The organism is Chitinophagales bacterium (assembly GCA_016787225.1).
In the GTDB taxonomy this organism is placed as follows: Bacteria; Bacteroidota; Bacteroidia; order Chitinophagales; family JADJOU01; genus CHPMRC01.
The window spans coordinates 1-57,671 of record JAEUUY010000026.1; the positions used below are offsets into that span (position 1 = coordinate 1).

Sequence of the window (57,671 nt, forward strand, 5' to 3'; positions counted from 1 at the left end):
TCAGGAAAAGTAATAATCAGAAGTATTGAATTATTAGGAATGAAAAATATTACTGTACATTTGTTTAGGATTTAGAGAAAAAAATGTAATCCAAATCAGTTTTTTAACCAAAAACTGTCAAGTAATTTTAGGACGAGACAACCTATATTGTTTTGGGCTATGGTTCTCTTCGGATGGGCTATAGGCTCAATGATTTGCGGTTTCTTGATAAGACTTATCAGCAAATCAGAATCTACAAAATTACCTTTAATTGCTGGCACTATACTCACACTCACAGCAGTCATCAATTTTCTTTCATTTCCTCACCCGACTTGGTTTATCATCGTTGGATTAGTCATATTTATTCCTATGACTCTCTTAGGATTTAAGATAAGAGGGAAGCAAGTATAGGACTACTTCCTTTCCCACTTCATTACAAAATCGTTCATAAAATAGCCCTGTCCAATGTCAAAATCAGCGACATGATCTATTTTGAAACCGAGCTTGAAATAAAAGTTGATGGACTTGTAGTTACTTCGATTGACAGTAAGAGAAAAAGTTTTTACAGCAGGATAAATAGCAAGAAGTTCGCTAAAGGTTGTAGCTCCATGACCCTGACCCTGTATATCCTGATCGATATAAAATTTATGTATAAACATATCCTCTTGTCCACTCACAGATATGAATCCTCGGATTAGTCCATTGATTTCTATAAGATAAAATTGATGTTTGCTCTCCGTCATTTGCCTTGTCAAATCCTCCGTTGAATATATCTTAGCCAACATATAATCTACCTGTTCTTGACCAACAATAGGCACATAATGGTGATTCCAAATTTTTACTGCCAGTTGGTAAATAGTAGGTATTTCGGCAGAAGTAGCGGGGAGTAGTTTTATCATAGGGTGAGTATTCTAAATTATTCGAAAATTTCCAGTTATAATTAAGACTTAAACTTCAAATGCCGTTGCCAAAGTATAGATACTGAGACTAGCGCAGCCAGCCTCCAGGAGAGATTGCCCAGCAGAAATAAGTGTAGCTCCAGTGGTCACGACATCATCGAGCAAGACGAGATGCTTGCCTTTAATTTTTTCAACATTAACAACATTAAAAGCTGCATCTAGATTTTGAAAACGTTCATTTCTATCGAGCTTGGTTTGTGAGATTGTTTTCTTATTTCTAGTTAATACATCTTTGTACATAGGTAGATTAGAAACCTCAGATAATCCCTCTGCAAAGCGTTCTGTCTGGTTATATCCTCTCAGTTGTAATTTAGAGGCATGCAGAGGAATAGGGATAAAACAATCTATCGAATTTGAAAACATATTTTCATGGTTACTATAGGCTAGCCTTCCCATTTCGCGCGCTAATTCCTGATTGTTATTATATTTCATTTCCCATAAAATCTGCTGCACCATTTCATTTTTATTGTAGTACAAGAACGAACCAGCTGCTTTGAGGTTTATAAATGGCTTCAGCTTGTCTAATACGATGTTATCTTCTGATAAATTGAAGTAGGTTCTTGGGAGCAGACCATTGCACTCGATGCAAAATAAATTGTTGGAAGCTAAAATTCGTTTATTGCAAAAAGCACAGGTATTGAGGAATATTTCCATACTCAACCTCTTATTTTATGCACCCATAGATAAAAACTACAAGCACCTACAAAATTGCAAATGGTATCTTCCCAAGTAAAAAAACGATTGAAAGGAAGAATTTTCTGCAAAACTTCTATAACAAATCCAAATATACCTAGTAATACTGGATATTTCCATAATGTAATGGTAGGCCCTGAGATATGGCTATATAATGCCAAACTAAGTGCGTAGGCAAGGCTAGCATACATGGCTAAATGAACCACTAAATCCACTCTGGTAAATCCTACTTTTGGCAAAGATTTCTGTGGTATGAGAGATAGCACCAAAACCAATAACGCGAGACCTATGAATAAGCCCCACTTATTACGAAAAAAAGTTGGGAAAAAGTAGGTATTATCCCACAATGGCTGAGTAGTCATCTGCACTGAGCAAACCAGCTAATTCACTTTCGTTGGCTAGCTCTATTTCTACCATCCAACCTGCACCATAGGGATCAGAATTAACTAATTGTGGATCTGCCTCTAGTGCACTATTGATGCCCAAAATAGTACCTGTTACGGGCATATACAAGTCAGAAACTGTTTTTACAGCTTCTATAGTACCGAAAATCTCATTTTGAGCTACTTTTTTTCCTTGAGTATTGATATCTAGGTAGACGATATCACCCAATTCTTTTTGAGCAAAATCTGTGATTCCGATTTTCGCTTTATTTCCTTCTACAAGTATCCACTCGTGTTCTTTGGTATATTTTAGATTAGCTGGAAAATTCATTATTTACTTTTAATTTTAGAGGACAAATTTAACTAGGAAGATAAAACTGATTAGAAAAATTATTTACTTCCTGTTTTATAGAGGCTAAAACAGCCTCGTTTTCATGATTCATTATAGCGCTATCGATCCATTCTACAATCTTGACCATATCTGACTCATTCATTTTTCTGGTAGTTATCGCTGGTGTACCAATGCGAATACCAGAGGTTATAAATGGAGATTTATCATCAAATGGAACCATATTTTTATTGACGGTGATATCTACCTTGCCTAAAGTAATCTCAGCCTTTTTCCCTGAAATATTTTTATTTCTTAAATCTATAAGCAATAGGTGATTATCAGTACCGCCCGAAACCAAATGATATCCTTTATCAATAAAAGCCTTGGTCATAGCTTGTGCGTTCGATAAGACTTGTTTTTGATAAGTAATAAAATCATCTGCCAAAGCTTCTCCAAAAGCTACTGCCTTTCCAGCAATCACATGCTCTAAAGGTCCTCCTTGAGTGCCTGGGAAAACAGCTAAATCTATTAATTCACCCATAGATCTGACCTCTCCTTTCGGATTCGTGTGACCCCATGGATTGGGGAAGTCCTTGCCTATCATAATGACACCTCCACGTGGACCTCTAAGTGTCTTGTGTGTCGTAGAAGTCACAATATGACAATATGGTATGGGATCACTCAATTGTTTTGCAGCTATTAAACCTGCGGTATGCGAAATATCAGCTAGCAAAATAGCCCCCACCTCGTCTGCTATAGCTCTGAATCTAGGGAAATCATAATCTCTCGTATAGGCTGATGCTCCACAAATTATCATTTTGGGTTTGCATTCCTTTGCCTTTGCATGCACTTTATCCATGTCGATTCTACCTGTCTCCTGCTCTACCCCATAAAACTCAGCCTTATAAAGTTTTCCAGAAAAATTGACAGGCGAACCGTGCGTCAGGTGACCTCCATGAGATAAGTCTAATCCTAAGATAACATCGCCTGGCTTGAGACATGCTAGCATCACTGCTGCATTAGCCTGAGCTCCAGAATGTGGTTGTACATTAGCATATTCAGCACCAAACAATTTTTTCAATCTATCAATGGCTTCTTGCTCCACCTTATCTACGACTGCACATCCTCCATAATATCTACGTCCTGGGTATCCCTCTGCATATTTATTGGTCAAGCAAGAACCTATAGCACGCATCACAGCCTCCGATGTATAGTTCTCACTGGCTATCAGTTCTATACCTTCACGCTGTCGAGTATATTCTTCTTTTATTAAGTTTTCGATGATGTTATCGTTCATTTATTATATTTTATTTTATTTGAAGCAAATGTAATCAAACAGCTAATAGTTAATAGCTAAAAATATTACTATAAGTTTTACAACAAGTATAGGATTAAAAACATGACATAATACTTATAAAAAAGATAAATAATTCTGAAATTAAGCAAATTATCCCAAATTCTGCATTAGAAAATGCAGAATCGATTAAGAATTTGTATTTCAATATTTTGTATATCTTAAAACAAATTCTAAATCGGGATAACCCCAACTAAATCATATAGTTCGCCACGTAGTGGCTTCTAATGATTAATTTGGGATTATAAGTTATTTCCAAAGCGCCCTCATTATTAAATGATAGTTTTGAGCTAAAATATGGATATTTGGAGTTTTATTCAAAAATGAACAAGTTGATTCAATATAGCAAGTTTAACCTTTTTCTAACTTTACTACTTTTCATCTGCATAGGTGAGGTAAAATCACAGGAAAATGAGTACAACATAGCTGCTATACGAGTTGAAGGACCCGTTACTACGGATAAAGCAATGATCGTAGCCTTATCTGGATTGAGTGTAGGTCAAACCATTCACATACCGGGACAAGAAGCAACTCAAGCAATCAAACAACTTTGGAAACAAGGCTTATTCTCCAATATTGATATTCAAGCAGAACGCTACCAAGGAAAAAGTGTATTTCTACTAATTAAATTAGAGGAGAAACCAAGGATAACCAAATATAAAATCACAGGAGTCAAGAAAGGCGACATAGAAGAATTGAGACCAAAACTGGAGTTACGAGCTGGCTCTATACTCAACGACCAATTAGAAACAAACATCCAAAACATTATCAAGAATTATTACAAAGAAAAATCTTTTATTTATCCTAAAATAACGATTGATAAAGTAGCAGACTCTTCTATAGCCAATGGTGTAGCTATAAAAATCAATATAGATAGAGGTTATAAATATGTTGTAAAAGATATCATTTTTATCGATAACCAAAAAGCCTCTAGTGCTGGCCTTAAAAAAGCCATGAAAGAAAACAAAGAACAGGCTAAGATTCAGTTATTGGAAATGTTTAGATTCAAAAAACACCTTGCCAATCCTGGTTGGAGCTGGTACGATTATCTGGGAGTTATCACACCTAAGAACATAAAAAATTATGCTTCGGAATTTATACAGCCAAACATTTTTGCAGGAGCTAAATACAAACCAGAGGAGCTAAAACAGGCAGACTTCGCTTCTATAAAGGATCATTATGCTAGTCTCGGTCATAGGGATGCTAAAATTACTTGGGATACCGTCGTAGAACATTCGAATCAGCGAGTTAAAATATTTATCAAAGTAGACGAAGGCAAAAAATATTATTTCAGAAATATAAACTGGGTAGGAAATACCAAGTATCCAGACTCTATACTTTCTCAGATATTGGATATTCGAAAGGGTGACCCTTTTGATCAGGAAAAACTAGATAAGAGACTTCAACAAAATCCTGAAGGTGGAGACGTATCTGGACTTTACATGGATGACGGATATTTATTTTTCCGAATAGATCCACAAGAAGTGGCTGTGGTAGGTGATAGTGTAGATTATCTTATGCGAGTCTATGAAGGCAATCAATCGACAATAAACAATATTACCATTTCAGGAAACGTCAAAACGAATGAGCATGTCATACGTCGTGAATTAAAATTAAGACCTGGAGATAAATTTGACCGATCAAAGCTAATAAGAACCCAGCGTGAATTAGCAGCTATGGGATACTTTAATCCTGAGGCCACTCAGATACTGCCTAAGCCAAATGAAGATGGGACCGTAGACATTGACCTCATTGTGGAAGAAAAACCGAACGATCAATTATCACTTTCATTGGGATATGCGAATTTCTTTTATGGACAAGTAGGAATGAATTTCACCAATTTCTCATTGAGAAATATGTTCAATCTCAAAACGTGGAAACCTCTCCCCTCTGGTGATGGGCAGACGCTGGCGATCAATGTGCAGTCTTCTGGTGTATTGAGCCAAATATTTAACGTCTCATTTACAGAACCGTGGCTAGGTGGTAAGAGTCCTACCTCATTAACGGTGTCGGGAACACACAGTAGATTTTCCAATCCATTAGCTGACGGATCTAGAAGTTTATTTATACGTAATAATTTCTCTGTAGAAGTAGGGAAGCGTCTTCGTTGGCCAGATGATTATTTTGTAGCCTTCTTTGGCGTGACCATGGAGAATAACATATTGGAAAACAACAATCAATTCGGAGCAAACTTTTCGACGGGTGTAGTCAATAACTTGTATGGAAGATTTACCCTCACTCGAAATTCATTGAATGGACCTATAGGGCCTCAAATCTATCCTACTACAGGATCAAATATATCATTCTCCGTTCAGGCGACACTTCCTTATTCGAAAATATTTAGTTCTAGAAATCTAAACTACGAAGATCCTAACTTAAGCAAGTCTCAACATTGGAACTGGATAGAATATCATAAATGGAAATTCTCTACGGATGTTTATATGCCTTTAGCTGGAAATTTGGTGGCTCGATTTGCTTCGCGATTTGGGACCATAGGTTCTTTTAATAGTCGCTATGGCATATCTCCATTTGAGCGATTCCGAATAGGGGGAGATGGTCTCGTGATGTGGAATCAGTTCGGACAGGAAACCTATGCCCTCAGAGGCTACGATGAACGTGAGGTGACTATCAATAAAGAGGGGGAGTTTTTCCAAGGAGCAACAGTATTTAATAAATATATCTTCGAACTGAGATATCCTATCATGCTCAATCCAGGCTCTTCTATCTATACCATGTTATTTGCAGAAGCGGGAAATGGCTGGGAACGATTTAAAGACTTTGATCCATTCAATGTGAAAAAATCCTATGGTCTGGGTGTTCGATTCTTCCTTCCAATGTTCGGCTTACTAGGATTTGACTATGGTCTAGGAGTAGATAAATATGTACCTCCAGGACTTCAAAATGCCAGTATTTTCGACAAATATGGCAAGTTTAGATTTATCCTAAGCTTCGAGCCGCAGTAGGGCTTAGTTATTAGCTTTTGGCTAATATTGAATAGTTGATGGGGTAGTCAAGGGTAAATCCCCATATCTTTAATTCTATTATTTATGATTTAATGGTCATCATGGCGTTATTGTCAACCATCATGCTCTAATGAATACTCATCATGCCAATATTGTCAATCATCATGCTCTAACGAATACTCATCACGTCATTATTGTCAATCATCATGCTCTAATGAATACTCATCATGCCATTATTGTCAATCATCATGCTCTAATGAAGTCTCAACATGCCATTATTGTCAATCATCATGCTCTAATGAATACTCATCATGTCATTATTGTCAATCATCATGCTCTAATGAATACTCATCATGCCATTATTGTCAATCATCATGCTCTAATGAAGTCTCAACATGGCATTATTGTCAACCATCATGCTCTAACGAACACTCATCATGCCATTATTATCAAATCTTTTGTCTAACTTAAATGACATTTCTAAACTTCGCGGTGACAACAGCGCGAAGAGCGGTTGGTTAAGGTACGAGTTTGCAAACTCGCACCAGCGAGGGGTTTATTCTAATATTTTTCCACTTGTATCTTTTATTACAAGATATCGAACATCAATATCAACTCTATTAAACTTTTTCAACGGAATTTTATGGTCAGAATTAAGGTGTATAATTCTCCATCTTTTGGATTTATTTACAATAAATAATTCATCGTTATAGGTAGCAAATGGGATATAGATTAAACTATCTTTCCAGTAAAAGTCCATACTTCCTACATTGCTATATTTTATAAAATTATCCTTAGGAGATAAAATTCCGTAATATGAATATGGCATGATATAACAACTTCCTCCCAAGCGTTTCCAAACTGTAAGTTGAGTCTTATTGTCAATATTTACAACCTTTCTACGCATATCTAAATAAATCAATATGAATAAAAGGCAAATAGCTAAATACAATATCTTTTTCATCTTACAGGCAATAATCTTTCCTTAAAATAATCATTTCCTATTCTATAACCAACTCTTTGCGCTGATTGTGTAAGCATAGCTTCTGAAAATAGTCCTCCTTGTTGCCAAGTGCTCCCACCTGTCATTTTTAAAGTCATAGACGCTGCCCGTAGTGTCAGCACTCAATATACTAGACCAGAATATACTAAACCATAAAATCAGCATTCGAGGCAAGGTCTAAAGATAGTCTATTTAAGAAAAAGGCAAAGATACCACTTCCGCTTATATTTGCGCTATGTAGATTAAATCACAGATTTATTATCACTCGAACGAAGTCAATAGACTTCGCTCAGTGGAGGGAATCATATACTGAAATCTTTTTTAAATTTAATTCTACATAATTTTTCGTGTAATAGAATATTTGGTCATTATCATTCAATTCTACAATTTTAATTTTATCTGAAAAATTTCTTGTAACGTTACTTATCGAACAGGATTCAGCGTAGATTATCAAAGAATCTTGATTTAATGAAATCCTATAAAAAATCATATCCGTATAAAACACAATGTCTTGTTCGTTATTAAAATCGTTATCCGGCTTTTTCGATAATAAGATTCGAGTATGGTTACCAGATACTCCCCATATCTTTGCTTTTAAATAAAAAACAGGTTCATTTCTTAGTTTTATCTCCTTTATATTAAAATTAGAACTAAAAGATTGGGCTGTAATCTTATTTTTATCCTTATAGTAAACCAAATAAACTATAAGAAATAGAATAACGAGAAATGTTGTAATCACTTTATTTTGATATCTCATAAAACTATTTTATTTTCCAGAATTCCATCCTTTTAGACTCATTCTATATTGATAGAAATTTTCTCTAAGAGTTGGGGCTACAAATTTAGTAGGATTAGAAGTGATTTTTAATTCGCTGTCCAGAGACCACACCGCAAAGGGCACAGATATTACTGTCGCTAATATCTCCGCTATGTAGGTGTTGCAAACTCGCACTAGTGGGAGAACCTTCATTTAACTTTTAATTTTATTCATAGTCTTTAACTGCTTGTAAAAACCAATATCATTAAATTTTAAGGAATCATCATACTTAGCAAAACTTGTAATTATAAAGTCAAAATTATTTAGCATATACACTTTGGTTTTTTCTGTCCTTACAAAATTGCCACAATTGCACTGTAAATAAAAATCTAAATATCTTTTCCCGTTTAAATAGATGACTAAATCTTTGTTTTTATGTCAAACCATTGAATGTCTCTTTCAGACATTATTTTCGAAACTTTTCCACTATTAATTTCCCTTATCTCAAAGGTCAATTTACTATTATATTTCAAGGTAGTACAAGAAATTTCACTTAGAAATAGAAATAATAAGACCTTACTATGCCACATTTTACTTATCTATTTAATTGATACCAACCACTATGAGAGGTAAAGCAGCGGTGATTGGTAACATGACTTATAATGTCATGACCCCAAAGGTTAAACCAAGCTAGGCTAAATAAGAATAGAGACAACCTTAGCATGATGTAAAGATAATCATTTTAATTTATAGCACAGATATCGCTGTCGCTAATATCTGCGCTATGAGGAAGGCGGACTTAATACAAATCTAATATTGAGTCTATATAATACTTATCTTTTTCTTTAATCAAGAATAATGTTATGGTATATTCGTTATAATTAGCAAAGGAAACCATATAAGATAAATCAGACTTTTTAGTAATGGTTGGTTGATTAGCTGTATTTGAATCAAAATCTTGCGAATTTGTGAATGGGTCATAATCCAATTCCAATGTGTCTAATATCTGCAATAACCTATCTGAACAATAGCTTGATTTTATACCTTTTAATTTTTTCTCGTCAACAGGGAATTTAGCTATTTGAGATAAATACTCTGTATAAAAATTATATAGTGTTGAACGAGCTTGTTCATCTTCATTATTTGATTGTGATAAAAGCACTTCTTCTGTTTCATTTGTTGCCATTGATTCTACAGTTTCGCTTTCGCTGTTATTGCAACTAAATAAAATACTTATTACAATTGCTAAACTTTTTAAATTAATTATTCGATTTCCCATCTCAATATTGCTGTTTGTGGGCGAATATACCTATTCTGTCAATCTAGTTATCCATAAATCTGAAAACAGAAATATAAATTTTTTATTTATCTCTATTTTCTGATTGAGTACAGTAACATCTTCTCTATTTAAGTAAGTGACATTTAATATTAGCTCATAACAGAAGTCTCTTATTTCACTAACATGACCGCGTATGATTAATTTTTTATAATTGATTAAATGCCTTCTTGATGTATCACAACCGAATCCTAAGGTATTGTAAATATAAACACCATCATTTCCTAACACAGAGTCTATAGGCATTATAATTTGAATAGAATCTCCTACTTTAATTCGAGCACAATTCACACTATCTACTCTTTTTGACAGCTCCTTACAAGGGTCAAGTCCACTATACAGTGATGATATCCTTTGTATTTCTTTGTCTATATTTAGTTTCCTTTTATTTAATTTTCTATGTAGAGCAAGTAGAATTATATAGGAATAATCATCTGGATGTGCTAGGCCTCTTTCTAGAAAATACCTAGAAATTCTATTTGGATTATTAAGCATATTATTTCGAATCCAAATTCCCATGACGAAATGCTGATTGTTTACAGCTTTTTTTTCCTCCTGCTTTTTAAATTTCAATTTTTCTTTAGGGGGCATAGTTTTTTCTAAGAAAATAAGTGCTTCATTCAAGGACATGCGGTCATAATCAATCTGTGAATATATAGAAATACTAATTATTAAACTTAAAGTTAGAATTTTCATTAATCGCATAAAATCATTTATTGGTTATTTTCAAGAAGTCTATTGGAATGTATATGTCTTTATGGTTACAAGGAAGTTGATGCAGAATTAGTTAAGGGTAAATCCTGACTCGACTTTAAAGTTGATTTTTTTATTTGAAGATGGGTGAATAAATAACAACTCTTCTGCATGTAGAAATAATCTTTGATCTCGTTTGCCATATAAATCGTCTCCAAGTATAGGAGTATTCAATCCTAATAGATGAGCTGCATGTACTCGCAACTGATGAGTACGACCACTAACTGGAAAAAAATGGACCAACGTTTTATTGTTTCGGGTTTCTATGACCTCATAGCGTGTTAGAGCTGACTTCCCATACTCAAAACTCACTTTTTGCCTAGGTCTGTTTTCATAATCTACAGCTATGGGTAAATCTATCTCACCTGTTTTAGATTCTATAATTCCATCTAAAACTGCTACATAGCGTTTATGAATCGTTTTCTGTAAAAACTGAATCTGTAAATGTTTATGAGCATGTTTCTTTTTAGCAAAGAGTATCAAACCTGAAGTAGACATATCCAATCTATGCACAACCATGAGATCCTTGATCTCTGGATATAGCAACTGAATTCTTGTAAAAATAGAATCCACAATATTTTTACCTGGTACGGAGAGAAAATCATGGGGTTTATTTATGACTATTATATCATCATCTTCATAAACGATATCCAAGTCTACGAATTTCGCGGGATTATCTTCCAAAGGATTGGGGTCCACCTCTAGCCCTTGAAGCATATGCGATAAAATAGGCAAGCACTTCGATTTACAAGAAGGGTAGAAATATCCATGTTTGCGAATTTCTGAGCTAGGTGATTTTCCATACCAGAACTCAGCCATGCAAATAGGTTCTAGGTCATGACTATAGGCATAATGTAATAATTTGGGAGCTGCACATTCTCCTGCACCAGAGGGTGGCAGCTCTCCATTATCTATAGGGAAAATAGAATGTAGAGATTTTGATTCTTCCTTCGCATTGAGAAAAGTATAATTTTCAAATAATCGGTGCTGCAGAGCTATAGACATAGCTTTACGCTTCTGCTTTTCATTACTAATGACAGCTTCGTGCTGAAAAATTTTCTCTTTCAGGTCACCTATTCGGTTTTTCCATTCACTCGACAAATGTTTCAAGTCGTAATGCCACTTTGCACTCTCCCTATCTAGCTCTTGCAATTCTGGCAAAGCATCTTCACTACTTCGCAATGCCAAAATTTCATTTCGAACTTGCACTCGCATTGCTTTAGCTTGCTTCTTTTTTTCTTTAAATTGTTCGATTTCTACTACACTTTGCGCTTCCATTTTAGCCAACTCCTCCTGCCATTGCGCATAGTTTTCATCTTCTATTAGTTGGTTTATTCTAGCACTTTGAATATTGATTTTCTCTTCTTCACTTTTATAAAATTGACCTGCTGCTAGCATATCATAGACTGGAGGCACGAAGCGGTCATAGTCATTTTTCATTCCTAACTTGCCGGAGAAAGCACTGATGTAACCGAGCTCTCCTTTGGTATTTCGCACTACCATCACTCCAAACATTTTACCTATTCCAGACGCCCCACTTTCCAAACCAAAATTATGAATAGGCTCAATCTCTTTTTGGATATACGATTTCAACTCCTCTGCAGCCTGAATTGCAATAGGAGCAGGCTTATAGTTAAAAGGAAAGGTGAATTTATCTGGAAGTTTGAATAAGGAAACGTCAGATAAAAAAGGTATGAAAAATGACATCGATTCTGCTTAACATTTTATTGGCCTTGGTATTTTCTTTAAGTATTTACTCCAATCTTTTTCTGCTAAAATAGTGTATATTTGTCTATCAATTTTTAAAATATGCCACACTATCAGAGATTAGGCACTGTGCCACCCAAGCGCCATACCCAGTTTAGAAAACCAGATGGCGGTTTGTATCAAGAAGAATTAGTGAGTACAGAGGGCTTTTCCAATAATTATTCTTTGGTCTATCATAGCAATCCTCCCACAACGGCTACTAAATACCTTGAGGCATTTTCAGTAGCTCCACCTATAGTGGAAGTGGAGCATTGCCGACCACGCGCATTTATGGGTTACAAGCATGCCCCTACCGATGATTATCTCAAAGGTCGCAAGCCACTTATGGTCAATAATGATTGTGAAATCACTGTTTGTGCGCCTACCAAATCCATGACAGATTATTTCTATAAAAATAGCTCTGCCGATGAGTGTATTTTCATTCATGAAGGCGAAGGAACTTTCAAATCTGTTTATGGTGAATTAGAATTTAAATATGGCGATTATATTATCATACCTCGAGGAACTATATACCAGTTTGAGTTTAAAAATGAAAATAATAGACTATTAATTATTGAGTCGTTTGGCCCTTATGATTTTCCAAAACGCTATTTATCGAAGTATGGTCAGTTAATGGAGCACTCGCCCTATTGTGAGCGAGACATTATACCGCCTTCCAATCTTAAAACACACGATGAAAAGGGTGAATTTCTCGTATATATCAAGAAAAATCAAATGATGTATCCTACGACTTATATGTATCACCCTTTCGGGGCTATAGGTTGGGACGGGTGTCATTATCCCTACATATTTTCCATCCATAATTTCGAACCTATTACAGGAAGGCTGCATATGCCACCGCCGATTCACCAAACATGGGATGGTAAAGATTTTGTTATTTGTAGTTTTGTGCCGAGAAAATATGACTATCATCCACTATCTGTGCCTGCCCCATACCACCATGCCAATGTAGATAGTGATGAAGTTTTGTACTATGTCGATGGTGATTTTATGAGTCGCAACCACGTAGAAAAGGGAATGTTTTCGCTCCATCCTATAGGCATACCACATGGTCCGCACCCAGGTGCTATTGAGCGAAGTTTGGGCAAGGAAAAAACAGATGAGTTAGCTGTGATGATTGACACTTTTCGACCCCTTAAGCTCACACAATATGCCCTCGACATAGAATGGACGGAATACGCTTATAGTTGGGTGCATTAGTATTTAATTTTAAATTTTAAATTCTTAATATTAAAAAGGCTAGGGAGAGTGAATGCGGTTGTATATATTATAGTTACGTGACTCGATTGTGAATACATACTTCTCTTCATTTTTAGGAACGATTTCTCCTTAACCTCAAATTAGTCATTAGAAGCCACAGCTAAGCGAAGTATATGATTTAGTTGTCCCGAAGGTTCTTCAGGACGATTTAGAAATTGTTTCGAGATTTTCAAAATATTGAAATACAAATTCTTAATCGATTCTATATTTTTTAATGCGGAATTTGGGTTCAAAAAATGCCATTCTTTTGTAAATTATAAATTTACAAATAACTCTATGTAGTCAAAGAAAAAGGCATTGCAGCACTATACCTAGCAAAGCACTAAATGAGCGCCTTTCAGGAGACATAATGTGAAAGTGAGTCAAGAGCGGTTCTGTATGATTATTACTTCATTTTATCTCTTGTAAATCATTTATATTTGCTAATAATGAAAAAGGAAATTTATTATGGTACCAAAGAAGAGCACAATGCTCGAAGAGAAGCGAAATTTCTCAGTCTGACGCCCTATGAAAGACTGCAAAGATATTTCAATATGGTAGCACAAAATATCACACCAAGCGACAATGAGAAAAAAGGAAATTTCATCCTTGCAAAAACAAAAAAATGAATACAGCTTTATTCAATAAAGAGGTCAATGACTTTATTCTTTTTGCCAATAAGAATAAAGTTCAAATGCTTCTAGTCGGAGGTGGAGCAGTCAATTTCTATGGATATCAGAGGCATTCATCCGATGTCGATTTTTGGATAAGTATATCAGAAGACAATTTCATGAGATTGAAAAATACACTAATAGATATAGGTTTTGAAATAGATAGTTTTCCTCAAGATGTCTTAAATGGAGCGCAAAACATTTCTATAAAAATAAGCCCTATATCTGAAATTGAGTTAATAACCAATTTTAACCCTGGTTGCAGTTTTGATGAAGCATATCTTAGGAGAAAAGAAATCATCAATGAAAACTTAGTTTACCCGATTATTTCACTGAAAGACCTTATTGATAGTAAAATTAAATCACAAAGACCAAAAGATTTATTAGATGTTTATGAGTTAAAAAGAATACATAGGATAGATTAAAATCTATGTTGAATTTCCTCAAGCAGACATAAACGAAGTGTTGTCTGTGCTTTTCTATCATCATTCGCTTTAAATGAAGGTACAGAAACCGTTGCTCTTATTTCTGCGTTAGACTTTCGAACGACAGCTCCATGCTAGTGGTATCAGCTTTATTCATAGAGCTTTTAACTTTAAAGGCATTCATATTTGCATCGCAGGAGTGGCAACCACTGAACTTTTATCTCATTTCCATTAAATAATACGGTAACATAATTTTCAAATTTTGAAATGATTTTTCATTATCATGAAATACGAAAATGGAACCATTTTTTGCCTGTTTGATTTTTGACTTGATTTTTTCCATAGGGTCTATATTCATTTTCCAATCTTCGGTCAAGATATCCCACAGCATTATTTTTATACCTTTTTTCTTTAGATATTGAAATATGTACCAGGTCATTTTCCCATAAGGAGGGCGATAAATTTTGGACTTAAAAATTGCTTCACATTTTTCAAAATCCTGCACAAATTCATGATTATTCTGACGCCACACATTTGTATGTGAATAGGAATGATAGCCCACTTGATGTCCTCTTTTTAATATTTCATTAAAAAAGTCAGGATAGGCTTCGATATTTTTTCCTATACAGAAAAATATAGCTTTTGTGTTATAGGTATCCAGCAAATCTAATATCCATAAGGTATTCGGACTAGGTCCGTCATCTATCGTGAGGTGCCAAGTTTCAGACCCAGTGTAGAAAAATTGAAGCTGGCTAAACCATTTTTGAATCCAAGAATAAACAATTCTCACACCAAGGTCTTTTTCATTTTCAAGTGAGGAATACCCACCTCATCAAATTCATCAGAATAAATCTCGAAGTTTAGTTTTTCATAAAAAGGAATCGCATTTTTCCTAGCATGACAGTATATTTCTTTTATTCCATGTTTCCTCAGCTCTTCTTCGCAATGCATAAATAAATCTTTTCCTATTCCTCTGCCTTGATAGGTTTTGACTGTAGCCACTTGGCGCATTTTTGCTTTATCTCCTTCTATGATAAACTGACAAGAAGCCACAATTCGGTCTTGTAAAAAATAAGCATAAATCCACTCTTCCGCTTCATTTTTTATATCCAATTTCTGATATCGCATGCCGAGAGGCAATCGCAACTCGATTTCTCGCATACGAAGCAAAGCCCAATATTGAGGACTAGCATAAATTATTTTCGAGATACTCAAAGATTTCGTAAATTTGTAATAGACAAATGTACATATATTTTTTCTTGCCCTGATTAAACTCATTAGATGAAAAACTAAAAAGGATGCCTTCACTATAGCCAAATTTGCTAGTATAATTGAATATAATGTATAATTTTCTACATGTAATAAAACTGAAACGCATACTATCCGTGAGGTTCTGCGCAATTATTTTATTTATAATCTCTAATTATATTCTGCAAGCTCAATCACTATCGATGAGACTAAAGTTTGAGCAACATGTAGGAGAATATCCATTGATCATAGAGGCAGAGCCTGGTCATTTGAATCAATATTTAGAACGAAATAAACAAATTAAAATCGGCACATCTATAGGCAACTATTTTACCATATACGTACCGAAAGAAAATATCCATGACTTATACAAACAAACCTGGATAAGACGAATAGAAGACGGATTGATTGAAATGAGACCCTTGTTGGATTCTGCCAGAATTCTCAATAACATAGATTCCGTGCACTCTGGAATAGCGCCACTGACTGCAAATTACAAAGGTAGAAATGTTTTGGTAGGGATTATAGATTTCGGATTGGAGTGGAGGCATTTAGATTTTAAAAACGCCCCCAATGATAGCAGAATATTGGCTCTCTGGGATCAGAATAAAGATAGCATACCTCCTGTAGGATACAGCTATGGTCATCTGTGGACTAAAAATGCTATAGACTCAGGCTATTGCAGACATGTAGCTAATATCTCTACGAGTCATGGAACGAATGTAACTGGTATAGCTGTAGGCAATGGAAATTCTTACTCTCCCAATAGAGGAACTGCTCCTGAAGCAAAAATAGCCTTTGTATCCTTAAAAAATAATTCTGCGTGGTTAAGCAACATGATAGATGGTGTACATTATATCCTTAAACTTGCAGATAGCCTCAATTTACCTGCTGTAATTAATCTCAGTGTAGGAACATACGATGGTTCTCACGATGGTAGAGATGCCAGCACGCGAATGCTAGAAGCTACGCTCAATAAAAAAGGAAGAGCCATTATAGCTGCCTCTGGCAATGCAGGTCACATGAATCAGCATATACGTTTCACACCTAACAATGATACCAGCTTTTCTGATTTCACTTATTCTTCGGGCTTTCTAGGAACTTATTTTAATTTCTGGGCGGATACGTCAGATGTTCGAAATTTAATCATTGGAATTCAAGCAGACTCTAATCCTACTTTACTACCTTTATCTCAATCTTATTTTTTCCCATTTAAATCGAGATTCCTTGATTCATTAATCAAGTATGGCTATTACGAAGACTCCATGGTAGTTAAAAATATTATTGATAGCCCAATGGGTACAGCAATATTTTATGTCTTAAAACAAGAAAATACTGTCAATTTTCAATGCTATATCAAACCTAAAAAAACTACCTATCTATGGAGATTCTCCGCTGCTGGTCAGGGAAAATTAGATATGTGGGTACACCCATCCTTACAAACAACATCAGCCTTGTATACCAGTCCGTTGCCAACTCCTGCAGTTAATCCTGCTATTGTGCGATACAAACTATCAGATCAGGCATGTTCTATTGTATCTGGATTTCAATGTTCGGATAAGATTATAACCGTAGGAAATTATGTCAATAAACATGGAATTATCGATATCGATACCATATATAGAGCATATGGTGGCAAGCAAAATGAAATAGCCAGTAACTCGAGTAAAGGACCTACACGCGATGATCGCATCAAGCCAGATATCGTAGCCACAGGAGCTGGAACTCTCACTACTATAGACTCTATCACGGGTGCATCTTATGCAGGGAATGTTTCACTTCGAAGACGATTAGGGATTACAGGAAAATATGTCATAGCCGGAGGAACATCAATGTCTTCTCCCGTTGTAACAGGAACTCTAGCCTTACTTTTAGAAAAAAAATCAGATTATTGGTCCAGTCAGTTACTCTATCTGCTGAAAAAGACAGCTAAAAAAGACAGTTTTACAACACCAATAGCGAATAGCACCTATGGCTATGGCAAAGTCGACGCCTTTCGACTATTGAGCTATCAACCAACCTATGGCTGCAAAGATACTGGAAGCATTAACTATAGTGTATCTAGTGATTTTGAGGATAGCAGTTTTTGTGTTAAAAAAGTCTATGGATGCACGGACACGGGAAGCATCAACTATAACCCTTTGGCGAATGTTGATAATGGTTCTTGTATCAAAAAAGTTTATGGATGTACCGACACGGGAAGCATCAACTATAACCCTTTGGCGAATGTCGATAATGGTTCTTGTATCAAAAAAGTTTATGGATGCACGGACACGGGAAGCATCAACTATAACCCTTTGGCGAATGTTGATAATGGTTCTTGTATCAAAAAAGTTTATGGATGTACCGACACGGGAAGTATCAACTATAACCCTTTGGCTAATGTCGATAATGATTCTTGTATCAAAAAAGTTTATGGATGCACAAATCCTAAGGCTATAAATTATAATCCCAAAGCAAATGTAAATGATGGCTCATGCGCATTTCCGCCATCATCTATAGTCAACTATGAATCAAATAAACTTGTCATTTATCCTAATCCAACAGATGATAAGATATATTTCCATATTCCATCAAACATCAAAAGCCTAGATGTTTCCTTATTTAATGTATATGGAATCAAAATTAGAGATATCAATGTGGTTCACCAGAAGGTTGTTTCCTTAGAAAATTTAGCCAAAGGGGTGTATTATTTAGTGGTCTATACAGATGGAACTATGGAGAAATATAGAATTCTATTGAAATAATATCTTAAATTTGCTAAAAATTTAAAACATGATATTAAAAAGTATTCACGGATTGGTGGCTTATTTTTTTCTAATAACAACTATTGCTTTTGTTATAGTATCACTAATCGGGTTTTTTCAAAAATCAGAATTTAAGAAACTTAATATGACCTTAGGGCGTCTTTCTTTCATAACTAGTCACTTTCAGTTGCTATTAGGCTTTGGTGTATGGTTTCAAATGGGTTATCTCACAATGATGAGTGAAAATATGAAGGGCGTTATGAGCGAGAAAGCTCTGCGAATGCTTGCGGTGGAGCATCCAGCTACTAATATATTAGCCATAGCTTTGCTTACTATTGGCTTTATTTCCATCAAAAAATCAACTTTAGACCAAACCAAACATATCAAAGGAATATTGTATTTCGGCATTGCCTTGATACTTATCCTATCCAGAATACCATATAAAACATGGTTAAATCTATAAACGAAGTCAATAAAATCATTTTAGACGCGCAGCAGCTTGACTTTATACTGCATCGTCTAACTCATCAATTGATAGAGGTTCATGGAGATTTTAATGATTCTATGCTACTAGGTGTGCAACCTAGAGGTATAATTTTGTGCGACCTTATTCACCAATTGATAGAGCAAAAATTAAAAAAGAAAGTACACAAGGGATACATCGATATTTCTATGCACAGAGATGATATTCATATTCAAGGTACGAGTTTGACCATGGCAAAAACCGAAATTCCCTGTTCATTAGATAAAAAAAATATAATACTCATAGATGATGTGCTTTATACTGGTCGAACAATACGTGCTGCGCTAGATACGCTGATGGATTATGGAAGACCGAGGGATATAGAATTGCTCGTACTAATAGATCGCAGACTGCATAGGCATGTACCTATTCAGGCTAAATACATAGGGCGAACTATAGACTCTATAGAAGAGGAAAAAGTCAGAGTTTTATTAGAAAAAGATTCAAAAAAAAATAGAGTGGAAATACTCACTCAGAAATAGATATGTTTAAACACAAGCATTTACTAGGAATAGAACCACTTCATAAAGATGAAATCGTTCAAATTTTGGATCAAGCACAGCAATTCAAAGACATCATCAATCGACCTGTGAAAAAAGTGCCGACATTGCGCGATTTCACTATAGCTAATTTATTCTTTGAAAATTCAACGCGCACAAAGCTCTCATTTGAACTAGCGCAGAAGCGACTTTCCGCAGACGTTCTTAATTTTTCGTCTTCTAATTCTTCGGTGAAAAAAGGGGAAACACTGCTCGATACGGTCAATAATATATTGGCTATGAAGGTAGATATGGTCGTCATTAGACACAGTAGCCCAGGTGTTCCTATTTTCCTCTCCAAACATATCGATGCCCATATCGTCAATGCAGGGGATGGAACGCATGAGCACCCAACGCAGGCATTGCTTGATGCCTTTTCTATTCGCGAAAAACATAGTGGATTCAAAGGACTCAATGTGGCTATTATCGGTGATATCATGCACTCTAGAGTCGCTCTATCCAATATATTCTGTCTCAAAAAACTAGGAGCGAATGTGAAGCTCTGCGGTCCACCTACCTTGATACCAAAATATGTCGAAGAGCTGGGGGTCACCGTGAGTCACAATATAGAAGAAACGCTTGCTTGGTGCGATGTAGCCAATGTACTTCGCATACAAATGGAGCGTGCAGACGATGCTTATTTCCCATCGACCAGTGAATATGCACAATTCTATGGAGTCAATATGGAGCGCCTTGATAAACTATCAAAAAACATAACGATACTGCATCCAGGTCCTATTAATCGAGGCGTCGAAATTACAACGGATGTAGCTGATTCTGCTCATTCCGTCATTCTCGATCAGGTAGAAAATGGCGTCGCCGTGCGAATGGCAGTAACCTATTTGCTTTTTTCGCAGAGAATGCAGAGAAGTTAAGTTAGAGAATTAATCCTTCTTAGATTTTAAAATACGATCCAAAGTAGTCAAAGAAGGTAGGTATTGTCTAAATAAATTCATATTGTAAGAATCGCCCTCATCATAAAGGTTCTGTGCATTCATTTCAAAACAAAACGCAGGCTCCAATGTAAAATTTTGATCCAATTTTATCTCATAATAGAGGTGTCGTTTAGAACTACTAATGCTTTCTTCATGTTTCATTAACTTAATAGATTGAATCTTACCATTGAGACCTGTCAACCTATAGGGCTTGCTCCTACCACCAGAATATAGAACAACGAGAGAACCATCTTCGATACCAATAGGAAAATCTTTGATAGCTAATTTATTATCAATAGCATCAAATCTAAATGTATCTTGTTCTAATTTAGACTTTAGACTAGATGATTTGCAAAATCCGAGAACAACTTTAATCTTTTTATCATCCACTTCACCTTCTATATGTTTTGCAAAATCTAAACTCGAATTTAATTTTGAAATTTTCTTAATGTAATTTAATCTAGTAGCTTCAACTTCGATTTCACTTTTTCTATTTTTACTTATTTCAAGAAAATCGATTTCTTTATCTATTCCTAAGAATCTTCTATTGCAAAGATTAGCAGAAATGCCGGTAGTACTGCTGCCTGTAAAAGGGTCTAGTATCCATGCTCGCGGTTTGGTCGATGCTAAAATCAATCTAGTCAATACCGACAATGGCTTCTGTGTCGGATGCTTACCGCAGGATTTTTCCCACGGAGATATGGCTGGAAGAGTCCAAACATCTTTCATCTGTTTGTCTCCATTGAGCTTTTTCATCAACTCATAGTTATAATAATGCGGGATTTTTTCAGATTTTCTAGCCCAGATTATTTGCTCAGTAGAATAAGTAAAATAACGACAAGAAAAATTAGGCGGAGGATTGGTTTTTTCCCAAGTGATGACATTTAGTATTTTAAAACCTAGCTCTGTCAATATCTGCCCGACTGAAAAAATATTATGCATCGTGCCACTTATCCATATCGTAGCATCTTCTTTCATTTTGTCACGCACCAAAGAAAGCTACTTTCCATAGAACTGATTAATGTATTCAAAACCGTGATATTTGTCCCAATTACCCTTGTTTACGCCAACAATTTGTCCGTTATAATTGATAGTCCGTTGTTTGATAAAAAATAGGGTGGGTCAGCAAAAACCATATCAATCAATTAATGATTTCAATCGTTCTAGATTTTCGAAAATATGGTTTTGGGGTTGATTTGACTCTTCAAAATGCTTTTGCTCATCTGAATACAGATAATTAATAACTTCTTTCGTTAGTGAGTTTATCTCATCTGACTTACTTTGGCTGTTTATATCGGTAAAATTTACTTCAGCAAAGTCATTGTAGTCTAATACTATTTCTGCTTTTTCATATTGCTCATTTACCTTTGATAAAGCTTCTTGAATGTTCTCAGCCTGAATTTCTACCACACGAGCAAGTAACTCTTGAATTTCAATTTTAAATGTTTCCATATTTAATTTTTTTGTATTTACCTCGACCAACAAATTCAATAATCCCTTTATCACGGAGTATTTGAAGTTGTTGTCTGATTTTGTCTTTAATGAAATTGTTATTAGGATATTTCAATTTGAGTTTATTCTCACAATTATAGACTTCTTCAAGATTGAAAACATCAGTTTTTATTTCATCAACACACTTCATAATATCTAAAATCCAACCCTTTGCATCACTTGATTTCTGCCTAAGAAACAAAGTTTTATTAAAAAATTTATTTACCACTTCACGGTCAATAATCTCTGAGTTTTTTACCAAATAAATTTTGCCTGACTCAGCCACTTTGGATATGTCAATATTGCACCCTATCCATCCTGCTCTCCTTGCCGTTAGAGCTAATGGTGATCTTTTAATGATAATTTCTTCTGTAAAGAATTGTTTAGGAATAATCAAAAAGTCGTTAACACTCCAATTCTTTGAATATGTTAGAAAGAAAAAATTTGGATTGTTTTCAGAGTTTATTCTTTCAATCATTGTTGAATAAGCTCCGTCCGTAATTGTATTCGTGAGTTCCCCACCCTTACTTTTTAATTCAAATTCTTCTAAACATTTTTTGCAATAAAAGTCAGCAACAGGTCTATTGTTTTCAAATTCATTTAATGGTAAATCTCCGCAACTAGGACAATATGAATTGTTTAGAACCCAATTTTCTGTGAGAATTCTCGCTATTTGAGAATTACTTTGATAACCTTCTGCAAGTTTTAAGTTAAACAATAGATTCATTCTTAGCAGAAAGTTGCGTTAGGGATAGAAGTGGAAAGTCCGCAGCGAAGCGAGGACTTGCAACGGATAGCCCGACCCGATAGGGGAACGCCCAAATAATTTTTTTCAGGATTTGCATTTATACTTCGTTTAGCTTCAACCCTTTCAATTTTAAAATCTGCATTTAATTCGTTAAAAAAATTGTCATTCTCATCTTTGCCCATAAAGTATAAATTACTCAATATCCAATGATGGCCCAATATATCCAGATTATTACAAAAATTTCTCAATCGCTCCTGTTCCGCATCGTCAAATACTTCCTGTGCATAGGTATTAAAACTAGAAGTCTGGCTGAGTGGCTTGTAAGGTGGGTCTAGGTAAAAAAGACTTGGCTTGTCTATTCCCGAGAGTGTATCCTCAAAATCACCACAGCGCATTACTACCTTTTTCAGTGCTTCGTGTACAGCTAATATATTTTCTTTTTGGCATATAGTAGGCAAGGTATATCTACCTATAGGTACATTATATTTGTTTTTCCTATTGACACGATAGAGTCCATTGAAGCAGGTTTTATTTAGAAAAATAAATAAGGCTGCCTGATGTATATTATCTGATTTTCTGCTATTAAAAATAGTTCTTTTCTCAGCATAATATTCACGGCGTCTCTCTTCAAGCTTATCAACTGCATGAAATTCTTCTTGCCATTCATTGAGAAGCGAAATAAGTTGTATTGGTTGGCTAGCAATAATCTGATAACAATTTACGAGGTCAGCATTGATATCATTGATGATGGCATGTTCTATTTTTGGAAATTCATTCAATACCCAAAACAACACAGCACCACTGCCTACGAAGGGTTCTACATAAGTGGATTTTTCCGAATAGAATCTTTTGGGTATTCTTTTAGAAATCTCTGCGAGAAGTTGTGTTTTACCCCCTGCCCATTTTAGAAAGGGTTTGGCTACAATATTTGACATATAACTATTATAGAGACAAATATAACCAAAGTTTCATTGGAATTTAGCTTGATTATCCACAAAATTCATATAAAGTTTTGGTTAAACTCCCTTCTTCCTCAACACAAAATTCTGACCGAGATATACTTTTCGAACCGTTTCATCTTGGCTGAGTTCTTCGGCGGTACCTGATTTCAGAACACTTCCTTCGAAAAGCAGATAAGCTCTTTCGATAATGGAAAGAGTTTCTTGCACATTATGGTCTGTAATCAAGACTCCTATATTTTTATCTTTGAGTTGAACCACTATTTTCTGAATATCCTCTACAGCAATTGGGTCTATCCCTGCAAAGGGTTCGTCTAGTAAAATGAAAGCAGGACTCGTAGCCAGACAGCGCGCTATTTCGGTTCTTCTTCTCTCACCTCCCGAAAGCACATCGCCATTGCTCTTGCGAACGTGTCCCAGTCTAAATTCTGCTATTAAATTTTCCAATCTATCTTTTTGTTCCTGCTTAGAAAGATTTGTCATCTCCAATACAGCGAGAATATTATCCTCCACGGTCATTTTTCTAAAAACAGAAGGTTCTTGCGGTAAATAACCTATTCCCATTTGAGCTCGCTTATACATTGGTATCTTGGTGATCTCTTCCTCATTGAGAAATACCTTACCTCCATCGGGTTTGATTAAACCCACCGTGATATAAAATGATGTCGTCTTCCCTGCACCGTTGGGTCCTAGCAAGCCAACAATTTCACCTTGCTTGACTTCGATCGATACATCATTGACGACCTTTCTGCCTTTATATGCCTTGACTATATGTTCTGTGCGTAATACTTTCAATATTTATATTTTATAGTTTTACTACTTTGTATTCTTATATCCCAGTTGAATTAATAAATCTTTCAACTTAGCTACGTAATCGCCTTGAATAATTATTTCTCCATCTTTGACCGTACCTCCTACACCTAGTTTAGTTTTCAACTGCTTAGCTAAAGCTTCTAATTCGCTATCTGAGCCTTGAAATCCATGGACTATAGAAGCCTTTTTTCCTGCGCGATGCTTAGTTTCCAAACGTATTCGTAATTTCTGACTATTGGAATCTAAGTTTAAATCTTCTTCCAATTCTTCATCCTCCAACTGCTGATTGGGATTTGTAGAATAGACTAGCTTATTTTTACTCATAATTCGTATTGACGATTCAAAAATAGAGTTTTTGCACTATACCTTCGCTAAAATCCTATAAGCGATATCAAAGGTTTCTTGGCTATAAGCAGCAAACAAATCTTGTTTTCTCAATTCTTCTATCCTAACTTTTTTCATCCATTTTATTTCAGAGACCTCTTCATTAAACACTATTTTTCCCATCATAAATGACGGTAAAAATCCACTAAATAAAGTCACTAGAGATGTTCCTATGGTAAAATGAGATTGCAATTCTAAATCTAATTGTGTAGAATTCAAACCCAACTCTTCTTCTACTTCCCGATAAGCCGCTTGCATGATATCATACTCTCCACTGACCAGGCTTCCTGTAGTTGTAGCCCACCGATTGGGAAACCAAGTAAGATGAGCTGCACGCTTTTGAATTAAAAATTCCTGATGCTCATTATAAATCCATATATGAACAATACGATGAAAAAAACCATCTGGTATAGTCTCACCACGCTTTACAGAAATCCCTTGATACTCTCCTGTAGCATTATACAAGTCCCAGAATTCCATCTATCTGATAAGGGTAACACTACCAGACTGAACTATGCGTTCATTATCATAAGTAAAAGCTTCGACATACCACACATAAACTCCTGCAGGACTCTTATCGCCATCTATGGTTCCATTCCAGCCAGAATTAATATCTGTCGTCGAAAATACTTTTTCACCCCAGCGATTAAAAACTTTAAAATAAGTAATGGAACGAATATTGAGATGTTTGACAATCTTAAACTCATCGTTGATGCCGTCTCCATTTGGAGTAAATCCTGTGGGAATTAAAAGAACATTTTTTCCATAGACAAAAACATAGACACTATCGCGCCCTATACAACCTCGTCCATCTGTAGCTTCCACAAAATAAAGCGTCGTATCTTTTGGACTTACACTTATTTCTTTTAAATATGGATTAGTTGATAATTCACTTTTAGGAAACCATTCAACTTGATCCACCTCAGTTTTCGCATTTAAGATTATTTCTTGTCCTCGATAAATATTGGTGTCCTTACCTAGGTCTACTTTTGGTATACTATCGACGTAGACATCTACTTTGATAGAATCTGTAAAACAGTCGTTCGATATCACAGCGGTATAGGTGAAAAATGAATCTGGGAAAACCTGTGGTGTCCTGGATAAAGTATCGTTAATATTATATGGTGGCTTCCAGAGATAATACAACCCCCCCTCAGCATATAAATCTATAAATTTACCCTTACATATTCTTACAGGCCCTTTAGCATAAGGCTTGATAGGCTTTTGAACTGGGATAATAAAACTATCTAGCCATGTACATTGATGAATATTTGTAGCTTTTACATAATATTTCGTAGTCTCTTCTGGAAATGCTAATACTGTTTTAGCTGTATCCGAACTTAAAGAATTAGAAGGTCGCCAAAGATACTCACATTTTTCTTTGGTTAAAATTGTCAAAGCGACTGTATCTCCCATACAGAGATATCTGGGGAGATTTACAACACTTAAATATGGCAATTCATGCACCAGAAGTCGAATGGAATCTATATTGCTACAAGTATTGGTATCTATTACCTTTAAAGTATAAGTTTGAGAAGTCTTAGGCTTGGCTGTAGGGTTTGAGATTTTTTTATTACTAAAACTAGGTTCGTTTGTAGTCCATGTATAGTCGACATGAGCTGGGTTCGAGATAAACTGGTAGGTCTCACCGAAACATATAGAATCTAGAGATATCAGCCCTACATCTGGTAGCGGAAAAACATTAACCCTTACAGTATCGAATCTTGTATAACAATAATTTGAAATTCGAAGAGTATATTCTGTGGTGGTAAGTGGTTTTAAAATTGGTGTTCGAATATTCGAGTTAGAAATATTGAAAGGTGCGAATGGATTCGATGTCCATTGATATGCTGAAAACTCACCCTGATCATGCGGGAAGATTTGAAATGTATCTCGCGGACATATCGAGGTATCGTTCATCAATATAAAATTGAAATTAGGGTCTAAAACAATAACCCTGACAGTATCACGTATTAGACATCGATTTGTATCTATACCATGAAAAATATAATCTGTATTTTGAATAGGTCTTGCGATAGGCGTATATGTATTCGCATTTGTCAAGGTAGCATTAGGTAGCCAATAGACAGAATTAAAGACCCCTGTTCCGTTTAGTTGCACAAAGTCTCTAGCATTGACACTAGGTGGCAAGCAAATACTAGTATCGGTTCCTGCATTAATTGAAGTTTTGGTGAAAAATTTAATTTTGACTGTATCAAAATTGAAGCAACTGTTAGCATCTGTTCCTTTTACGATATAGCTTATAGAATCAGGATACGGTGGGCTAGCTATGGTCGAAGCGGCATTTGCATTAGACAAATAGACAGGTGGAGACCACTGATAATTCAATGCTCCTGTGGCAAAAAGTGGTGTCACCTGATCATAACAAAGAGTAGTATCTCTAAATGCTCTCACGACAGGGAGTGGATTTACGGTAAAAGGGAAACTCATAGAATCCTTACAACCAAAATTAGAAATAGCCCACAGGTTGATAGTACCTGCAGCCATGGTCGTAGGTGTATAAAAAGCATTACATGTTGTAAATTGAAGACTATTGGGTAGAGTCCAACGATAAGCAGTTATAACCGATGGTGATGAAATAGAAACTTTGCATTCAAGGTTCATAGGTTGACCAATACAGCCATTAGGAACTATCGCTGCAATATTTGGCTTAGCTAAAATAGTCACTTTTTTTACTATCTCAGAAGTGCAACCAGCATGGGTAGTTACTTTTAGTTTCACATTAAAATCACCAGCATTCGTATAGGTATATACTGGATTTTTCAAACTAGATTTTTGACCATTGCCAAATTCCCAATCCCATTTGACTATTGGTCCACCCGTCAAGGGAGTTAAATCATTAAATTGAATGGGCGAACCTTGACATACCTGATCCTGAAAATTAAAGTTGGCCACTAACTTTGGATACACTTTGCAAATTCTACGAGTAGTATCAAAACATAGCTGACCGTCTATCCTTTTCTTAAATGCTCTCAATACTACAGTATAAATACCCGAATCAGAAAAAGTATGTGTAGGATTGGCCTGAGTAGATGTATTATTGGCACCGCTAGCCGGATCCCCGAAATTCCATTCATATCTATCTGCATTCGTACTAGTATTGGTAAAACTTACTCTTAAATCACCGCATAGAATAAATGTACCAATATTTAGCTTAGGATCAAAGGTGCCAGGAACAAAGGGTGCATCCGCTTTGGGCAAATCACAATCGACTACGTTGTACTGAAAATCGCGAGCAAATGAATTTATAACTTCTCCATTCCGTATCTCCTTGACCATAACCGAAGCTACAAAGCGACCAACCCTATCTGGTTTACAAACCAATAATCCAGATACAGGATCTATACTCATTGGGGGATTTCCTCCTAAAATATTATTGACACTATAGCCATTAGACCAAGAAACAGGATTGACATTTAAGGTCTGAATCCTATTAATGGGATTATCTGAATCTAAGCCTGCGAGAGGAGTTGAGAGTGAATACTCAAGCGCATCACCGTCAGTATCTGTAGCTGAATGGTCAAAATAAAAGGACTGATTGACACATATAAATATAGGTGGAAATTCTTTAAATCTAGCAGAATTATTAGGCTTGGTGCCATATGGTGGGATAAAAGTACGCAAGGTAAAACCGGGTTTATCTTGCTTCCCTGGCTGATTTTGTATATTTAAGATGCCATCATTTCTGCAGCATCGCATGTGCTGAATGGTATATCCTACATTATTTTTAGGCAAGGTAATAATGGTCTCATACAGTCCTCGCTCTACACAGGTAGATTTATCTACTTTCAAGCATGGATTGACAATTACAGGTTTAATTTCCACCCTACTTAATAACGATAATGCATTATTATTAGCATAAATATTGAAATCTATATTCCCTTCAAATACGCTAAAATAGAATGGTGGCATTTGCTGACCATTTTTAGGAGGGGTGCCATCATAATCTACTACAACTTGCGAATTACAATCCCTATATACCTCAAAGATAAGCTTGTATCGATCGCCACCAAGATATTCATAGTAGATAACTCCGCCCACAATGTGAGTCGCAAACACAGTCTGATAGCTCAATACAACCATCAATAAACTGATAAAAATATAAGTGGCTCGTTTCAAGTATAAAATATTGGTTACTACAAAGTTAATATAAATAAATCAAATAGAATATTAATAATTGGGCAAGAACTATTGGATTAACAATATTTTGCATGGGTTAATCTTTTTTATATAACGTAAAATCAGACTAGAAATTTATATTTGCATAAAACAAAAATCAAGATGGCAAATAACGCTACAGATATCAGAGAACTAAATGAAATAGTAAACAGAGAAAGTTTATTTATTGAAGTTATAGAGCGAGAACTTTCTAAAAAAATTGTAGGGCAAAAAGATATGATAGACAAAATTCTACTCGCCCTTCTTGCTCATGGACATATCCTCTTAGAAGGTATGCCTGGTCTAGCTAAGACGCTCACAATTAAATCCTTAGCAGACTCTCTAAAATGTACATTTAATAGAATTCAATTTACCCCTGACCTCTTGCCTGCGGATATTGTAGGTACTATGATATATAATCAAAAGGTCGGTGAATTTCAAGTTAAAAAAGGACCTGTATTTGCCAATTTTCTTTTGGCAGATGAGATCAACAGGGCTCCTTCTAAAGTACAGTCTGCCTTGCTAGAGGCTATGCAAGAAAAACAAGTGACATTAGGTGAGCAGTCCTATAGACTCGACGAACCATTTTTAGTAATGGCTACTCAAAACCCATTGGAACAAGAAGGAACCTATCCGCTCCCAGAAGCCCAGCTAGATAGATTTATGATGAAAATCCTGGTAGGCTATCCTACGAAAGCAAATGAGATAGAAATTTTGAAACAAAACTCGAGTGACCATCGCTCTGTAATAGAACCAGTAGTGGATAAAATGGCTATCATCAAAGCCAAAGAAATCGTCAAGCAAATTTACATGGATGAGAAAATTGAACAATACATAGTAGATATTGTTTTTGCCTCAAGATTTCCAGCTGACAATAAATTAGATAAATTAAAACACCTGATAGCTTATGGCGGCTCACCTAGAGCCTCTATCAATCTAGCCTTGGCGGCTAAAGCGAATGCCTTCATGAAACGCAGAGGGTATGTAATTCCTGAAGATGTGAGAAATGTATGTTATGATATTCTTCGACATAGAATAGGACTCACCTATGAGGCAGAAGCAGAAAATATCACAACAGATGATATTATTACAGAACTATTGAACGCAGTAGAAGTACCATAGTAGTATGGAGGTATCCGAGCTCATAAAAAAAGTTCGTAAACTCGAACTTAAAACCCGAAAGCAAAGTAAGGACTTGTTTACAGGAAACTATACCTCTACTTTTAAAGGTAAAGGTATTTCATTTCATGGCGTCAGAGCTTATACCTACGGAGACGATGTGCGAAACATTGATTGGAACGTAACTTCTCGTAGTCAAGAACCTTATATTAAAGAATTCGAAGAGGAAAGAGAGCTGACTTTTATTTTATTAGTAGATATTTCGTTGTCAAATTATTTTGGCAGTGGGGAATCCTCCAAGCGAGACATAGTCAATGAAGTAGCAGCAACGCTTTCCTTCAGTGCTCTTAATAACAATGATAAAGTAGGTGTCATTTTTTTTAGTGAAAAGGTAGAAAAATATATTCCACCCAAAAAGGGGAAATCGCATATTTTAACCATATTGAGAGAATTAATAAACATAGAACCTTCTAGATCTACAACCAATGTAGGAGAAGCACTTCAATTTTTAAGTAATACGATAAAGAAAAAGTCCACGGTGTTTATCCTTTCAGATTTTATTGAAAGTGGTGATTTTGAGAAACAATTGATGATTTCTCGTACCAAGCATAATTTTTATGCCCTTCAATTCTATGACAAAGCAGAAGAGAACTTTCCTGACCTTGGCTTGGTAGAACTTTTCAACTCTGAAAAGCAGCGTTATGAATGGGTTGATACCACATCATTATCCTTTAAAAACCATATGAAAACTAAGATTCAAGAAAATCTAAAAAGGCACAAAACCTTATTTAAAAAGATAGGAGGTGAATACTGCGCCATAGACACCCAAGAACCATATATTCATAAGGTGGCAGAGTTGTTTAGGAAGTAATAATTAACCTAAATTAATCATTAGAAGTCACAACATGCCGAACTAAATGATTTGGTTGTCCTGAAGGTTCTTCGGGACGATTTAGTATTAGTTTCAATCCCGTGCGTACGGGATTGCAAAAGATTGAAATAGAAATTCTTAATCGATTTCGCATTTTCTAATGCGGAATTCGGGATTAAGGAAACTTAGGATATTTTTGAAAATCGGGGTCTCGCTTTTCTAGGAAGGCATTTTTACCTTCTTGGGCTTCTTCCATAAGGTAAAACATCAAGGTAGCATCTCCAGCCATTTCCATGATGCCTAGCTGACCATCTAATTCGGCATTGAAGCCTCGCTTGAGCATACGAATAGCCATAGGACTGCGTTTCATAATCGTTTTTGCCCATTTGATGGTTTCTCTTTCGAGAAAATCAATTGGTACTACTCGATTGACCAAGCCCATATCCAGTGCCTCATAGGCAGTGTATTGTTCGCAGAGGTACCAAATTTCGCGTGCCTTTTTCTGACCTACATTTCTAGCCAAAAAACTAGAACCAAAACCAGCATCAAAGCTACCTACCTTAGGTCCAGTCTGTCCGAAAATGGCATTATCGGAAGCTATACTGAGGTCGCAGACGACATGTAATACATGTCCACCACCTATGGCATACCCATTGACCATAGCTATGACTGGCTTAGGCATAGAGCGAATTTTTTTATGTATATCTAATACGTTTAATCTAGGTACACCATCTTTACCCACATATCCACCGATACCTTTGACTTGCTGGTCGCCCCCGCTACAAAATGCCTTTTTGCCAGCACCCGTCAGCACTACAATATTGATATTCGTATCTTCACGACAGATATCAAGTGCATCTAAAATGTCGAAATTGGTTTCTGGTCGGAAAGCATTATGTCTTTCTGGTCTATTGATGGTGATTTTTCCTATGCCATCATAGAACTCAAATAAAATGTCTTCGTATTTTTTAATTTCTTGCCACTTTACTTTTTGTAACATATCTTATTTATTATTTGTAACTTATCAAATTTGCTTGCTTTTCTAGAACATTCTCAATGTATTTTTTAAATTCTGCATATTCGGCTACTGTGATAGTTTGAAGTGAGGTATTATGCTCTAATTTGATATTTAGTTGATTTGGTTTTTCTAAAGTGTATTTAATTTTAAATGAATGCTCTTTAAAGGAATGTTCACTGTCTTTTGGTAATTCAAGAAACTTTTCTTCTGGGGCTATCTCGATATTTACATCAGATTGATACTTACTAAAAACTTCGAATTGTGAATATACAAGGTTATGTTTTCTTTCTTCTGTACTTACTAATGCCATAGAGTATGGCTTATAGATTATTGGGGTTTCTAATAGTTTCATTCCTCCAATTGATTTTGGCTTTTCAGATGTTTCAAAATTTATAGTGATAACCGACTTATTATTTATGCTATCAAAGTGTTCTTTTTTATAACCAATAAGTTTTAGAGGTTTATTATAAGCAGTGCTAAATGCCTCTTCTATGGTTTTCTTAATTAAATCTTCACTTAGTCCACTATAAAATAATTTTTTGTAATAACCACTATTACCTGTAGTAGTAATATTCAGACTCAGAGTCGTAGATTTAGGATTGATTTTATAGTTATATTTGACTTGAACAGACTCGTTTTCAAAGTTTTGTTTAACTCTAATTAATTGTGATTTTTCATTAGCCTCTTTATCGGGGTAAATTACTAATGCAAGAGCATTTTCAATATTTAAGTTATAGGTTAAAAAACCAGCATCTTTATCAGTCATTTCTAGAAAATTGTCTTTCCCATTCAATTTAATTTTTACAATCATATGGTCAAAAGCAATTTCAGGCAATTTTAAATACTCAGTGCCATTTCTGCTGGTAAGGGTTAATACAGTCGAAGCATCTAAGCCTGCTTTTCGCGCCATAGCGACAAAAAGCGTCGATAAATCTTTACAATCGCCGAGCCTCGTACGTACTGTCTTTGATGGCTTTTGAGGTGTGAATCCAGATTGCCTAAAATTTACATAGCTATAGTTCAAATTGTCACAGATATAATAGTAGATTTTATGAGCCCTGGTTTTTTCATCATATTTATCTGCCCCATTAGGAAATATGCTATTATAAGCATCCAGAGCTTCATCCTCCAGTTTTGTATTGTTTCTAACTAGATCGTAATACCAAGTGGCTATTTCTCCCCAGTTTTTAATCGTAGATAAAGCGATACAATGGACTCTATCAAAATATGATGGGCATAGTACTTCTGGGTTATCTAGTTCATCTAGATTTGTCGCTTCCCATTTTTGAAAGTTTTTATTATTAAACTTAGTTAGTGACATTTTAGAAGTTCCATTTATTTCATGAAAGTTAAACTTGACACTATCTGGATATAAGATGCCAAACCGGCTAATATTGCATGGGTATTCGCTTTTAAAATAATTCCATTTATTAAAATCTTTATAAAATCTGCCAGTATTATTGGTATAGTTCTTAAAATCTAAAAGAATAACGTCTCCAATATCGAGATTAGTCGATACAAAGGTATAACCGTTATTCTCGATTGGAATTATTTTACCACTAGGTTTAATAATTTCACTCCTTACATAATCATGTCCACCATTAGCATTAATTTCCTTTAATTTTTCTATGCCCTCTTTTCCTGTTATTTCATAGATCATAAAGCTTTTTGATTCCGTAATATAGCTATCGAACACATTCTCTATATATTCATCTAACAATATGCGAACCCCTTTATTAGATTGGGTATTTTTACCTCTACTAGCACTTATGAATTGATAAATATCTTGAGTCCTAAGCTTTTCTAATTCACTTTTATATCCTATAAAGTCATGGTATTTTTCATGTAAAGAGTAGTCATTGGGATTGCTTAGCATAGCTTTTCTATACCAAAAAATAGCTGAATCTTTTTTCTTCAGTTGTTTGTATATATCTCCCTTAGTCTCCATGGCAGAAAGAGAGTATGGGAAATTTGCCGAAATACTATCCGTTAGTGATAGAGCCTCTTGGTAGGCATTTTTATCAATTAAAAAATCGATAAGATTTTGAATGGTATAATTGTCGTAAGGCATCTTACGCATTTGAGAATAATGAATATGTTTTATGGAGTCATATAGCTTTGCATCTTCCAGTTCTTCTATTATCTGATGCAGTGCACTGCTATTTTCATATTTGGAATAAAGGTCATAAAGGATTCCAAGATATTTATCTTCCTGATTGTCAATAGTTTTGTAAAACTCAGCAATAGACAATATTGTTGAATGTCCGAAATCTGCTCTTCGCAGTAAGTCTTCAGCATTCTTTGTTATTGAAGACTTATCATTTTCTTCTATTGAAGCTAATAGCTTATATAATGGAGGATATATTGAATCTACCTTTAGACTCCTTTTGGCTTTTTTTTCTATTTCTTCTTTTGTCAAATCTAGGTAAAAATCAATACTTTGAAAGTCCTGTATAAAATTTGCGAAATAGAATGAATCTTCAGTTTCCATCTTTTTTTGCAGCTCTTCTACACGTTCATCCTGGTCGGTGCTATTAAAATAGTCCTTCTTTAACATTGCTATCATAGAGCTATTAGGGTATATTGTATCAAAATAAGATATTTGTTTCCAAAGCTCTCTCATTTTACCATTTTGCTGATATGAGATAGCAAGAAGATATTGATGTAATAAAAAATTGGAACTATTTTTAGGTGTAGTTTTGAAAAAACGGTAATATTCCGGATCAATTTTAGAAACTTCTACTTTCGTTTTTTCATAGTCTTTGTGGGAGTCATGATATACTAGTCCATCGACTTTTGTGTCATCAACATTGGTAAAGTTACAGTAAAAATAATTATCAAGACCATGCTTGACGGTATATTTTAGTAATAGTCTATTGTAGCCTTTTTTTAATTGAAGTCGCAATATATTAGAGTTTGGAAAATTTGGCTGAGCCTCATCATCTAGATATATCTCGGAATCGTTTAGAAAAAGTTTGAGGCTATTTTGATAACCAAAGTTAAGATTTACTAGCTTATCAGTTGGGGACTCAATGAATATTTGTGCATACACAATCCCTTGAGAGAGACTCGTTTCATTATTGAAATAATAATAGCCTTTTTCTTTATTTCTATTCGGAACTGTGTACCAGCCTACCTTCCCATTACTTCTAGCATCAAATAGTTTATCAGATTTGCTATACTTCTCTGGTTCATAAGTGGTGTAAATACCACTATTATTTAGATCTTCGAAGACACCACACACTTGCCAATTATTGATTGAGTTTATTTTGCTATCAATAGTGTCTGTATTTAATCTTCGATATTGATTTGCTGATCTTTTGGATATTTTGAATATTTCATCGTTTTTAAACTTAGGGTCCGACGATATAATATCTACAGTTTCTAATGCTGAAGTTGAATATAGGGATTCTCCGAAAACATTAAATAAAGGGTGATACTTAAGTGGGAAGATATAAATAGGAGACTTTTCAAATTGGATAAAACTCTTTACTTCATTTTTATCAAAAAATAAACGACCATTTTCATATTGAAGAATCAAATCAGTTGTAAAGACGTCTATATCTGATAATTTCTTATCCTTAAGTTTTTTATCAAATAAAATTTTAGCCTCCTTCCTTTTGTTATTTAATAATAAATCCCACACTATACTCAAATCAGACTGACTAAAAATTGTAAACGGAAAATAAATACAAATAGCTATAATAGTGAATCTAGTCCTCATATTGGTTTGTTTAAAAATTTAGAGCAAATATAATTGGCTTGTTACATCTCAAAAAGAATAAAATAGACATATTAAAATCCTTGTACTAATATGCTCTCTCATTATTATTTTCATAATAGTTAATAAATGATTGGTTGGCTACGCGATTGCCACCTGGAGTAGCGTAGTTTCCGCTGAAATACCAGTCACCTCTATCGTTAGGGCAGGCTACTGCTAGATTCTCCAAGGTTTGAAATACTAGCTCGACTTCATAATCCGCATGATCTGGTGTCACAAGTTCAGCAGCAATTTTAGTTAATTCTTCATCATTAAATTGAGCATAAAATTCTTGAAGTATATTTTGAATTTCTGCAAATGGTTTTTGATTTTCCGATTTACATTTCTCGTAAATTTCTTCAATAAAGTCAAGCTTATTTTTTCTAGTTAAAATTTCTTTGGCAGCTCTAAACACCAACAAATCACCTAGCTTGCTCATATCTATGCCGTAGCAATCTGGATATCGAATTTGTGGAGCCGATGATACGACTATTACTTTTTTAGGTTTTAATCGACCGAGTATATTGATGATACTTTGCTTGAGTGTAGTACCTCTCACTATAGAATCATCAATGATACAAATCGTATCCCGACCTGACACTATAGAATTGTAGGTTATGTCATATACGTGAGACACTAGGGCATTGCGGCTAGAATCGTTGGTAATAAAGGTTCGCAACTTAGCATCTTTGACTATCAATTTTTCCGCACGAATTCTTCCTTCTACCAACTCGGCAGCATGGTCTTGGTCCAGAGATGAAATAATGTTGGAACGATAAATCTGTTCCAACCCCTTTATCAATCCCATATAGGCGAGCTCTGCAGTGTTAGGGATAAATGAGAATACCGTATTATTAAAATCTGCTTTAATTTTATCATAGACTATTGGAGCTAGGAGTTTTCCGAGCATTTTACGTTCACTGTATATAGCTCCATCTGTGCCGCGGGCAAAGTATATACGCTCAAAGCTACAAGACAATCGCTCTCTAGGCTCTTGAATTTTCTTGATAGAAAGAGGTTGATCATTTTTTAAAATCAAAGCATGCGCGGGAGGCAATTCATTGATTTGATTATAATCTATATTGAATGTAGTAGCAATAGCCGGTCGTTCACTAGCCACTATCGTTACTTCATCGTCCGAATAATAATGACATGGTCTAATACCACTTGGATCGCGGAAAGCAAAGGCATCTCCATAACCCAAAACTCCTGCTATATTATATCCCCCATCAAAACCTTTGACAGCTCTAGATAACAAATTTTCTATGACAAGTTCCTTTTGAATTTTGTCTGAAATTTCTTGATTATCTAGTCCTACTTTTTTATATTCATCAAATAAAGTCTGAACTTCTACATCCAAAAAATGCCCAATTTTTTCCAAGACTAATACCGTATCTGTATTTTGTCTTGGATGTTGTCCTAGATTGACGAGCTGAGCCATGAGTTCTTTGACATTGGTTAAATTAAAATTGCCAGCTAAAACCAAGTTTCTGGTAAGCCAATTGGACTTTCTGTAAAAAGGATGACAAACCTTTTCGGAATTGACACCGTGGGTTCCATATCGGAGATGACCCAAAAATACATGACCGAAAGAATCACTGTTTTGAATTAAGAACTTGGCATCATTTTTTTGCTCCTCGGTAAAATTTTCAAAATGTGCATACGATTTTTGAAAAATATGTTGCAAACTATTTGCATCTGCACTTCTTTCACGATAAATAAAGTCATGACCGAAATGTGTTTCTCGCTTAATAACAGCTATCCCCGAACCGTCCTGACCCCTATTTCTCATTTTCTCCATCATGAGATACATCTTGTCTAGAGCATAAGTAGGCGTTTTATACTTGTCAATATAGAATTGAAGTGGCTTATTTAATTTGAGGAGGGCCACTCCACATTCGTGTTTGATGCTATCGGACATTTATTCGTGTTCAGTTTATTCTGATGGTTTAGTTCATTCAGTTGGCAGTTTGTTCTTATCAACTTTTCAATTTTCCTTTCAACATATCAATTCTTATATATTTTACCAATCTTTCTCACTTTTTTTATTATCTGGTTTTGCTTTTTTGGCTTCCATTTTATTCTGTGTATTTTGTTCCTGATTCTTTAAAGCTTCTAAGAGACGCTGAGCCTGTTCCTTTGTCATTCCTTTATTTGGTTGCCTTTCCTCTTGTTTTGAATCTTCCGGCTTTTCTTGAGGTTGCCCTTCATTTGTATTATCTTTCTTCTGATCTTTATTGTCCTTATTATCTTTCTTATCTTGATTTTTCGGCTGATTATTCTTACCTCCACCTTTGTTCTTCTGTTGTTTCTTGGCGAGCGCTAAATTATACTTGGTATCCATATCATTAGGATTGAGTTTCAGTGCATTTTCATATGCTTTAATTGCCTCTGCAAGCTGATTGGATTTAAAATAAGCATTACCTATATTGTGATAAACTCTTGCTCTTGACAATTTGTTATCATTTTTATTGATACAACTTTCAAATGATTCAACAGATTCCTGAAATTTTTGTTGACTATATAGAGAATTTCCAAGATTAAAATTAGCAACCCGATTTTTAGGCTGCAGAGCTAGTGCTTTTCTATAGTTTAGTTCAGATTTTTGGAAATTATTGTTTTGATAACTTGAATTGCCTTTGCGTATCAGAGTCTTTACAGTTTTTTTGTGCTTTTCTGCTTCATTATTTTGTGATTGAGCGGAAGCTGTAAAAAGTAGCAAGAAGCTTATACTAAAAGCCCTCTTAATAAACTGATTAAAATCTATATCTGGAATGATAAATTCGATAAAAAGTAAAAATAATACGACCAAAGCAAACCAATAGAAATAACTATTAAAATTAGAAAAATCGAACTCTTCAAAATCTTTACCCTCCAATTTATTTAACTCAGAAACTACATCTTCTTCAATATTACCTTGTTGGCCCAAATGAAAGAAACCGCCATTACCAATTGAAGCTAACTTTTCTAAGACACTTCTGTTAAATGCAGTCATCACTGTATTACCTTGGTCATCTTTTTTGAATTCTCCATTACCTAAAGGTATAGGAGCACCATTTTCTTCTCCTACACCAATTGCAAAAACTTTGATGCCATTTTTCCTAGCATCTTCTATTGCTGCATTAGCTTCTCGATCATGGTCTTCACCATCCGTAATTATAACAATAGCTTTACTTTTAGAGTCCGTTAATCCTAGAGTTTTACCAGCCATACCAACTGCTTCTCCAATATTAGTACCCTGTGAAGGAAAGTTATTAGGATCTATGATAGGCAAACTCATTTTGATAGAGGTAAAATCTATCGTCAGCGGTACTTGAATATAAGAGCTACCAGCGAACAAAATTAGGCCGACTCTATCATGCTTTAGTTTGTCTAAAAACTTAGTAATAAATAGTTTCGATCTACTGATTCTGTTAGGATTAATATCTTCTGCCAACATACTATTTGAGACATCAAGCAGTAGCATAATATCGAGTCCCTGCCCTTTAATTTTTTCTCCTTTGACTCCAATCTGAGGATTGGCTATAGCTATGATTAATAAGATAAGACTTACGAAAAACAATACAAGCTTAGTTCTAATCTGAAAGGAATTCTTAAATGGGATGATATGACCGAGTATTGTAGTTTTAAAAGAATTAGCTTCAGTTTGCCTTTGCCAGCGATAATACCAAATAATTAGACCTACTAAAGGCAGTAGTAACCACAATAAATTTAGCAAATAGGAATATTGAAATCTTTGCATACACTTAAAAAGCAAATTTCAGAAAATTCGAGCTAAAAAAGGCAGAAGAAAGTCTAAAAATCGTTAAGTGTGGATATGTAAGACTACACCACTGATAAATCTGGAGGAAGTGCTGTAGAATCCTGAAAATGATGTGATTTTTCAAATGGTTTTACATAATTTTCAATGAACTGTTTTTTGTAGTCGCGATATTCCGAAATACCTCCTAAAAAGTGAAGAAGTTTGACATAAAGCCATGGTAAATCCAATTGATAAGGCAGAAAACCGCTTCTAGCACTTGTAGCAAATAGGTGGTGATTGTTATGCCATTCTCCAGCTACATATCCTGGCCATAATTGATTGATAGAGTAGTCTGCACGGTTATAGTCGGAACTACCCCAGCCTTTTTTACCCTTGCCTTTACCATGCCCTTCATAATTGAAAGTTCTGATACCTACTGCCCATACAAAGGTGCCACCGAAAATTGCACAAAGCAATCCTAACCCGCCGCCATAGGCACCTGCCCATTCTCCTAAGAAATAAAAGAAAGTGCCCCAAAAAGCCCAATTCAAAAAGGTGGAGGCCAAAACGTAACCCGGATGAGCTATAGTGCCATATTTTTTATATTGTTCATAACTATTCATGACAGTACCAGTATGTGCTATATTCTTTTTGGCTATATTATAATCCGCTTCTGACAAGTCTCTATTCATCAATTGATGATTGGTGTCTGCAAGAAAGCAGTAAAAAAAGCCTCCGAAAGCATTATAGGGATCACCTGGCTGGTCTGATTTCTCATGATGCACATGGTGGGAAACAACATACAACTCTTCTGGAATTACCTTTACAACCAAATGCTGTGAAATAAATTTCCAGAAGCTATTTTTAAACGTAAACGCATTGTGGGTAGAATAGCGATGATACCACATAGTGCCATGGCTTCCCATAAACACCATGCCATAGAAGAAGGCTATCAGTAAATTGCTTACAGATAAATATTTTGTAATTAATAATAAGAAGAATGGCATAAGTAACAAGACTAAAAGCCAAGCATACAAAGGAAACCAATTGCGCTTATCACGGAAAATATTGATTCTATAAAAATATTCAGAAAACATTTGACCCAGAGTAGGTCGAATAAAATTTCCTTGTTCATCTGCCCACTTATAGCGTGGCTCCATCAATATATAGTCGCTTAATTTCATGTTTTTAATTTGGATTTACAAAGGTATTTAAATGAAAATAAACTGGAATAAATTAAGTGTTAATTTTTTTCCGTTTTCTAGTCCCAATCTCCTTCTACCTCGTCTGATTGATACTCTTGTCGGGTCTTCCACTTAGCAATCATTCTTGCCATGTAAAGTTCTGCTATTGCTATGGAAATCTCCTTTGATGATTTATCAGCGTCAAAACATGCTTTAACTTTCGTTTCGGATATATCCGATTTATATAACAATTCTAACAATCTACTATAATCATGATCCATCAATTTCTGAATAGCATAAGCCGTGAGATATTTTAAGTTTTCATAGACCTCTTGCTCTGACATGGCTTTGATATTCGTCCATTTTTTCAGAACTCCAAAGTCCTGTTTAGCTTTATCAATCAGAAACTCATATTTGCTCAGCATCGAATTCCAACTTTTTATTTATAAAATTTCTTCGTTTCAGATAAAATAAATCGATAACAGATAATATGGCTACTAAACTATAGCTGATACTCGATGCCCAAGCTGAAGCTATGATACCATGCTGTGGCAAATAGATAAAATTAAGTCCTAAATTAAGAAGAACTCCCAACCCTAGAATAATAAGTAAGGATTTTTTGAGCCGTATGGAGAAGTAAATATTATAGTTGAAAATAAAAATAGAAAGCGTAATAAAACCGATGAGTAAAATTCTAAGGCAATTTACACCCTCTGGATTATGTTTTTTGTAATACCATAAATAAAGCCAAGGACTCATAATATAGATGACAAATGCTAAGCCTATACTAATCAACACTATAAGCATGAGCATTTTTTTAGATTTATCTAATACCGCTATTAGATTATCATTCGCTAGTATTTTCGGAAGATACATGACGCATATAATACCTGTAATCATAAGCAAATTCTCAACAATAGTTCCACCTATGCCATATACTCCTACCTGGTGATTGTTATAAAATGCTTTGATAAAATATTGGTCTGCCTTTAATAATAACATATACAAAATGCCAGCGATATAGGCCTTCGAATTAAACAAAATATTCTCTTTGAAAAATCCCATATCCCATTGCAGCGGCCAGATATTCAACAGAGACTTTTTATGAGCAACTATAGTAAACACGAGGTATTCTAAAGTCATAAAAATAGTAATGCTAAGTATGGAAATGCACTCGAGGTAATAGCTAACACCTATAAAAATTAGATAAGCTAATCTCGTCGCCAAATCGACCTGTTGCATGAAGAGATTCTGATCTAGACCGAGCAAAAATGACCTGTAAATAAGTGAAAAAGAATAAATAGCATAGCATAGCACAAATACAATACGCAAGCTATCTGACTGAAACTGAAAATAATATCCGAAACCAATTAAAGACACAATAATGACTATAATACTAAAAGCTGTGATAATAAAACACGTGGTGAGATACAAATGCAATTTCTCAGGCTTTTTGCCTGCATAGTAGATGGCACTGCCATTAAATCCAAAATTGAGAAAGGTAGCGAAAAGTACAAGCGAACTAATAAATAAGCCATAGAGCCCACTCTGTGCTTCTCCGAGTTCGCGTCGCATGACAAAACCTGTGAAAAGATTGATTAGGACTACCCCGCCGCGCATCAGCACATTGGCAGAAAATATTTTAAGCAATCGATTATACTTCTCGAGATAAAAATCAAATTGTGTTTTCCACGTTTCCATCAAGCTAAAATTTCAGCGACATGAACTCTTATATTGTCGGCTATCTTATCCATCGGGATATCATTTTCATCGCCACTAAACGGGTCTTCTATTTCCTCTGCCACCAGTTCCATACCTAGCATAGTGTAGAAAACTAAAGCGACAATAGGTACACACCAATAGCCCAAGGTGAAACTCAATCCTACAGGCATAGTAGCTATATAGAAAAAAACTACTTTTTTGATAAAGGCAGAATAGCTATAGGGAATCGGAGTATTTTTGATTCGCTCGCAGGCTCCACATATATCTGCAAAATTGGATAATTCTATATTGATAAGACGCATATCGTCTGCACTGAGGCTCCCCGTTTTATACAAATCGTAGGTTTTTTGAAAGATTAATTTTGCTATTTGATTCGGAACGTGTTTCGAGTCATCAATATCTATTTCTGGGTGAGACAAATCATCGAGCATCAACCGAGTCTTTTCTTTCAAGAGGTGAGCCTTTAGGTGCTCCGCAAATAAGGGTATAGTTTGGCGATAAAAATCTCTATCTGCTTCGCTGCTTGGTATCATGGCATTTATCTTAATGGCCAAATTCCGTGAAGAATTGACTAGGCTACCCCATAGCTTGCGCCCTTCCCACCATCTGTCGTAGGCAGTATTCGTGCGAAATACCAATAGTATAGAAATAGCAAAGCCAAGAAAAGTTTGAAGCATCAGCACATTTTTTACAGGATGGTCTTGTGGTAATTTGAGAACATCCTGCTCTATGTACACTATAATGATCGTAAAAATACATACCGCCAATATCAACCAAGCCATCAGATGAAAAGATGAAGTCTGATGAGGCTTCAATAATAAGCTAAACCAATCTCTGGGATTATATACTCGCATTTCTATATTTAGTGAGTAAAACTAAGACAAATAAAATATATACCTTTGATGTAAATTTGCAGCATAATGAATAATAAAAAATTAGCCTTTATATCAGGAGCAACGTCTGGTATAGGAAAAGCAGCAGCCATACTTTTTGCTCAGAACAACTGGGATCTCGTAATTTCAGGCAGAAGAAAGCCTCGACTTGAAGAACTGACTCGTGATCTTGAGACTTCGTATGGCGTAACTGTTCTGCCACTTTGCTTTGATATAGCAGATAGAGCGGCCCTTCGCAATAGCATTGAACAGAAAAAAGAAATTATATCATCTGTAAACGTACTAGTAAATAATGCTGGACTGGCATTAGGCAAATCAAGTTTCCAAGAAGGATTAGATGCTGACTGGGAAATGATGATAGACACCAATCTTAAAGGTTTAATCTATCTCACAAAGGAAATCGTACCTTTTATGGTAAAAAATAAATCAGGCCACATCATCAATGTGAGTAGCACTGCTGCTAGAGATATGTATCTTGGTGGCAATGTCTATAGCGCCACTAAAAGCGCAGTAGATGCTTTGACTAAAAGTCTTCGCCTTGACCTATTGGAACACAATATAAAGGTGAGTAGTATAGCCCCAGGCATGGTTCATACAGAGTTTTCTGAGGTTCGTTTTCATGGAAATAAAGAACTTGCTGACAATGTTTATAAGGGTTTCGAACCTCTATCAGCTCATGATGTTGCCGATGCCATTCTTTATATAGCTAGCAGACCTGCACATGTGCATATTGGAGACCTATTGATTACATGCACGGCTCAGGCAAATTCAAATGTTGTATATAAGAGTTAAAAAAATATCTTAGCGTCTTGTAAATAAAGACTTTTTATAGAACTATCAAAATAATTAGGTCGATTTCCATTTTTTTTGTATTATCTTTGCATATACTTAACCAGTGATTCTGTACACCTTTAAATTTTTCATTTAAATGACTAAGAGAAAATTATTATTTCTAACTTCTGAGTTAGAGCCATTCAACAATCTATCTGATATAGCTACAAAAATTTCTGAACTTCCAAACGAACTAGCATCATGCGGACTTGATGTAAGAATACTCATGCCACGTTTTGGAACAATAAATGAAAGAAGGCATAAATTGCATGAGGTTGTACGATTGAGTGGTATCAATGTCATGTTTAACGATGAGGACTTTGCCTTGACAGTTAAAGTGGCTTCACTTCCTAATTCGAAGCATAGATTGCAAATATATTTTCTCCACAATGATGATTTCTATAATCGTAAAAATGACTATCTTGATGATAACGGGAAATTCTTTGAAGATAACTCTGAGAGAATGATATTTTTCAATAGGGGAGTTATGGAGACGGTTCGTAAATTTGGGTGGGCGCCTGATTTCATAATTTGTAATGGATGGATGACTAGCTTGGTTCCTTTTTATGCAAGAACTATTTACGGCTCTGACCCTATATTCTCTGAATCAAAAATATTCTTCAATGTTTTTGATGAAGGTTTTAAGAATTCGCTTGAGTCAAAATTCTTGGAAAAAGCCCTCCTAGATGGAGTGATTAAAGAAGATAAAGGCATAGAGTATAAACCCGCAACACATACCGCTCTTTGCAAAGGTGCCATTCAATATGCTGATGCCATCGTTCTTAATACACATTCTATAGATAGTGAGCTCAATAAATGCATTATGAATTCAAAAAAGCCCACATTTAACAGGGACTTGCCGAATGAAAATCCTAAAGCATTTTTTGAATTTATTGACGTATTCAAACCTGTAGTAGAAAGTGAGGGAGCATAAACCGTTCATAATATTTTATCTCTTAAATCTTTTTATATTCCTAGCTTCTTGTAGTAAAGAAGGAAGTGATTTTATAGATGACACCCCTATACCACTTGGAGCAAAGGTAGACACAAGTTTTGAGATTATTGGCTACAATAGTATTGATTCTATACGATCTATACGCAACACCAGTGTCGTGCCATTTGGAACCAAAGTAGATGGCAACTACGGAACCTTTCGATCCAGTTTCTATGCTAGCTATCAAACTACCCTTACAAGCAAATCCTTTAGCTTTTCTTCTGTTGATTCTATTGTTTTAATAATACCATATTTCAGTAATACGCCAAAATATGGAGCAGCCAACCAACCGTTTAGTGTAGAAGTATATGAAATGACTGAAGGTATAGAAACAGACCCGAATAGTAAAAAAATGAGCTATACCTATGCATCTGGTCTTATTGGATCCAAGTACAATTTTATACCAAATGTTAAAGACAGTATCATAGATATTGGCGGCAAAATTCCAGCTGCAATTAAAATACCTCTTAACTTGAGTTTAGCAAACAAAATTATAGCTCCTGGCAGCTATGCTAGTGACGCAGAACTTCAAAATATATTCAAAGGTCTTTATGTGAGAAGTTCCTCGAATTCGAATACAAATGGTTTTGTGTTATTGAGCATTAGTTCTGACAATATAATTCGTATTTACGGGAAAAATTCAGGTGGATTATCCATTACATCCGACTTTTCTACAGGAGGGAGTAACTCCACCACGGTCAATGAGTATATTCACGATCCTGCTAGTATAGCCAGAACAAGCAGTATTAATCCAAACCGTACGACTGGAGATAATCTGCTCTATACACATGGGTTAAACGGCTATGTACCCACGCTCATTTTGCCTGACCTATCAATCTATTCCAAAACTAAAAGTATATTCAAAGCAGAATTAAGTCTTTACAGTATTGATACTAGTATTTTAAGTGTAGAAAGCTTTGGGCTTATGTACTTAGATACTGCAGGGAATAAAGAATTCTTATTGCCAGATGAGTTATATAAAAAGAAATTTCTCATATCTACAAAAGATACTATTATTAGTGGAAAGGCATGTAAAGAATATAAATACAATATAGCAATGTATCTTAATAGACTAATTTCTACGCCAGGTATAAGTAGAAAAATTCGAGTGTACTCTGCGCCATTACTTATTTCCAATTCGGTAACCAAGTATTCTGATTTTTTACCTTCGAGTGCTATTATTGGAGGAACGGGGCATATAGCCAAGCCTAAATTAAGAATATATTATAAAGATATTTAATTCAATAAAATATGTGCGGAATAGTAGCCTATATTGGTACCAGAGATGCCTATCCTATTTTGATAAAAGGTTTAAAAAGACTTGAGTATAGGGGATATGATAGCGCTGGTGTAGCTTTGATGAAGGATCAAAAGATATCGCTTATTAAACAAAAAGGAAAAGTATCCGAGTTAGAAGAGCTAGCAACAAAATCAGATGTAACTGGTACACTGGGTATAGGTCATACTCGCTGGGCTACCCATGGACCGCCTAGTCAAATTAATTCGCACCCCCATCTCAGCAATAATGGTGATATTGCTGTTATTCACAATGGTATCATAGAAAATTTTCAATCCATAAAAGAGGAACTAACACGTAGAGGCTATCAATTCATCTCAGATACTGATACAGAGGTACTAGCACACTTAATAGAAGAAGTTCAGAAAAATGAAAAATGCAATTTAGACAAAGCAGTTAGACTAGCCCTTAATGAAGTAACTGGAGCCTATGCCATAGCTGTATTTTCTAAAAAAGAACCCGATATACTCATAGGAGCTCGAAAAGGTAGCCCTCTTATAGTAGGTATAGGTAAAAATGAGTTTTTCCTTGCGTCAGATGCATCTCCAGTCATCGAATACACGAAAAAAGTTGTCTATATTAATGACGAGGAAATGGTGACATTAAATAGAAGTGGAGATTTTGAATTAAAAACTATACAAAATCAGGAGAAAACCCCTTATATCCATGAATTAGAGTTAAATCTTGAATCTATAGAAAAGGGTGGCTATGAGCACTTTATGCTTAAAGAGATTCATGAACAACCCAAAAGTATTTATGATAGTATTAGAGGTAGAGTCGATATAGAGAATGGTCTTATCAAATTAGGCGGACTCGAAGAGTATAAGGATCGTATCATGGCTTCCAGAAGAATTATCATTGTGGCATGTGGTACCTCATGGCATGCAGGATTACTTGCTGAGTATATGATAGAGGATTTAGCCAGAGCCAATGTAGAGGTAGAATACGCCTCTGAATTTAGATATAGAAATCCAGTCATTGATGAAGATGACATTATTATAGCCATATCACAATCAGGTGAAACAGCAGATACTCTGGCGGCAATAGAAATGGCTAAACAAAAAGGATGTCTCATTTTAGGAGTTTGCAACGTAGTAGGCTCTTCTATACCTAGAGCATCGCATGCTGGCTGTTATACACATGCTGGTCCTGAGATAGGTGTAGCTAGTACCAAAGCTTTTACAGCTCAAGTTTCTGTTCTATTTCTAATAGCATTGTGGATAGCAAACAACAAATCAACACTATCCAAAACTAGAATTAAACAATTACTAAAGGAATTAGATAGTCTACCTTCGAAAATTGAATCATTACTTAAATCTTGTGAAGAGAAGGTAAAAACGATAGCTCATAACTATAAAGATGCAAGAAACTTTCTCTACCTAGGTAGAGGCTATAATTTCCCTGCAGCATTAGAAGGGGCATTGAAATTGAAAGAGATTTCTTATATTCATGCAGAAGGATATCCAGCGGCAGAGATGAAACATGGCCCAATTGCTTTGATTGATGAAGAAATGCCTGTTGTGTTTCTTGTCAATAATATAAGTAGTCATGAAAAAACTTTGAGCAATGTGCAAGAAGTAGCTGCAAGAAAGGGTCAAGTAATAGCTATTGCAAGACACGGAGACGCCCAAATCAAAAAACTAGCGAAGCATGTGATTGAGGTACCTGATACGGAGGATTGCCTTAGTCCTATATTAGCTTCTATTCCACTACAATTATTATCCTATTACACAGCCATTGAAAGAGGGTGTAACGTAGATCAGCCTAGAAATTTAGCCAAAAGTGTGACTGTTGAATAAACCTAGCTGATGGAAAATAGCTTTAGATTCTATTTTAGACTTTTTCTAAAAATAAGCTTAGGTTTCTTTTTATTTTTTTCAATACTCCTATTTGCGGTGTCTCAAGGTTGGTTAGGCGAACTTCCATCTATCGAGTATATTAAGAACCCATCAAGTCAATTATCGTCTACCATTTATTCCGAAGATTATGAGGTAATGGGTAAACTCTATTATGAGAATAGAACAGAACTAAACTACAAACAGATTTCAACGAGTACTATAGAAGCCCTCATAGCTACGGAAGATGAGCGATTTTACGACCATTCAGGAATCGATGTTTTCGGTTTAATTTCAGCTAGCTTTAGAACTTTTATCTTAGGTAAACCCTCTGGCGCTAGCACTATTACCCAACAATTAGCGAAAAATCTATTCCATTCAGAAGAAGGAAGAAAGAATAAGCTAAAACGCCTCATTCAAAAAGTTAAAGAATGGTATATAGCTATAGAATTGGAACGTAATTTCTCAAAACAAGAGATACTTGCACTATATTTCAATACGGTTCCTTTTCTTCACAATTCTTATGGACTGCGAGAGGCATCAAAAACATATTTCAATAAAGAACCAATAAAACTAACAATAGATGAATCTGCAGTTTTAGTTGGTATGCTTAAAGGACCAGCGCTCTATAACCCTAAATCGAAACCAGATAATGCACTCAAAAGACGCAATGTAGTCTTAGAGCAGATGCGGAAAGCAGGTTTTATTGATGAAATGACAGCAACCAGTGCTAAAAAACTTCCAATAAAACTTGATTATAGATTAACCTCTCCGAGTACTGGATTAGCACCATATCTAAGAGAACAAATAAGAATGGAATTAGGAGATATCTTACAAAATTTTTCCAAAGAAAATGGAGATCCATATGATATTTATGCTGACGGCTTAAAAATTTATACCACCATAAACTCCAAGCTGCAAACTTATGCAGAAGAGTCTGTATCAGAACACATGCCTTGGCTGCAAAGGGAGTTTCTCAGAGAGTGGGGGGCAAAGGACCCATACAAGTATGGGGCGAAGGCGAATCCTGATTTGGTTAAAAATATTGTACGCGCATCAGAACAATACAAAAACCTCAGCGATGAAGGCAAATCTGAAGATGAAATTTTCAAAATACTCAGTACAGAGAAGCATGCTATGCGAATTTTTACCTGGCGCGGGCCTATAGATACGACGATGAGTTTTATAGATTCGATTAAATATGTAAAGAAGATTTTACAAGCTGGGCTATGTGCAATTGACCCACATACGGGGAAAATTCGAGCTTGGGTTGGCGGTATAGATTTTAATTTCTTTAAATACGACCATGTCAGACAATCAACAAAAAGGCAATCAGGATCAACCTTTAAGCCATTTCTCTATAATGTAGCATTAGAAAATGGACTGACCCCATGTAGTAAACTTATTTACGAAAAACCACTCATTGAAGGGCACGAAAGCTGGGATCCTAAAGGTTCTAAGAATTTTAAAGATGGAGAAGAAGTCACTTTAAAAGATGGATTACAAGTTTCCGACAACAGAATAGCTGCACTTTTGATAAAACAATTTGGCCCTTCCTTACTTATTGATAAAGCCAAGCAACTAGGCATAGATGCAGAGTTTGAAGAAGTACCAGCTATCAGCTTAGGCACTTCGGATATATCCGTAATAGAAATGACTGGAGCCTACACTCCTTATATGAATGGCGGTATCTATAGTAAGCCATTTTATATTGAACGTATTGAAGATAAGGATGGAAATGTCATATTCGAGAAAAAACCGGAGTCCAAAGAAGTAATGCCTGAAGAAATTGCAAAAACAATGAATCTCATGCTTCAGGGAGTATCCAAAGACAAAGGTACCGCCGCAAGACTTCGTGGTCAATACGGTTTTAAGGATGAAATCGCATGCAAAACTGGAACTACTCAATCTAACTCAGACGGTTGGTTTATAGGCAGCACATCACAACTTTTAACTACAGTTTGGGTTGGAGCAGATGACCCCTCCATAAGTTTTGCATCTACCAGACTCGGACAAGGTGCAAATACTGCGCTTCCCATTTGGGCAAAGTTTTATAAAAAAGCTACGTCTATCCCTAAATACAAGTCAGGATCTTTTTTCTCTGAATCGGACAGTACACTTATTAAACAATTTGATTGTAGCTTCCAGAACTCTGCTTTACCTCTGGATGACACAAATACCGACTATAGCCCTACTAATGATACTTTGCCAATATATAATGATAGCAAAAAGGACTATTAATCTAGCTTTTCATTAATACCAATACATTTAGACCGGATCCAAATACTGCCTATATAACCTATTGTAGCACCTATCAATATTCCCCCAATTACATCTGAGGGGTAATGCACCCCAATATAAACCTGACTAAAAGAAATAGTAACTACCCAAACTGCCAATAACCATCTATAGGTTTTAGGTATAAAATAGAAAAGAAAAGAAGCCAAGGAAGCATGGTTCATAGCATGGCAAGATGGGAAACTATATGTTTGGCTACAAAACGGAAATTGGTTTAGCCAAAATTGAAATTCAGCTATTTGGCAAGGTCTCGGTCGTTGAAATAAGGGTTTTAATAAGCGCGCACATAAAATATCACACAAAGCGGTAACCAAAATAGTAGTTATAAAAATCTTCCAAAATTCATCAGGAAATTTTCTCCAAATGTAGTATGTAAATAATAAATATAAAGGAATCCAGGTGGTCTTAGTTCGAAGAATGGGACACAATGTATCTAAAGATAAACATTGTAGGTTGCCATGTATCCATTTAAGAACAGCAATATCAATCGACTGAATAAGTTCCACTTTTGAAAATGCTTAAATTTTAAACATCTATTTTGATATACGTTTACTATGTAATCATACTTTTCAACTCTTCTACAAACCTAGACGCCAATTGGTCCGCTTTTTTTGCGGTTTCTGCTTCTGAATAGATACGAATAATAGGCTCGGTGTTAGACTTACGTAGATGTACCCACCCATCTGTGAAGTCTATTTTTAGACCATCTACCGTGTTACATTGCTCTATATCTTTATATTTGGCATGCATTCCAGCAATGAGTCCATCAACGTTAATATTAGGATTAAGCTCAATTTTATTTTTAGCCATCTCAAACTGTGGCAAACCTGCTTTGATGGCAGACATTTTTTGGTTTTTCTGCGCATAATAGCTGAGGAATAGTCCTATGCCCATGAGTGCATCCCTCCCATAGTGGGAATGTGGGAAAATAACGCCTCCATTGCCTTCTCCTCCAATAATTGCTTTCACTTCTTTCATCTTCGCAACTACATTTACCTCCCCTACAGCGGAGGCATGGTATTGACCACCATGTTTTTTGGTTATCTCTCGCAGGGCACGTGTCGAAGAAAGATTGGAAACAGTATTCCCTTTTTCTTTAGACAAAATATAATCTGCTACAGCTACTAGGGTGTATTCTTCTCCGAAAAGGCTACCATCTTCATTGACAAAGCAAAGTCTATCTACATCAGGATCTACTACTATTCCTAGATCTGCTTTTTCTGACACTACCGATTCACAGATTTGTTTGAGATGAGGTGCTAATGGCTCTGGATTGTGTGCAAAATTTCCAGAAGTATCACCGTTGAGTAGGATAATGTCCTCTACCCCTAATGCTTTTAATAGCAATGGGACAGCTATACTACCACTACTATTGATACCATCTACCACTACTTTTATTTTCTTTCCTTTTATCGCTTGTGTATCTGTCCATTTAGAATCCGCTATCTCAGCTATGTGCCAATTTAGAATGGTATCGTCTGAGGTAATTTTACCGAGTTCATCAACTTTTGAAAAGTCAATATTTTCAAGCTCTAGAGCCATATCTATGACTTTTTGACCTTCGGCAGCGGAGATAAACTCGCCTACATCATTGAGAAGCTTGAGCGCGTTCCACTCCTTTGGATTATGACTAGCTGTGAGAATAATTCCACCTTGCGCATTTAACTTTTTTACCGCTTTTTCTACAGTGGGGGTAGTAGAAAGTCCCAGATTTACTATATCGATACCTAAACCAATTAATGACCCTGAAACTATATTGTAGACCATTTCTCCTGATATACGTGCATCTCTACCGATGACGATTTTTGGTCTTGAATATTTAGATTTAACTAATTGACCATAGGCCAAGGCATAACGCTGAATATCTAGTGGAGATAAGCCTTCTCCATGTTTTCCTCCTATGGTACCTCTAATTCCAGAAATAGATGCTATTAAAGACATTTACTAGTTTTAAGTTTTAAGTGATAAGTTTTAAGTCCATAATTACTAGTTATTCACTATTAGTTATGAAGTTGCTTCTTCCAATTTTCTATCAATTTCAAGCCTTGCGGAGTGCCTACAGACTCAGGATGGAATTGAATACCATATATATTATGCCTTTTGTGTCTTACAGCCATAATCTCTCCAGCCTCGTCTCTGGCTATCACATGCAGTTCTGATTCTTTTTTATCTTGTAAAGCTAGACTATTATAACGCATGACCATCAAATTTTCGGTGTCAATATTATGAAAAATAGCATCATCTCTATTAGAAATTTTTACTGATATTCCATGTATAGGATTATGAGATTGAACTAAGGTATGTCCATAATACATACCGATGGCCTGATGACCTAAACAAATACCCAATATAGGCTTGTATCCAGCGAATTTTTCAATAATTCCAAACAATACAGGAACATCAACAGGAGAATTGGGACCTGGAGACAAGACTATAGTATCATAGACTAGTATTTTATCTAATATAATATCCCGACAATTAATTACATCCACAACAAGACCGCATTGCTTTAAATAGTCGTAAATATTTAGTGTATAAGAATCGTCGCAATCTAAGAGCAGAGCATTCATATATTGGTAGTCTGGAATAAGACTATTGTAGTTAGTTGAGGAGTTAGAAATTCGAAATTAACTTTACTTTGCAGTATATTACTGACCACTGGCAACTGTTTTTACTTAAACGGATCACTAAAGCTCGTATCGCTGATAAATGCTGGATCATCAAAAGCAAGCAAATAAGCCTTTAGGCGTGCAATTCTATCTGGAGTTAGCTGGATACCACCTTGATTGGCCTTTTTCATATTAGGGTCTATTGAGAAATTGTTTTTTACACCAGAATTATAATGGGTCAAAACAGCATCTAGATTGGCAAGGCGTCCATCATGCATAAAAGGTTTAGAATAAGATAAATTTCTCAAAGCTCCAGTTTTAAATTTACCAACATCTGGACCAGAAACACCCGTCACAAATCCCAATCCTGGGTCCTTAAATAATCCAGGACTCATATAAGGGTCTAGTCCATTATTATGAAACAAATTGTCTGTCATCAAAGGTTGACCGGTGATATCCCCATGACAATGAAAGCAATCGCCTTCTTCTGTTTCAAAGATATTTCTTCCTTCAATTTCTGCTGCTGTTAGATACTTATTGGGATTCCCTTCAATTTTACCTTTATCTACTCTAGATGAACCAGAGACCATAGTCCGAATGAAACTTGCCAAAGCTTTTTCAACCATATCATCGGTAGGTTCTGTAGAACTAAATGCAACATTAAAGGCATCCTTGTATCTCTGCTCTGGCATGAGTCTCGTTTTGACAAAATCAATGTTAAATTTTTGTTCTCCTTTCAAGGCATCTTTTACAGTAGCCTCTAGAGTTTTAGTGCGTCCATCCCAGAAAAATTCTTTAGTAAAAGCTAAATTAAAAAGCACCGAACTATTTCTTGTAGTCATATCTCCATGAACCTTCATATCCAAAGCTTTATCAGAACCAAAGGCAAATTCTTGTTTATGACAATTAGCACAGGCAATTTTTAAATCTTCTGAAATTCTTTTTTCATAAAACAACATTCGACCCAATTTTACTTTGGCTTCAGTTAACGGATTATCTGCAGGAATAGATGCTGGCGGAAAATGACTAGGCACTTTAAGCACAAAAGGCTTTGTAGTATTCCCACCTGAATTTTCTGAGCTACAGCCTACTTGTAGAGCGATTACACTTAGAACAGAAACGAAATATACTATTCTCATAACATTGAATTTAGCCTTACAAATATACGAAATTGGATATAATGTGTTTGTGAATATTTACACCTTTTTACAAAAAGATTTAAAACCTTGCCGACCCTGCAGGCCGCCGGTATGCACAGCTACTACTCTATCTTCAGGCGAGAATTTACCAAGTTTTATATCCTGAAAAATTCCATACATCATCTTACTTGTATAAATAGGGTCTAAGGGAATGTTATATTCTTCTTCAAAATTTTGAATGAAACTCCATAAATCATTGGACATTTTCGCAAATCCCCCAAATGTATAATCATAACAAATATTACCTCGTACTTTTAAAGAATAATCTAAAGTCGCTGCATAACCTAGTAGTTTTTGTTCTGGATTTAGATAAGTCTGGAGTCCTAGATAGGTGCCGAAAGTACCTACAGGTGTGCAAACCAAATCAAAATCTTGCAACCCATTTTTCACCAATGACTCAAACCCCTCATGCGTCCATTCATTAGTGCCTCCTTCAGGTATAAAATAAGAATTGGGATAAATACGCATTAATTCACCTAGAACTTCATCGAAACTATTTCTCAATATCTCTCTCGGATAAAAATGAAGCTGAACACCTTTTTCTTTTAAATGTTTGAGAGTATAACCATACTCTTTTGGTTCATGTCCTTTTATGATAGCGACTAAATTTTTAGCAATTAACTCTGGCAAATACCCACAGGCATATAAGTAATTAGAATAATTCCCACCTACGGTGATAATATTTTGTATGTCGGTATCTTTAATTCTTTGCAAAGTACCATATAGTTTACGAATTTTATTCCCGCTAAATTTAGTATGATTCAGATAATCAAGATAGAAAAATAAATTTGTGGTAGGTAATCCAAACTTAGTTACATCAATAGTTTTTAAAAGGTTAGTATCATAACTCAAAGAAGCAACAAATTGGTTCCAAAGTCTCATTAATTAAAAAAAAGTCAAAGGTAAGATGGTTTTCTATATAGTTTTGCAATTTTTAAACCCGAACCTAAAGGATAAGGTATGCCAAAAAATTTATTAATCGTAGAGTCACCTGCCAAAGCAAAAACTATTACTAAATACTTAGGTGGCAATTTCATAGTGGCATCAAGTTATGGTCATATTAGAGACTTACCCAAAAACAACCGAGCTATAGATATCGAAAATGGATTTGTACCGAGTTATGAAGTTTCAAAAGAAAAAGAAAAAGTCGTAGCAGAACTAAAAAAGCTTAAAAAAGAAGTTAAAGAAGTCTATCTAGCAACGGATGAAGACCGAGAAGGTGAAGCGATTTCATGGCATTTATGTGAAGTTTTAAAACTAGACCCAAAGACAACTAAAAGGGTCACCTATTCAGAAATTACAGAATCTGCTATTAAAAAAGCTATAGCTAGTCCTAGAAACATAAATATGAATCTAGTCAATGCACAGCAAGCTAGAAGGGTATTAGACAGAATTGTTGGCTTTGAGATTTCTCCCATTCTATGGAGAAAGGTAAGACCCAACTTAAGTGCAGGCCGCGTTCAGTCGGTGGCTGTAAGACTTATTGTGGAGCGTGAACGAGAAATACAACAGTTTCAGGCAAAGATGTATTATAAAGTAGCTGCACTATTTGACGAAAAAGATATAGAAGGGAAACCAGTCAAAGTAAAGGCAGAAAGTTCTAAAGATTTGTCAAGTGATGCTGAAGCTAAAAAAGTAACTGAGAGCTTTGTAGGAGCGAAATTCAGTATTTCGAAAATTGAAAAAAAGGCTGGCAAAAAATCTCCTGTAGCGCCATTCACTACATCCACCTTGCAACAGGAGGCTTCCAAAAAAATGGGGTACTCCGTAGCTAAAACCATGCAGGTGGCGCAGCGACTATACGAAGCAGGGCATATAACCTATATGAGAACAGACTCGGTAAATTTGAGCGATACTGCTATAGCTGACGCTCAAAAAGCTATCGAAAAATTTTATGGAAAGAACTACCATAAAATGAGAAAATATACTAGTAAAATAGCAAATGCCCAGGAAGCACATGAAGCCATAAGACCAACAAGTTTTGCCAAAAACAATATAGATGCAGACTCAGATGAGATTAAACTATATGATTTAATATGGAAAAGAGCGATCGCTTCGCAAATGAGCGATGCTGCAATTGAAAACACTATTGTCACCATTGGTAATGATAAAAATCAAATAGATCTCACAGCCAAACAAGAGGTTGTGACATTCGAAGGATTTTTAAAAGCCTACATGATAGAAAAAGATGAGGATGATGAGGAAAATAGTGGTGGATTTCTACCTCCTATGAAAGAAGGTCAAGCTATGATGCTTAATAATCTTACCGCCACCCAGAAATTCACAAAACACCCCGCAAGATATAATGAAGCTAGCTTAGTAAAAAAACTAGAAGAGCTAGGTATTGGTCGTCCATCTACCTATGCGCCTACCATTTCTACTATACAGAATAGAGAGTATGTTCTAAAGGATTATAGAGATGGTAAAAAGCTTGATTTTCAAGTATATAAATTAGAAAAAGATAAGGTGAGTTTGGTGACAGAATCTATGATAACTGGGGCAGAAAAGGCCAAGCTTTTTCCTACCGATATAGGTATGTTGGTGACCGATTTTCTAAAAATTCACTTTGAAAAAGTGATCGATTACAAATTTACAGCTAATATGGAGGAGGATTTCGATGAAATCTCCAATGGTAAGATAGAATGGCAAAAAATGCTTGAGCGATTTTATAAACCATTCCATGAAGAGGTGGAAACCACCTTAGAAACAGCTGAGCGTGTATCTGGTGAACGCAGTCTAGGTAACCATCCAGATTCCAAAGAACCTATGATAGCGCGGATGGGAAGGTTTGGACCCATGGTACAAATCGGTGTAACTGATGAAAATAATCCGGACTATAAACCTCGATACGCTAGACTGAGAAAAGACCAAAGTATAGAAACTATCACGATGGAGCAAGCTCTGGATCTATTCAAACTTCCAAGAATTCTAGGAGAATTTGAAGGCAAAGAACTCAAAGTCAATGTAGGTCGTTTTGGTCCTTATGTTCAGCAAGGCAGCACCTTTACATCTCTTAAAAAGGAAGATGATGTCATGTCTATTGACCTAGAAACCGCTATTCAACGAATCATATATAAACGCGAATCAGACGCTAAAAAACTAATACTTGATTTTACTGAA

The 57,671-nt window shown here is 35.4% G+C and carries 53 protein-coding genes (1 of these 53 running past the window's edge); 18 read left to right on the forward strand and 35 right to left on the reverse strand.

The window, feature by feature from the left end:
- The first annotated feature begins 159 nt into the window (after positions 1–159).
- Entirely contained in the window at positions 160–390 is a 231-nt protein-coding gene (locus tag JNL75_09375; protein MBL7790021.1) for a hypothetical protein, read from the forward strand.
- Between the two features lie 2 nt (positions 391–392).
- Here the strand turns inward: JNL75_09375 and JNL75_09380 are convergent, their stop codons facing one another.
- Genes JNL75_09380 through JNL75_09400 form a run of 5 tightly spaced genes read right to left on the reverse strand, consistent with a single transcriptional unit; the run spans position 393 to position 3,642 of the window.
- Entirely contained in the window at positions 393–878 is a 486-nt protein-coding gene (locus JNL75_09380; protein MBL7790022.1) for a GNAT family N-acetyltransferase, read from the reverse strand.
- Positions 879–926: 48 nt separating this feature from the next.
- Positions 927–1,592 carry a ComF family protein gene (locus tag JNL75_09385; GenBank protein MBL7790023.1) on the reverse strand — a complete coding sequence of 222 codons (666 nt, stop codon included), beginning with the start codon at positions 1,590–1,592 and terminating at the stop codon, positions 927–929.
- A gap of 2 nt (positions 1,593–1,594) precedes the next feature.
- Positions 1,595–1,993 carry a hypothetical protein gene (locus tag JNL75_09390; GenBank protein ID MBL7790024.1) on the reverse strand — a complete coding sequence of 133 codons (399 nt, stop codon included), beginning with the start codon at positions 1,991–1,993 and terminating at the stop codon, positions 1,595–1,597.
- On the reverse strand, positions 1,968–2,345 hold the full coding sequence (gene gcvH, locus JNL75_09395) for a glycine cleavage system protein GcvH (GenBank protein MBL7790025.1): 378 nt from the start codon (positions 2,343–2,345) through the stop codon (positions 1,968–1,970). Before gcvH ends, JNL75_09390 begins: the two co-directional genes overlap by 26 nt.
- Positions 2,346–2,373: 28 nt before the next feature.
- On the reverse strand, positions 2,374–3,642 hold the full coding sequence (locus JNL75_09400; protein MBL7790026.1) for a serine hydroxymethyltransferase: 1,269 nt from the start codon (positions 3,640–3,642) through the stop codon (positions 2,374–2,376).
- A gap of 380 nt (positions 3,643–4,022) precedes the next feature.
- On the opposite strand from JNL75_09400, the gene JNL75_09405 reads away from it, so the two are divergent.
- Together JNL75_09405 and JNL75_09410 are read left to right on the forward strand one after the other, a co-directional pair.
- A complete protein-coding gene (locus JNL75_09405; GenBank protein MBL7790027.1) occupies positions 4,023–6,662 on the forward strand; it encodes an outer membrane protein assembly factor in 2,640 nt (879 codons plus the stop codon).
- Between the two features lie 130 nt (positions 6,663–6,792).
- Positions 6,793–7,128: a hypothetical protein gene (locus JNL75_09410; GenBank protein ID MBL7790028.1), complete on the forward strand. Its 336-nt coding sequence runs from the start codon at positions 6,793–6,795 to the stop codon at positions 7,126–7,128.
- Positions 7,129–7,218: 90 nt separating this feature from the next.
- On the opposite strand, the gene JNL75_09415 is transcribed toward JNL75_09410, so the two are convergent.
- The 7 genes from JNL75_09415 to JNL75_09445 form a co-directional block, all read right to left on the reverse strand.
- Positions 7,219–7,569 carry a hypothetical protein gene (locus tag JNL75_09415; protein MBL7790029.1) on the reverse strand — a complete coding sequence of 117 codons (351 nt, stop codon included), beginning with the start codon at positions 7,567–7,569 and terminating at the stop codon, positions 7,219–7,221.
- Positions 7,570–7,622: 53 nt separating this feature from the next.
- A complete protein-coding gene (locus tag JNL75_09420) occupies positions 7,623–7,787 on the reverse strand; it encodes a hypothetical protein (protein MBL7790030.1) in 165 nt (54 codons plus the stop codon).
- A 167-nt stretch (positions 7,788–7,954) separates the two neighbouring features.
- On the reverse strand, positions 7,955–8,422 hold the full coding sequence (locus JNL75_09425; protein MBL7790031.1) for a hypothetical protein: 468 nt from the start codon (positions 8,420–8,422) through the stop codon (positions 7,955–7,957).
- Between the two features lie 9 nt (positions 8,423–8,431).
- On the reverse strand, positions 8,432–8,635 hold the full coding sequence (locus tag JNL75_09430) for a hypothetical protein (GenBank protein ID MBL7790032.1): 204 nt from the start codon (positions 8,633–8,635) through the stop codon (positions 8,432–8,434).
- 586 nt (positions 8,636–9,221) lie between these two features.
- Complete coding sequence (locus tag JNL75_09435) at positions 9,222–9,701, reverse strand: DUF3828 domain-containing protein (GenBank protein ID MBL7790033.1); 480 nt, start codon at positions 9,699–9,701, stop codon at positions 9,222–9,224.
- Positions 9,702–9,731: 30 nt separating this feature from the next.
- Positions 9,732–10,454, reverse strand: coding sequence for a hypothetical protein (locus JNL75_09440; protein MBL7790034.1), 723 nt, complete (start codon positions 10,452–10,454; stop codon positions 9,732–9,734).
- An 87-nt stretch (positions 10,455–10,541) separates the two neighbouring features.
- A complete protein-coding gene (locus tag JNL75_09445) occupies positions 10,542–12,218 on the reverse strand; it encodes an RNA pseudouridine synthase (protein ID MBL7790035.1) in 1,677 nt (558 codons plus the stop codon).
- Positions 12,219–12,320: 102 nt separating this feature from the next.
- On the opposite strand from JNL75_09445, the gene JNL75_09450 reads away from it, so the two are divergent.
- The 3 genes from JNL75_09450 to JNL75_09460 all read left to right on the forward strand — a co-directional run bounded on the left by JNL75_09450 (position 12,321) and on the right by JNL75_09460 (position 14,613).
- Positions 12,321–13,478 (forward strand): homogentisate 1,2-dioxygenase, encoded by a 1,158-nt coding sequence (locus JNL75_09450; GenBank protein MBL7790036.1) that lies wholly within the window; start codon positions 12,321–12,323, stop codon positions 13,476–13,478.
- Between the two features lie 488 nt (positions 13,479–13,966).
- Positions 13,967–14,146 carry a hypothetical protein gene (locus JNL75_09455; protein MBL7790037.1) on the forward strand — a complete coding sequence of 60 codons (180 nt, stop codon included), beginning with the start codon at positions 13,967–13,969 and terminating at the stop codon, positions 14,144–14,146.
- A complete protein-coding gene (locus JNL75_09460) occupies positions 14,143–14,613 on the forward strand; it encodes a hypothetical protein (protein MBL7790038.1) in 471 nt (156 codons plus the stop codon). The genes JNL75_09455 and JNL75_09460 overlap by 4 nt, the downstream gene beginning before the upstream one ends.
- A gap of 217 nt (positions 14,614–14,830) precedes the next feature.
- Here JNL75_09460 and JNL75_09465 read toward each other — a convergent pair whose 3' ends face one another.
- Together JNL75_09465 and JNL75_09470 are read right to left on the reverse strand one after the other, a co-directional pair.
- Positions 14,831–15,403 (reverse strand): polysaccharide deacetylase family protein, encoded by a 573-nt coding sequence (locus tag JNL75_09465; protein MBL7790039.1) that lies wholly within the window; start codon positions 15,401–15,403, stop codon positions 14,831–14,833.
- Positions 15,400–15,891, reverse strand: a complete 492-nt coding sequence (locus tag JNL75_09470; GenBank protein MBL7790040.1) for a GNAT family N-acetyltransferase — start codon at positions 15,889–15,891, stop codon at positions 15,400–15,402. Before JNL75_09470 ends, JNL75_09465 begins: the two co-directional genes overlap by 4 nt.
- A gap of 173 nt (positions 15,892–16,064) precedes the next feature.
- Between JNL75_09470 and JNL75_09475 the strand changes: the two genes are divergently transcribed.
- The 4 genes from JNL75_09475 to JNL75_09490 are packed head-to-tail and all read left to right on the forward strand — an operon-like array spanning position 16,065 to position 20,545.
- Entirely contained in the window at positions 16,065–18,608 is a 2,544-nt protein-coding gene (locus JNL75_09475) for a S8 family peptidase (GenBank protein MBL7790041.1), read from the forward strand.
- Positions 18,609–18,636: 28 nt separating this feature from the next.
- The gene (locus JNL75_09480; GenBank protein MBL7790042.1) at positions 18,637–19,071 is read left to right on the forward strand and encodes a hypothetical protein; all 435 of its coding nucleotides are present in this window, start codon (positions 18,637–18,639) and stop codon (positions 19,069–19,071) included.
- Positions 19,056–19,613: a bifunctional pyr operon transcriptional regulator/uracil phosphoribosyltransferase PyrR gene (pyrR, locus tag JNL75_09485; protein MBL7790043.1), complete on the forward strand. Its 558-nt coding sequence runs from the start codon at positions 19,056–19,058 to the stop codon at positions 19,611–19,613. The genes JNL75_09480 and pyrR overlap by 16 nt, the downstream gene beginning before the upstream one ends.
- 2 nt (positions 19,614–19,615) lie before the next feature.
- Entirely contained in the window at positions 19,616–20,545 is a 930-nt protein-coding gene (locus JNL75_09490) for an aspartate carbamoyltransferase catalytic subunit (GenBank protein MBL7790044.1), read from the forward strand.
- A 9-nt stretch (positions 20,546–20,554) separates the two neighbouring features.
- On the opposite strand, the gene JNL75_09495 is transcribed toward JNL75_09490, so the two are convergent.
- The 8 genes from JNL75_09495 to JNL75_09530 all read right to left on the reverse strand — a co-directional run bounded on the left by JNL75_09495 (position 20,555) and on the right by JNL75_09530 (position 29,140).
- Positions 20,555–21,595, reverse strand: a complete 1,041-nt coding sequence (locus tag JNL75_09495; GenBank protein ID MBL7790045.1) for a site-specific DNA-methyltransferase — start codon at positions 21,593–21,595, stop codon at positions 20,555–20,557.
- A 147-nt stretch (positions 21,596–21,742) separates the two neighbouring features.
- Complete coding sequence (locus JNL75_09500) at positions 21,743–22,057, reverse strand: DpnD/PcfM family protein (protein ID MBL7790046.1); 315 nt, start codon at positions 22,055–22,057, stop codon at positions 21,743–21,745.
- The gene (locus JNL75_09505; GenBank protein MBL7790047.1) at positions 22,044–22,823 is read right to left on the reverse strand and encodes a hypothetical protein; all 780 of its coding nucleotides are present in this window, start codon (positions 22,821–22,823) and stop codon (positions 22,044–22,046) included. The genes JNL75_09500 and JNL75_09505 overlap by 14 nt, the downstream gene beginning before the upstream one ends.
- A gap of 2 nt (positions 22,824–22,825) precedes the next feature.
- Entirely contained in the window at positions 22,826–23,779 is a 954-nt protein-coding gene (locus tag JNL75_09510; protein MBL7790048.1) for a DNA adenine methylase, read from the reverse strand.
- Between the two features lie 81 nt (positions 23,780–23,860).
- Positions 23,861–24,601, reverse strand: a complete 741-nt coding sequence (lptB, locus tag JNL75_09515; protein ID MBL7790049.1) for an LPS export ABC transporter ATP-binding protein — start codon at positions 24,599–24,601, stop codon at positions 23,861–23,863.
- 18 nt (positions 24,602–24,619) lie between these two features.
- A complete protein-coding gene (locus JNL75_09520; GenBank protein MBL7790050.1) occupies positions 24,620–24,940 on the reverse strand; it encodes a translation initiation factor in 321 nt (106 codons plus the stop codon).
- 36 nt (positions 24,941–24,976) lie between these two features.
- The gene (locus tag JNL75_09525; GenBank protein MBL7790051.1) at positions 24,977–25,480 is read right to left on the reverse strand and encodes an NUDIX domain-containing protein; all 504 of its coding nucleotides are present in this window, start codon (positions 25,478–25,480) and stop codon (positions 24,977–24,979) included.
- Entirely contained in the window at positions 25,481–29,140 is a 3,660-nt protein-coding gene (locus JNL75_09530) for a PKD domain-containing protein (GenBank protein ID MBL7790052.1), read from the reverse strand.
- 162 nt (positions 29,141–29,302) lie between these two features.
- On the opposite strand from JNL75_09530, the gene JNL75_09535 reads away from it, so the two are divergent.
- Positions 29,303–30,301: an AAA family ATPase gene (locus tag JNL75_09535; GenBank protein ID MBL7790053.1), complete on the forward strand. Its 999-nt coding sequence runs from the start codon at positions 29,303–29,305 to the stop codon at positions 30,299–30,301.
- Between the two features lie 4 nt (positions 30,302–30,305).
- Complete coding sequence (locus JNL75_09540) at positions 30,306–31,169, forward strand: DUF58 domain-containing protein (protein MBL7790054.1); 864 nt, start codon at positions 30,306–30,308, stop codon at positions 31,167–31,169.
- A 175-nt stretch (positions 31,170–31,344) separates the two neighbouring features.
- Here the strand turns inward: JNL75_09540 and menB are convergent, their stop codons facing one another.
- The 8 genes from menB to JNL75_09580 form a co-directional block, all read right to left on the reverse strand.
- A complete protein-coding gene (menB, locus tag JNL75_09545; GenBank protein ID MBL7790055.1) occupies positions 31,345–32,169 on the reverse strand; it encodes a 1,4-dihydroxy-2-naphthoyl-CoA synthase in 825 nt (274 codons plus the stop codon).
- Between the two features lie 10 nt (positions 32,170–32,179).
- Positions 32,180–35,911, reverse strand: a complete 3,732-nt coding sequence (locus tag JNL75_09550) for a hypothetical protein (protein MBL7790056.1) — start codon at positions 35,909–35,911, stop codon at positions 32,180–32,182.
- 85 nt (positions 35,912–35,996) lie between these two features.
- On the reverse strand, positions 35,997–37,868 hold the full coding sequence (locus JNL75_09555; protein MBL7790057.1) for an amidophosphoribosyltransferase: 1,872 nt from the start codon (positions 37,866–37,868) through the stop codon (positions 35,997–35,999).
- A gap of 102 nt (positions 37,869–37,970) precedes the next feature.
- Positions 37,971–39,689, reverse strand: coding sequence for a tetratricopeptide repeat protein (locus JNL75_09560; GenBank protein ID MBL7790058.1), 1,719 nt, complete (start codon positions 39,687–39,689; stop codon positions 37,971–37,973).
- 83 nt (positions 39,690–39,772) lie between these two features.
- On the reverse strand, positions 39,773–40,873 hold the full coding sequence (locus JNL75_09565) for an acyl-CoA desaturase (protein ID MBL7790059.1): 1,101 nt from the start codon (positions 40,871–40,873) through the stop codon (positions 39,773–39,775).
- 77 nt (positions 40,874–40,950) lie between these two features.
- The gene (locus tag JNL75_09570; protein MBL7790060.1) at positions 40,951–41,298 is read right to left on the reverse strand and encodes a hypothetical protein; all 348 of its coding nucleotides are present in this window, start codon (positions 41,296–41,298) and stop codon (positions 40,951–40,953) included.
- Positions 41,282–42,574, reverse strand: coding sequence for a polysaccharide biosynthesis C-terminal domain-containing protein (locus tag JNL75_09575; protein MBL7790061.1), 1,293 nt, complete (start codon positions 42,572–42,574; stop codon positions 41,282–41,284). Before JNL75_09575 ends, JNL75_09570 begins: the two co-directional genes overlap by 17 nt.
- A complete protein-coding gene (locus JNL75_09580) occupies positions 42,574–43,449 on the reverse strand; it encodes a bestrophin family protein (GenBank protein ID MBL7790062.1) in 876 nt (291 codons plus the stop codon). Before JNL75_09580 ends, JNL75_09575 begins: the two co-directional genes overlap by 1 nt.
- Before the next feature lie 66 nt (positions 43,450–43,515).
- Between JNL75_09580 and JNL75_09585 the strand changes: the two genes are divergently transcribed.
- The 5 genes from JNL75_09585 (at position 43,516) to JNL75_09605 (ending at position 50,686) form a co-directional block, all read left to right on the forward strand.
- Positions 43,516–44,280, forward strand: a complete 765-nt coding sequence (locus tag JNL75_09585) for an SDR family NAD(P)-dependent oxidoreductase (protein ID MBL7790063.1) — start codon at positions 43,516–43,518, stop codon at positions 44,278–44,280.
- Between the two features lie 136 nt (positions 44,281–44,416).
- Positions 44,417–45,253 (forward strand): glycogen/starch synthase, encoded by an 837-nt coding sequence (locus JNL75_09590; GenBank protein ID MBL7790064.1) that lies wholly within the window; start codon positions 44,417–44,419, stop codon positions 45,251–45,253.
- Entirely contained in the window at positions 45,240–46,553 is a 1,314-nt protein-coding gene (locus tag JNL75_09595; GenBank protein MBL7790065.1) for a DUF4270 family protein, read from the forward strand. Before JNL75_09590 ends, JNL75_09595 begins: the two co-directional genes overlap by 14 nt.
- An 11-nt stretch (positions 46,554–46,564) precedes the next feature.
- Positions 46,565–48,409 (forward strand): glutamine--fructose-6-phosphate transaminase (isomerizing), encoded by a 1,845-nt coding sequence (gene glmS / locus JNL75_09600; protein MBL7790066.1) that lies wholly within the window; start codon positions 46,565–46,567, stop codon positions 48,407–48,409.
- A gap of 96 nt (positions 48,410–48,505) precedes the next feature.
- Positions 48,506–50,686 carry a transglycosylase domain-containing protein gene (locus tag JNL75_09605; GenBank protein ID MBL7790067.1) on the forward strand — a complete coding sequence of 727 codons (2,181 nt, stop codon included), beginning with the start codon at positions 48,506–48,508 and terminating at the stop codon, positions 50,684–50,686.
- On the opposite strand, the gene JNL75_09610 is transcribed toward JNL75_09605, so the two are convergent.
- The 5 genes from JNL75_09610 to JNL75_09630 all read right to left on the reverse strand — a co-directional run bounded on the left by JNL75_09610 (position 50,683) and on the right by JNL75_09630 (position 55,433).
- Positions 50,683–51,249, reverse strand: coding sequence for a phosphatase PAP2 family protein (locus tag JNL75_09610; GenBank protein ID MBL7790068.1), 567 nt, complete (start codon positions 51,247–51,249; stop codon positions 50,683–50,685). The genes JNL75_09605 and JNL75_09610 overlap by 4 nt on opposite strands.
- Positions 51,250–51,295: 46 nt before the next feature.
- Complete coding sequence (gene glmM, locus JNL75_09615) at positions 51,296–52,684, reverse strand: phosphoglucosamine mutase (GenBank protein ID MBL7790069.1); 1,389 nt, start codon at positions 52,682–52,684, stop codon at positions 51,296–51,298.
- 59 nt (positions 52,685–52,743) lie between these two features.
- Positions 52,744–53,313, reverse strand: coding sequence for an aminodeoxychorismate/anthranilate synthase component II (locus tag JNL75_09620; GenBank protein ID MBL7790070.1), 570 nt, complete (start codon positions 53,311–53,313; stop codon positions 52,744–52,746).
- 101 nt (positions 53,314–53,414) lie between these two features.
- Positions 53,415–54,491 carry a hypothetical protein gene (locus JNL75_09625; protein ID MBL7790071.1) on the reverse strand — a complete coding sequence of 359 codons (1,077 nt, stop codon included), beginning with the start codon at positions 54,489–54,491 and terminating at the stop codon, positions 53,415–53,417.
- Positions 54,492–54,548: 57 nt separating this feature from the next.
- Positions 54,549–55,433 carry a hypothetical protein gene (locus JNL75_09630; GenBank protein MBL7790072.1) on the reverse strand — a complete coding sequence of 295 codons (885 nt, stop codon included), beginning with the start codon at positions 55,431–55,433 and terminating at the stop codon, positions 54,549–54,551.
- Between the two features lie 78 nt (positions 55,434–55,511).
- Here JNL75_09630 and topA point away from each other — a divergent pair, with 78 nt between their 5' ends.
- A protein-coding gene (topA, locus tag JNL75_09635) for a type I DNA topoisomerase (protein ID MBL7790073.1) crosses the window boundary here: on the forward strand, positions 55,512–57,671 show its 5' portion. The gene runs 228 nt beyond the window's last position; 2,160 of the gene's 2,388 nt are visible here — the first part of the coding sequence; its start codon is at positions 55,512–55,514; its stop codon lies beyond the right edge, outside the window.

What these genes read in the sequence shown, in the direction of transcription:
- JNL75_09400 (MBL7790026.1), bottom strand. Translation starts at nt 3,642, where the DNA reads ATGAACGATAACATCATCGAAAACTTAATAAAAGAAGAATATACTCGA.
- pyrR (MBL7790043.1), top strand. Translation starts at nt 19,056, where the DNA reads ATGGTTAAATCTATAAACGAAGTCAATAAAATCATTTTAGACGCGCAG.
- JNL75_09585 (MBL7790063.1), top strand. Translation starts at nt 43,516, where the DNA reads ATGAATAATAAAAAATTAGCCTTTATATCAGGAGCAACGTCTGGTATA.
- JNL75_09425 (MBL7790031.1), bottom strand. Translation starts at nt 8,422, where the DNA reads ATGAGATATCAAAATAAAGTGATTACAACATTTCTCGTTATTCTATTT.
- JNL75_09620 (MBL7790070.1), bottom strand. Translation starts at nt 53,313, where the DNA reads ATGAATGCTCTGCTCTTAGATTGCGACGATTCTTATACACTAAATATT.
- JNL75_09590 (MBL7790064.1), top strand. Translation starts at nt 44,417, where the DNA reads ATGACTAAGAGAAAATTATTATTTCTAACTTCTGAGTTAGAGCCATTC.
- JNL75_09375 (MBL7790021.1), top strand. Translation starts at nt 160, where the DNA reads ATGGTTCTCTTCGGATGGGCTATAGGCTCAATGATTTGCGGTTTCTTG.
- JNL75_09510 (MBL7790048.1), bottom strand. Translation starts at nt 23,779, where the DNA reads ATGTCAAATATTGTAGCCAAACCCTTTCTAAAATGGGCAGGGGGTAAA.
- JNL75_09550 (MBL7790056.1), bottom strand. Translation starts at nt 35,911, where the DNA reads ATGAGGACTAGATTCACTATTATAGCTATTTGTATTTATTTTCCGTTT.
- JNL75_09490 (MBL7790044.1), top strand. Translation starts at nt 19,616, where the DNA reads ATGTTTAAACACAAGCATTTACTAGGAATAGAACCACTTCATAAAGAT.
- glmS (MBL7790066.1), top strand. Translation starts at nt 46,565, where the DNA reads ATGTGCGGAATAGTAGCCTATATTGGTACCAGAGATGCCTATCCTATT.
- JNL75_09415 (MBL7790029.1), bottom strand. Translation starts at nt 7,569, where the DNA reads ATGCGTAGAAAGGTTGTAAATATTGACAATAAGACTCAACTTACAGTT.
- JNL75_09570 (MBL7790060.1), bottom strand. Translation starts at nt 41,298, where the DNA reads ATGCTGAGCAAATATGAGTTTCTGATTGATAAAGCTAAACAGGACTTT.
- JNL75_09505 (MBL7790047.1), bottom strand. Translation starts at nt 22,823, where the DNA reads ATGAATCTATTGTTTAACTTAAAACTTGCAGAAGGTTATCAAAGTAAT.
- JNL75_09540 (MBL7790054.1), top strand. Translation starts at nt 30,306, where the DNA reads ATGGAGGTATCCGAGCTCATAAAAAAAGTTCGTAAACTCGAACTTAAA.
- menB (MBL7790055.1), bottom strand. Translation starts at nt 32,169, where the DNA reads ATGTTACAAAAAGTAAAGTGGCAAGAAATTAAAAAATACGAAGACATT.
- JNL75_09390 (MBL7790024.1), bottom strand. Translation starts at nt 1,993, where the DNA reads ATGACTACTCAGCCATTGTGGGATAATACCTACTTTTTCCCAACTTTT.
- JNL75_09520 (MBL7790050.1), bottom strand. Translation starts at nt 24,940, where the DNA reads ATGAGTAAAAATAAGCTAGTCTATTCTACAAATCCCAATCAGCAGTTG.
- JNL75_09565 (MBL7790059.1), bottom strand. Translation starts at nt 40,873, where the DNA reads ATGAAATTAAGCGACTATATATTGATGGAGCCACGCTATAAGTGGGCA.
- JNL75_09625 (MBL7790071.1), bottom strand. Translation starts at nt 54,491, where the DNA reads ATGAGAATAGTATATTTCGTTTCTGTTCTAAGTGTAATCGCTCTACAA.
- JNL75_09380 (MBL7790022.1), bottom strand. Translation starts at nt 878, where the DNA reads ATGATAAAACTACTCCCCGCTACTTCTGCCGAAATACCTACTATTTAC.
- JNL75_09450 (MBL7790036.1), top strand. Translation starts at nt 12,321, where the DNA reads ATGCCACACTATCAGAGATTAGGCACTGTGCCACCCAAGCGCCATACC.
- glmM (MBL7790069.1), bottom strand. Translation starts at nt 52,684, where the DNA reads ATGTCTTTAATAGCATCTATTTCTGGAATTAGAGGTACCATAGGAGGA.
- JNL75_09410 (MBL7790028.1), top strand. Translation starts at nt 6,793, where the DNA reads ATGAATACTCATCATGCCAATATTGTCAATCATCATGCTCTAACGAAT.
- JNL75_09475 (MBL7790041.1), top strand. Translation starts at nt 16,065, where the DNA reads ATGAGACTAAAGTTTGAGCAACATGTAGGAGAATATCCATTGATCATA.
- JNL75_09460 (MBL7790038.1), top strand. Translation starts at nt 14,143, where the DNA reads ATGAATACAGCTTTATTCAATAAAGAGGTCAATGACTTTATTCTTTTT.
- gcvH (MBL7790025.1), bottom strand. Translation starts at nt 2,345, where the DNA reads ATGAATTTTCCAGCTAATCTAAAATATACCAAAGAACACGAGTGGATA.
- JNL75_09525 (MBL7790051.1), bottom strand. Translation starts at nt 25,480, where the DNA reads ATGGAATTCTGGGACTTGTATAATGCTACAGGAGAGTATCAAGGGATT.
- JNL75_09385 (MBL7790023.1), bottom strand. Translation starts at nt 1,592, where the DNA reads ATGGAAATATTCCTCAATACCTGTGCTTTTTGCAATAAACGAATTTTA.
- JNL75_09455 (MBL7790037.1), top strand. Translation starts at nt 13,967, where the DNA reads ATGAAAAAGGAAATTTATTATGGTACCAAAGAAGAGCACAATGCTCGA.
- JNL75_09535 (MBL7790053.1), top strand. Translation starts at nt 29,303, where the DNA reads ATGGCAAATAACGCTACAGATATCAGAGAACTAAATGAAATAGTAAAC.
- JNL75_09445 (MBL7790035.1), bottom strand. Translation starts at nt 12,218, where the DNA reads ATGTCATTTTTCATACCTTTTTTATCTGACGTTTCCTTATTCAAACTT.
- JNL75_09555 (MBL7790057.1), bottom strand. Translation starts at nt 37,868, where the DNA reads ATGTCCGATAGCATCAAACACGAATGTGGAGTGGCCCTCCTCAAATTA.
- JNL75_09480 (MBL7790042.1), top strand. Translation starts at nt 18,637, where the DNA reads ATGATATTAAAAAGTATTCACGGATTGGTGGCTTATTTTTTTCTAATA.
- JNL75_09500 (MBL7790046.1), bottom strand. Translation starts at nt 22,057, where the DNA reads ATGGAAACATTTAAAATTGAAATTCAAGAGTTACTTGCTCGTGTGGTA.
- JNL75_09560 (MBL7790058.1), bottom strand. Translation starts at nt 39,689, where the DNA reads ATGCAAAGATTTCAATATTCCTATTTGCTAAATTTATTGTGGTTACTA.
- JNL75_09470 (MBL7790040.1), bottom strand. Translation starts at nt 15,891, where the DNA reads ATGAGTTTAATCAGGGCAAGAAAAAATATATGTACATTTGTCTATTAC.
- JNL75_09440 (MBL7790034.1), bottom strand. Translation starts at nt 10,454, where the DNA reads ATGAAAATTCTAACTTTAAGTTTAATAATTAGTATTTCTATATATTCA.
- JNL75_09580 (MBL7790062.1), bottom strand. Translation starts at nt 43,449, where the DNA reads ATGCGAGTATATAATCCCAGAGATTGGTTTAGCTTATTATTGAAGCCT.
- JNL75_09575 (MBL7790061.1), bottom strand. Translation starts at nt 42,574, where the DNA reads ATGGAAACGTGGAAAACACAATTTGATTTTTATCTCGAGAAGTATAAT.
- JNL75_09405 (MBL7790027.1), top strand. Translation starts at nt 4,023, where the DNA reads ATGAACAAGTTGATTCAATATAGCAAGTTTAACCTTTTTCTAACTTTA.
- JNL75_09430 (MBL7790032.1), bottom strand. Translation starts at nt 8,635, where the DNA reads ATGAAGGTTCTCCCACTAGTGCGAGTTTGCAACACCTACATAGCGGAG.
- JNL75_09630 (MBL7790072.1), bottom strand. Translation starts at nt 55,433, where the DNA reads ATGAGACTTTGGAACCAATTTGTTGCTTCTTTGAGTTATGATACTAAC.
- JNL75_09435 (MBL7790033.1), bottom strand. Translation starts at nt 9,701, where the DNA reads ATGGGAAATCGAATAATTAATTTAAAAAGTTTAGCAATTGTAATAAGT.